Genomic DNA, 57,671 nt, shown 5'->3' with positions numbered 1-57,671 from the left:
ATATACAAGTTATGAAAATGCAAAGGTCGTTATTTTAGGACAAGACCCATATCACGGACCGGATCAAGCGCATGGTTTAAGCTTTTCAGTACAACCTGGTATTAAAACGCCGCCGTCATTGCTAAATATGTATAAAGAACTTCGGGATGAATATGGTTATGAAATCCCGAATAACGGTTATTTAGTAAAGTGGGCAGAGCAAGGAGTTTTATTATTAAATACTGTACTAACAGTTCGACAAGGTGAAGCAAATTCTCATAAAGGGAAAGGATGGGAGCATTTCACAGATCGCGTAATTGAGCTATTAAATGAACGTGAAAAGCCGGTTATTTTCATATTGTGGGGACGCCATGCACAGGCGAAGAAAAAGTTAATTACGAATAAGAAGCACCATATTATCGAATCTGTACATCCAAGTCCACTATCAGCAAGACGTGGTTTCTTTGGTAGTAAACCATATTCTAAAGTAAATACGATTTTAGCTAATATGGGCGAGAGAGAAATTGATTGGGAAATTCCAAATCTATAAATAGAAAAGGTAGTTAACAGTCGTTAACTACCTTTTTGTTATTATTGTTGTTCGTTCTTTAATTTTGCATCTAGTACAAACGTACCGAATGGGATAATTGATGAAACGAATGCTCCAAGTGCCCATAAAATTGATTTACGGTGTACGATTGTTACTTGAATTACCGCAAAGATGAATAGAATAAATAAAACACCATGAGCCATGCCTGTAATTTTAACGGCTGTAGCAAATCCTGCAAAATATTTTAATGGCATTGCTACAAATAATAGTAGTAGGAAAGAAATCCCCTCAACAAGTCCAATTGCTCTTAATCGTCCGATTGGTGTAGATAACATGAAGTAGCCTCCTTTAATGTATGCTTGTATATAGTAAATTTGTATTCTTTTTCAAAATAAAATAGTCTATTTTGTTTCATTATATACAAAAAGAAAGTTTACACTACGAGAATAGTGCAAAGTTCAAAATATAGTCACAAAAGCGTGGTAATTTAAATAAAAACCTATTTGAAGTGTTTGACTTCAAATAGGTTTTGTGAATGAAAATATTAAACAAGTACTTCGTTTTTTAGTACAAATTTCTCTACGACTTTTGCAACGCCATCGTTCATATTTGTATCTGTTACGTAGTTGGCAATTTCCTTAATATCATCTGGTGCATTGCCCATTGCAACGCCAAGACCAGCAAATTCAATCATTGCTTGGTCGTTATAGCTATCGCCCATTGCGATAACTTCTTCACGCTTAATGCCAAGCTTTTGGATCAGTTTGTTTAAGCTCGTTCCTTTTGTAACACCGGCTTCAGTAAATTCTAAGAAGAATGGTTTCGAACGCATCACGCTTAATTGACCTTCTAGTTGTTGTTGTAGTTTTGATTCTACCGTTTGTAAATGTTCTGGATTTTCTACCATTAACACTTTTACAACTGGTTGTTGTACAGATTCTTTCAGGTTATTTACTTCTACGATTGGCATACCCGTAATTTGACCTTCAATTTCTGTATAAGAGTTGTTTTTTTCAGTGATAATATCGTCACCAATGTATGTGTGAATCCATACATTTTCTTCTTTACTAATATCGTAAAGACTGTGAACGATTTCAGGGGATAATGTACTACTGAATAACTCTTCATCTGTTTTACAGTTAATAATTTTTGCACCATTAAATGAAAGAATAAAGCTACCGTACTCCTCTAATTGCAATTCTTTTGCGATTGCACGCATTGCGAATGTTGGACGCCCAGAAGCAAGTACAACTTTTACACCTTGCTCTTGTGCAGTCATTAGAGCCTCTTTCGTACGGGGTGAAATAGTATGGTCGTCACGTAATAAAGTATCATCTAAATCTAAAACAATCATTTTATAAGTCATATTGAAAATTCCTCTCTTTGTTGAAATAGAAATAAAGTTTTATGAAGATATTGGGGAATATATAGTAAGACATCGAACTTCTTTATGTGAAGTTAGGAAAAGTCCTATATTGTTAGTATAAATTACCATGAGCGTGTTGCCCACGATAATTTATACCGCTAACGCCTGATTAGCTTGCACTTTATCATTATCGTAACAACTCTAAAGGTAGAGTGCAATAATGGAAGTTTTCCAATTTACGATGGTTGTTTTTCTGTTGAACGAGAAAATAGTATTTCGAGCAAAATTGCCATTACAGAGCCAAGAACGAGACCGTTACTTAAAAACGATGCTAAAAATGGTGGGAGCGTAGAAAATGCTTCTGCTGGAACAAACATAACCCCGACTCCTGTAAAGATCGAAAGACCCGCCACTTTAAATAATCGTTCTTTATCTTGTACTGTTTCGTATTCGCGAAAGGCAAGACCAATCATGCTTGCAAATACAGGATAAATGGCAGCATATCCGACTGCGACAGGTATCGCCGCAAAGAATGAAGTAATCTTTGGGAATATACTAACGAAAATAATAAAGCTTGAACCTAAAATAAATGGGAGTCGTTTATAAATATTAGTCGTTGCAATAAATCCTGCTGATCCAGAAATCGCGACAGGTCCAATAGCTGAAAAAAGGCCTCCTAGCAATTGATTGATTCCTGTTATAATGCCGGCTTGTTTAAAACGATCTGGTGCTGCATTCTTTTCATACTTAGAGACAATCCTTTGCACAACGCGAATACTTGCTAACATATTTGTTAGAAGTAATAGTGTAACGAAAACGACTGTAATTGCCATGTTCCATTCAATACGAGGCATTCCGAAAACAAATAGAGACGGAAAACGGATTATATCTGTCACAGGCGTTACTGGATTTGATAATCCGAAGCATGCGAATAATATCCAGCCGCAGACGATACTGAAAAGAACGGAATATTGTCCAATAATAGGTAGCTTCATGATGAAAAAGGATAGTAAAATAACAATGAGTGAAAGAATAAATACGTCAGCTTGTACTTCTGTATGTTGTCCGTCAAGGCCGAACATTCCCTTTAAGAAGGACCCGCTAAGTTGCGCGACAAGAAGAAATAAATATGTTCCAATGACTGTCGGTGTAAAATAGCGAACTAGTTTATCGATGATTCCAAAAATGCTAAGAATAATACAAATGATACCACTTAATAGGAAAGCATACTGAAGGACTTTAAGCGTTTCATTGCTGGATCCAAATAATACGACACCTAAACTTGCATAAAGGGAGAAAATCCCCCACCAAAGTCCAGCAGGACCTTCTTGAATAGGAAGTTTATGCCCAAATATAGCTTGCAGTAGGCCAGCAAAGCCAAGAACAAATAATGTTCTTTGTACAAATGCAATAGCTTCAGCGCCATCGAGACCATAACTAGTTGCGACGCTAATTGGTACGATAAGGCTTCCAGCTAAAATAAATAGCGCCCATTGTAAGGCGGAAAGAAATGTTTTCATTATATCAACCTCTTTCATAGATTCCGTATCTAGTATATATGTATTTCATTTCCGCTGGCAAAGATTGTAGATAGAGAAAAGAGTTGAAACACGATATGAATGCACGTAAGCAATTATGGATAGCAGTTATATGTATGACCTTTGTTGTAATTCTAGGAACGGTAGGATTTATGACGATTGAAGAGATTAGTTTGTTTCAAGCATTTTGGATGACGATGATTACTGTATTAACTGTTGGATACGGAGATGCCGTTCCTGTAACACAGGCAGGAAAAGTTTTTGCGCTTCTTATCATACCGGTCGGGGTCGGTATCGTTACGTATGCAATTGGTGTAGTGGCAGCTATGATTATTGAAGGGAATTTATTTCATGCAGTGCGGAGGAAGAAGATGGATAAACAAATAGCGCAGTTACAAAATCATATTATCGTATGTGGTTGTGGTAGAGTAGGGCTTCAAGTTGTACATGAATTGCAAGAAAAGAAAATTCCATTTGTCGTTGTGGATAAAGATGAAAGCATATTAGAGAAGGAAAAACTTTTGTATATACACGGAGATGCAACGGAAGACCAAGTGTTACATCATGCTGGAATTTCAAAGGCAGCTGGTTTAGTTGCCATCGTAGCAAATGATGCTGAAAATGTATTTATTACATTAACGGCTAGAGGATTAAACGATGCAATTAAAATTGTGGCAAGAGCAGAAAAACCAGAAACTGAAGACAAATTAAAGCGGGCTGGGGCGAATAAGGTGATTAATCCATCTAGCATGGCAGGAATTCATATTGCAAAAGGTATTGCGAATCCGCTAACAGTTCATTATATTGATACAGTACTGTATGGCGTGGAGCAGTCATTTGTAATTGAAGAGATTGCAGTAGGAAAGGGCTCTATTTTAGCTAGTAAATCATTACTCGAGAGTGATGTGAGAAATCAATTTGATGTAACAATTTTAGCGATTTTGAGAAATGGGAATGTTATACATAATCCAACGGGGCAGGAAAAACTACAAGAACATGATATGATAATAGTGTTTGGTTCAGTAGAGAAGCTAGGACAATTTGAGAAAGAACTACAAAGTAAGAGGTGACAAGGAATGCAAATATCGAGCGATAAGATTTTAAATAAAATGGCGAATGAAATTGCAAAGGCAAAAAGCAGTGAAGGGCAACAATCAAAAGCGCATTTATTAGTTGTGCGAGCGTTATGTGATTTATTATTAGATGAACAAGCTGAGCCTTCTATGTATAGAGAACCTGAGATTCCATCACAAGTAATTGGATCTCAGCCTATGACGACAGTTCAACCAGTTATGCCGGTTTCTGGAGAACCTGTTTATATAAAAGAAGAAGGCACAAACGGTAATTCTTTATTTGATTTTTAGAAGATAAATCGTTTGGCTTATATGAAAAAATTGCTTATGATAAAGGTAAAAAAAGGGGAATTAAGATGAAAATTTTCTTTTTACTAGGTTGTATTGCGGCAGGGCTATCTGTTGCGCTAGGGGCTTTTGGAGCACACGGTTTAGAAAATAAAGTTTCTGCAAAAATGTTAGAAGTTTGGAAAACAGGCGTTACATATCAAATGTTTCATGCAGGTGGACTATTCGTAGTTGCTTTATTAATGGATAAAATTCAATCATCACTTTTAACTACTGCTGGCTGGCTTATGGTAGCTGGGATTATTATGTTTTCAGGTAGTTTGTATGCATTAAGTACGACAGGTATTAAGTTCTTTGGCCCAATTACACCTCTTGGTGGTGTAGCGTTTATCGTGGCATGGATCTTAGTCGGAACTGCAGTTGTAAAAGGGTTATAAAAAACAAAAGCTGGCATATGCCAGCTTTTTTTTATGGTCTTGGAGCATAAGTTGCTTGTTGACTAGGTAAATACGTAATTTCTTCTGGGAATTCTACATAATCTAAGTAAATCATTAATAGTAAATAGCGTTTCCCAGATTGGGGCTCACTAATTACGATATGGTCACGGCCAGCTGCCTCAATAATACCTGTATAAGATTGTGTACCGAGTGAACTACCACGCTCATAAGTCATTACAACGGTCGCTTGCTTGCCTTTGTTCAAGCGAAGAATATTTTCAATATACGACTGTTCTAATGGTAACATGCCTTGAGAAACGGCATATTGAGCTTGCGCAGCTTGTTGTTGCATCGCTTGCTGTTGTTGCTGTTGTTGTTGGGTCATTTGTTGCGGTTGTACATAAGTTCCAGATGGTTGATAGAAACCTGTTCCGTAATACGGGTTTTGTTGCTGTGCCATCCAAAAATCCCTCCTCATTATCAATCCTTAATATACGCCAGGACAATCCTCGCCAGATGGCTGGAAGAAGCAGTGCTTTTTGAAGCGACCAGAGTTTTGTTGATTATACCAAGTTGGTGGACAAGGGCCTTCCGGTCTAAAAAACCATAAGGAAAAGTTGGCGGGCCAAAAACGTTGTCCTTGAATCGTTCGCCTTGCTAATGCGATATCTTGTTCTCTTGCACGCTGATAAAAATACCCTTTTTGCGTTGCTTCAAAACCGCCAGGATTTTGATAAACCATTTGACGTAAATTACGTATTTTTTTAAAATCTAAACAATTTCCGCGGACACGATTTACTCCTACGTTTCCGACCATTAACATTCCTTGTTGTCCTTCTCCTTCGGCTTCAGCACGCATCAGTCTAGCTAATAACTTTACATCTTCTTCGTTATAAGCAATAACACCCATTATGTGTCACCTCTCTTTTTGGAATACCTTGTGGAAAGAGGTTTATTTCTAGATGAAGTGTGTAACGATTACTAGTTCATACGTATGAGAAAAAGGACTCAGATATGACAACCAAACGAAGTTTTACATGGAGAGAGGAAAATAAAGAAAGCTAGCGTGAGCTAGCTTTCCATCATTAAAATACTTTAGACCATAAGTTTGAGAAGAAATCTCCGATAGAGCGCATTGTTAATACGAACCAATTTGCCTTTTCAACTTCTTCTGTCGTTTTTGCAGTAACTTTCATGTTTTTATTTCCATCTAAAAATCCATATTTATCAGTTGGTTCTAGAACGATGGAACCTACCTTTGCATCCTTTTTAACAGGAGCGACTAAATGTCCATCTTCAGCAAGGGATTTATCTACTTCAGTCCCAATTTTATAAGGATCTTTGCTACCTTTTTTCGCAATTACTGTTATTTCTTTTTCAGGTGCAATAGTTACTTGATCTTCTTTACCTTTTACTACAGAGATTGTGTTGTTTTTATCTACTTTTAATTTTTGTTTTTCAAAGTTATTAAATCCATATTCAATTAATGCACGAGATTCAGTGAAACGCTCGTCCATTGATTTTGTTTTAATAATTACTGAAATAAGGCGTAAGTCACCACGTTTTGCTGTAATGGTGAATCCGTATCCAGCCGTATCAGAACTACCAGTTTTTAAACCATCTGTTCCTTCATAAGAAAAAGCAGCACCTGGTAACATCCAGTTCCAGTTTTCCATACGAATTGGTTTCGGATGATTATCTGGGAAGTTTCTAAATCTTTGTTTTGTATCCTCTAGCATTTCTGGATACTTTGTAATCATTGCTTTTGAAAGCATACCCATATCGCGAGCTGACATGGAATTTTCTCCATTCGGATCCGTTCCCTCAGGGTGTTTTCCCTTTAAGTCAGCGTTATTTAACCCAGTAGCGTTTACAAATTTATATTTCTTTAACCCTAGTTTTTTTGCATGTTCATTTGCAAGATTTAAGAAGTTTTTCTCACTTCCTGCAAGAAGTTCTGCTAAGGCAATACTAGATCCGTTTGCAGAGAAGATAACGATAGAATGATATAACTCTCTTACAGTATATTGACGTCCCTTTTCAAACGGAACGTTAGAGAATTCATTATTACGTGAAACTTCATAAGCGTAATCAGAAATGTTTACCTTTGTATCCCAAGTGATTTTTCCTTCTTTAATTGCTTCTAATACAGCATAAACAACAATTAGTTTTGACATACTAGCGATAGCTAGTAATTCATCTGGATTTTGTTCATGCAGTATTTTTCCTGTATCTGCATCAAATAGAAGTGCAGCAGCTGCCTCAATGTGTATTTTTTCTTCCGCATGGGATGTTGTTACTCCTAAGGAAGAAATTGACAATAAAAGCACTAGTAAAATAGACAAGATTTTCTTCATATAGATTATCACCTTCGCATCGTTATTAGCATGTAGCTCGTACCATTTTAGCATAAATTTGGATATAGAAAGGTTACAATTTTGTAAGGAATTTGAAAGGAATTTGTCGATTTTTGTTCAAATTTGCGGAGAAAAGAAGTTTTTTGAAGAGAAATATAGAGGGTAATAAAAAAAGGAACGAATTTCGTTCCTTTTTCACGATTTGCCCCGTTATTTGCCGGGCAGTAAGATCCCCACCTCAAAATTAAGCGAAAGCAAAGAAGTTAGGTGGGCGATCAACTGCTCGTAAAAGCCCGATTGGTGAGGGATGATAATGAGTGGGGATGAACAAAACCCCCCACTCATTAAAGTTTCACTTTATATGTGTAAAAATTTCTCTACCTTTTCGTCTGGTAAAATGTTTCCAACGAAAAATGTTCCGAATTCACCATAACGAGCACTTACTTCATCGAAGCGCATTTCATATATAAGTTTTTTAAATTGAAGAACATCGTCAGCGAATAATGTTACGCCCCACTCAAAATCGTCGAATCCAACTGATCCTGAAATAACTTGGCGTACTTTACCTGCGTACTGGCGACCGATTTTACTATGACTGTACATCATTTTTTTGCGTTCTTCCATAGGAAGCATGTACCAGTTGTCATCACCTTGGCGACGCTTGTCCATTGGGTAGAAGCAAATGTGATTTGCTTTTGGTAGTTCTGGATATAAGCGAGCTAAGATTTGTGGGTTTTGATATGGATCTTCATCAGCTGGAAGGTAGTTGCTTAGTTCAACAACAGATACGTAAGAGTATGCAGGAACCATATATTCAGCTAATGTTGTTTTATTCAATTCTGTCTCAATTTCATTCAACTCTTCCATTGTTGGACGTAAAATCATAAGCATAATATCAGCTTTTTGGCCAACAACTGTATACATTGCATGACTACCTTTTTTCCCGGTAGCTACTTCATTCCATTTTTCAACGACATTTAAAAATTCAGACACAGCTTGTCCGCGTTCGTCGCTAGATAATGTTTTCCATGCAGCCCAATCAATAGAACGTAAATCATGTAAACAATACCAGCCATCTAACGTTGTTGTTGCTTCACTCATTCTATTCACCTCAGTTAATGATAGTTTTACACGTTAACTATAGCATATATAGTTTTAAAATCATCTATATAAAGCCTTAGCGCATAAAATTGTCACATTTAAATTTACTTGAAAATAGGAGAAGATAAGGCTTAAAGGGGATTTATTTCTAGGCTGAATTTTATGAAAATATAATCATTTTCATTTTATCTATTTTTTGGGAGCTATAAGTTTAAAATATAGAGGAAAAGCAGTATTCTTAAAGATAGAGTTTTTTAACATATATAGGAGGGTTTATTCGTGAGCAACTTATTTACAACAGTAAAAGAAAAAGTTCAAGGAAAAGGCATTTCTATCGTACTTCCTGAAGGAACTGATGAAAGAATTTTAGGCGCTGCAGAGCGTTTAGCAAAAGAAGAGTTAGTACAACCAATTTTAGTTGGTAATAAAGAAGAAATTAGCGCAAAAGCTGCTAGCATGAATTTAACATTAGCAGGCGTTGATATTTATGACCCAGCTACATACGAAGAAATGGATGCAATGGTAGCATCTTTCGTTGAACGCCGTAAAGGTAAAGCAACTGAAGAAGACGCTCGTAAAATCCTTAAAGACGAAAACTACTTCGGTACAATGCTTGTATACATGGGTAAAGCACACGGCTTAGTAAGTGGTGCAGCTCACTCTACAGCTGATACAGTTCGTCCAGCACTTCAAATTATCAAAACAAAACCAGGCGTTACAAAAACTTCTGGCGTATTCATCATGGTACGTGAAGAAGAGAAATATGTATTCGCTGATTGCGCAATTAACATTGCACCAAACAGCCAAGATTTAGCTGAAATTGGTATCGAGAGTGCGAAAACTGCTGAACTATTCGGTATTGATCCACGCGTTGCTATGTTAAGCTTCTCTACAAAAGGTTCTGCGAAATCTCCAGAAACAGAAAAAGTTGTAGAAGCAACTCGCATTGCGAAAGAAATGGCTCCTGAATTAACTTTAGATGGAGAATTCCAATTCGATGCTGCATTCGTACCGTCTGTAGCTGAGAAAAAAGCTCCAGGTTCTACAATTAAAGGTGATGCTAACGTATTCGTATTCCCAAGCTTAGAAGCTGGTAATATTGGCTACAAAATCGCTCAACGTTTAGGTAACTTCGAAGCAGTAGGACCAATCTTACAAGGTTTAAATATGCCTGTAAATGATCTATCTCGCGGATGTAACGAAGAAGAAGTGTACAAGTTAGCTTTAATTACAGCAGCTCAAGCACTTTAATTCTATAATGAATTGAAATAAAGACCGTCGCTATTATAGCGACGGTCTTTATTTTTCTAAGCCAAGTGCTTTATTGTTACGATCAATAATACGTTGTAAATTCGTCTCATATAAAGGTATTTCATCTATTGTTAATTGAGATGGTGTTAACTTTGGAGCGAATTGCTGCAATGTTTTTAAAAGGCGCATCATTAAATCTTGTACTGTAATGGTTTCGCCAAGTAATTCTGAAAGTGAAGCCATCGTACTCGGTACAATTTCAGGATACGTAAAGCGTGTTTCTTCTCCTTGAATGGCTAGGTTGTAGAAATCACGAACGAGTGCGGCACGCTCAGAGCCACTTCCTGTAGCGCAGAGATAAATTTGGACAGCGACACCACCGCGAATACGTCGCTGTGAAATGCCAGCAAATTTTTGATTGCGAATACTTAAGTCATAGCTACCAGGACAGTAAGAACCAACAATTTCTTTTGCCTCGATTGTAACATCGTAATCGTTTAACATTTCCTTAATTAAATGCCACATTGTATCGTATCCAAGATCAATATCGATACCTTTTTCGGTCTCTTGGAATAAAAGTGATACGTTTAAAACACCTTCATCAAGTACGACTGCAAGTCCACCGGAATTACGAACGATAACATTGAAGTTGTTTTCTTGTAAAAAGGAAATACCTTCTTCCAAGTGTGGTAGGCGTGAATCTTGAATGCCAAGAACAATTGTATTGTGATGAACCCAAGAACGCATTGTTGCAGCTGATTGACCATTTCCAATGCTTATGCACAGTGTGTCATCCATTGCGAATGACTGCAATGCATGGAATGTTGGTCCCAAACTAGACTGATCTACAATACGCCACTCTGGCTGAGATAAAATGGAACGGGAATTGCTCATATAACTAACCCCTTATCTTTAAAATGACAATCTCTATTATAGCAAAAAATGTAGAAAGTAGTTTTAGGAAGAAATCTTACTAAATTGTAATATTGTTGTAAGGAAAGTGAATTGGTTAAACGAGCTGCAATAGTTAAACTAAGAGATGCAATTATGCTTTTAGGAGGAATACAAATGAAAAAAGTTAAATTAGGAATCGTAGCAATTATGTCCGCTGCTGTATTTAGCGGTTGTTCTATTATGGATATAATCGCACCACAAGCAACAGGAGTTGTTATGTACGGAGATGAAGCAGGCGTTCAAAAAACAATGGATCAATATAAAGATAAAATTGAATCCCAAAATACATTTGAAGCAAAATTAGGAACTGTTAATGAGAAAAAGGTTTTAATTATGAATAAAACAACAGCTGAAAAGATGGTAAAAGAAAACATGCTGAAAAAAGTAGTGAAAGAAGATGTAGAACCTATTAAAGTATTGCCGTCTGTTTCAGGTGAAGTGGGAATAGTGTTTGCTAAAGATACACAAAATGATGTAGTAATTGATGGAAAGAAAATGAAGTATGAGGGTAATATAGTAATCGGTGATGCTCGTAAATATGCGGATATGTATGCAGTTGTTAGTGATGCCGAATATACAAAGATAAATGAACCGGTAAAAACGATTGGATTAGCAGCTTTTAAAGAGAATCCAAAGGAAAAGATTTTCCCAGATATAAAGAAAGGTTCTAACGTAGAAGAAGTGCATATGGTGGAAGTGAAATAATAAAAAAGGATGCATTGCATGCATCCTTTTTATTCTGCAATCTTTTCTAAATTACCATTTCGATCCATTCGGAAAGATGTTTGTGAGCGTTCCTCATCATCCATTACTGCTAATTTACGAGCACGGTTCATAATATTCATAAGTGTTTCGTAATCCTCTTGTACAGTATGAGATTGTTGTTCTAATTTTTCTAGTTTCTTTTCTAGTTCTTCATTTCGCAAGATTTGCGCTTTAATTTCTTGCTTCAATCTCGTATTCTCGTTTTCAAGAGCTGTTATTTTTATATTTGAAGATCCGACTGTTTGTAAAAAATAAATAACATCTTGCATGGTCATAGAGCTTTTTGCAGCAGGAACAGTAGATTCTTGATATGGAATAACTTCTTTATATTGTACAATTGATTCTTCTTGTACGAATTCTTCGTAATCAGTTATCGAATCTGAAGCTGGTGGTGTATAAAGTAAACGTTTTTTCGCTTGTTCACCGCTTGCAGCGCGCATTTTATCTTTACGATGTTTTTTTGCTAGTTGAAGAGCTTGTTCATAACTATAGCGAACAACAGCATTCCAACGGAAACCACAGGCAGCCGATGTACGATTTAATTGATCACCCACTTCTTCAAATGCATTTAATTGAGTACTTCCTTCTCGAACGTGACGAAGTACAGTTTCAGCAAGTAATAAATCATCCTCATCCGTCCAAGCATCTTGTCTTACTTTCATAGATTCAACTCCCTTTCTTTTTATGAACTTCCTATTTTTATAATGGGCAAAAAAATGAGCTTTTATACAAAGCTTTTAAAAATATGGTAGATTTCGATGAAAGGTATAAATTTTGCCAAGAATGACGTAAGCTTCTGTAGGAGAACATATAAATATGTAGCATTAATATGAAGAAAGAGCTTTATAGGGAAACTTGCAACGAGCTTCAAAGAGCGGTAAAATACCATTTAGTGTTTATTTTTAAATGTACTTGAGAAAAGTTTAAAATAGAGGAAGTGTTATATAATGGGGAACGAATTTCGTGTGTGTGATGATTGTCAGGCAACGAACGTTAAAACGTTGATTCCAAAGTTAAAAAAAGTAGATTCATGTGCAACGATTGAAGTTGCGTGTCAGTCTTACTGTGGCCCTGGCCGTAAAAAATCATTCGCATTTGTAAATAATCGTCCAGTCGCGGCTCCAACAGAAGATGAATTAATTATAAAAATTGAAGCAAAGTTAAATAAGTAAGAAAAAGAAGAGTGAATAGATTACTCTTCTTTTTTATGCCCATAAGAGGAATGAGTTATTCTACGAAAATACAATTGAGTAGATTAACATTCAATGAAGGAGGGGCATCATCTGTTCATTCAAATTTCAATTTATATAAATTTGTATTTCAAAATAATGGTTGACAGTCTTTTGAAGCGATAGGTAGAATAGAAAGTGTCTGATTCTGATAATCATTATCAGGAAAAGATCAATTAACCTAATTTTTTTATTACTATTTGAGAATAAATTTCATTTTATTAAATATATGTTGTTGGTTAGGATGGTTGAGGTATGGAAGCGAGCGCAAGGAGTATAGAACATCAAGATGTGAATGTTAAAGAGATTAAGAGCAGACCGCTCGTTGCTTCTATTATTTTAGTAGCAGGTACAGTTTTGTTAGCTTTAAGCATGGCAGTTTCTATTTCGTTTGGTGCTGCAGATATTAGTTTAAAGACTGTATGGCAAGCTGTGTTTCAGTTTGACGGTTCTATTACGCATCATAACGTAATTCAAGAACTTCGCATGCCTAGAGCAATAGGGGGCGTAGTTGCAGGTGCCTTTTTAGCGGTATCAGGGGCAATTATGCAAGGTATGACGCGAAATCCACTTGCTTCACCATCGTTAATGGGAATTACAGATGGAGCTGTATTTGGAATTGCAATTATGTATGCATTCTTCCCTAATTCACCTTATTTAATGTTCGTTATCGCATCTTTTATTGGAGCTGCGTTTGGAGCGAGCATTGTATATGGAATTGGGTCTTCTTCACCAGGTGGATTAACACCTGTGAAGTTAGCTTTAGCCGGTGCAGCAATTAGTGCTTTATTAGGGGCCATTTCATCTGGAATTGCACTATATTTCAACCTTGCCCAAGAGGTGAGTATGTGGAATGCAGGCGGAGTTGCGGGAGTGAAATGGGAAAGTATTAATATGTTAGTACCAATTGGCCTTGTTTGTCTCTTTATTGCAATTATGATGTCGAGGTATATTACAATTTTAAGCTTCGGTGAAGAAATTGCAATTGGACTTGGTCAAAATACGACATTAATTAAATTTATCGGAACAGTACTTGTTCTTGTGTTAACAGGTTCTGCAGTTTCTATGGCAGGATCGGTTGGATTTGTTGGTCTTGTAATCCCACATATGACTCGTTTCCTTGTAGGCTCAGACTATAGATGGGTTATTCCATGTTCTGCGGTCTTAGGTGGGCTGTTAATTGAAAGTGCAGATATGTTATCTCGCGTTATTAATCCGCCGTTTGAAACGCCAATTGGAGCAATTACAGCGCTAATTGGGGTTCCATTCTTCCTCTACTTAGCACGTAACGAAGGGAGAGGGAAAATGTGAGGACAAGTGTCTTAACAAAAAAGAACGTTTCTGTTTTAACAATCTTATTAGGATTAATCGTTACTGTATTTTTAGTAAGTTTAAATACAGGGACATTTAAAATACCGCCAATGGACGTATTAAAGTCATTGGTTGGACTTGGGGCTGAAGATCAGTCTGTTATTTTATTTGAATTCCGTATGCCGCGTATGGTTATTGCTATATTAGTCGGATCCGCTTTAGCGATGTCAGGTGCGATTTTGCAAGGGTTATCACGAAATCCACTTGCTGATCCAGGTATTATCGGTATTAACGCTGGAGCGGGATTAACAGTTGTTATATTCGTCTACTTTTTCTTCGGGAAAGTTGGGACTGGTACATTTTTATCTGTATTTATCCTTCCATTCTTCGCGTTGGTTGGTGCGATATTAGCAGCAATTATTATTTATTTACTAGCGTGGAAAGACGGCGTTTCATCAACGAGATTAATACTAGTTGGTATCGCTGTTGCAGCTGGGTTTGGTGCTGTTAGTTTAATTTTTTCTATGAAGATGACATCTAACGATTTCCGCTTTGCTACGATTTGGTTAGCAGGAAGTCTATGGGGCACAGATTGGAAGTTCGTGCTAAGTGTACTTCCATGGATGGTTATTTTCTTGCCACTTGCTATTAGTAAGGCGCACATATTAAATGTAATGAACCTAGGCGACTCTACAGCTGTTGGTCTTGGTTTAAATGTAGAAAAGGAAAGACGTAAATTATTATTTATTGCAGTTTGCTTAGCTGGTGCATCTGTCGCTGTTGCCGGAGGAATTGGTTTTATCGGTTTAATGGCTCCGCATTTAGCGAGGCGCCTTGTTGGTGGTAAACATCAAATTATGCTGCCTACTGCTGCACTAATAGGGACGTTTTTACTCTTATTCGCAGACGTAATTTCAAGAAGCGTGTTAACAACTTCAGAAATACCGGTCGGTCTTGTTATTTCTGTAATTGGTGCACCATATTTCATATACTTACTTATGAGGACAAAATAAAGGGAGGCTTTTTGTATGGTAACTTTAGCAGTTGATGCGGTATCTGTTGGCTATAATGAAGGGTTAATTATTGATGGATTAACAGTTGAAATTCCGGAAGGGAAAATTACAACAATTATTGGACCAAATGGTTGTGGGAAGTCCACATTATTAAAAACGGCTTCTCGTATTTTGAAGGCGAAAAAAGGTACTGTTTATCTTGACGGAAAAGCAATCGAGAAACAACCAACGAAAGAAATCGCAAAGAAAATGGCGATTTTACCACAGACTGCAGAAGTGCCAACTGGCCTTACTGTGTTTGAACTTGTTTCATATGGACGTTTTCCTCATCAAAAAGGATTTGGAACGTTGAAAGAAGAGGATTATCGTTACATTCATTGGGCACTTGAAGTGACGGGAATGACAGAATTCGCAAATCGTTCAGCAGAGGCGTTATCAGGCGGGCAACGTCAACGTGTATGGATTGCGATGGCCCTTGCACAAGGAACAGAATTACTCGTATTAGATGAACCGACAACGTACTTAGATATGGCCCATCAATTAGAAATATTAAATTTATTGAAAAAGTTAAATGAAGAAGAAGGTAGAACGATTGTTATGGTTATCCATGACTTAAACCATGCTTCTCGTTTCTCAGATCATATGATTGCATTAAAAGCAGGTAAGTTAATGAAACAAGGAACGCCAGATGAAGTGATGACAAGTGAAACGCTTCGCAGTGTATTTGAGATTGAAGCTCAAATCGTTCCATGTCCAGTAAACTGTAAACCGATTTGTTTAACATACGATTTAATGATGATTAATAATCAATTACGTAAAAAAGCATAAGTAGAACCCCCTCTTTAGGAGGGGGACTTCTAATGGACGTTGAGCTTCTTATATACGAATGGGAGGTTGAACGCCCGTTAGAATGGGTTATTAGCAACAATTAATAAATATATATTGATTGATTGTTATCCTCGTTTCTTAGAGTTCATTGTAACTTATAAGATAAATACAGCTAGAAGGAGTGGGAACATGAAGAATTTTAAAATGGCACTATTAGCAATGGTACTAGTCGTTACTTCTGTACTATTTGCAGCTTGTTCTAACAAAGAAGAAGAGAAGAAAGCAGATGCGAAGGATGCGAAGACTGAAGAGCGCACTGTACAACACGCAAAAGGGGAAATTAAAATCCCTGCAAATCCAAAGAAAATTGCTGACCTTAGTGGTTCAACAGAAGAATTATTAATTTTTGGTATGAAACCAATTATTACTGCTAATACATCTCAAGAAAAAATTGATACACATATTGAAAAGAAATTAAAAGACGTAAAACCAGTTGGTTCTGCTTGGGGCGATAAAATTAACATCGAAGCAGTAGCTGCTGCAAAACCAGACTTAATTCTTGTAAACAATCGTCAAGAAAAGATTTATGATCAATTATCTAAAATTGCACCAACAGTTATGTTAAAAACTCCATTAGATCAATGGCGTCCAAAATTCGAAGAAGTAGGTCAAATCTTCGGTAAAGAGAAAGAAACAAAAGAATGGTTCAAACAGTATGATGAAAAAGCAAGCAAATTACATGATAAAATCGTTGCGAAAACTGGCGATGCTAAATTTATGAAAATGGCTGCATATCCAAATGCTTTCCGCGTATACGGTGACTACGGTTACGGTAGCGTAATCTTTAACGATTTAAAATTACCAGCAGTTAAAGGTACACCAACGGATAAACCACTAGTACAAGTACAAAAAGAAGCTTTAATCGATTACAACCCAGATTACTTATTCGTATTTACAACTGGTGACGGTTCTCAGCGTCTAAAAGAATTCCAAGAAGAATCAATTTGGAAAAATATGAACGCTGTTAAAAACAACCACGTATTTACAATTAAAAACGAAGACGTAAACAAAGGTTACTTCCCTCTAGGTAAAGAAATGATCTTAGATGAAGTTGCTGAATTCGTTTTAGGGAAATAATGTATAAACAGAAATCACTTTTACTTCGGTAAAAGTGATTTTTTCTTTATATAAGGGCAATTAATATAGTCTTTCATTTCTTTCTGTTTCCTATTTCGTTTATAATATATAGTAAGAATGCAGTAAAGAAAGGGGGATGTCGGAAGGTGGTATATTTAAACGACAAACTCAGCGAAACAAAAGTGTTTAAAGACCCGGTACATAAATATGTGCACGTACGCGATCGTGTTATTTGGGATTTAATCGGAACGAAAGAATTTCAACGCTTGCGCCGTATTAAGCAGCTTGGAACGACATTTTTTACATTTCACGGTGCAGAGCATAGTCGCTTTACTCATTCGTTAGGTGTATATGAAATTATTCGTCGTATGATTGATGATGTGTTTGATGGCAGACCGAACTGGAATGCTGAAGATAGATTGTTATGTTTATGTGCGTCATTACTTCATGATGTCGGTCACGGCCCATTTTCTCACTCGTTTGAAAAAGTATTTTCATTAGATCATGAGAAATTTACGCAAAAGATTATCGTTGGAGATACGGAAATTAATCGCATATTAAGTCGTGTGGATAAAGACTTTCCGCAAAAGGTAGCCGATGTAATCGCGAAAACATCTACTAATAAATTAGCGATTAGCATGATTTCCAGTCAAATTGATGCAGATCGTATGGACTATTTATTAAGAGATGCGTATTTCACTGGCGTAAAGTATGGAAACTTTGATATGGAACGTATACTACGTGTCATGCGTCCATATGGAAATCAAGTAGTCATTAAAAATAGTGGTATGCATGCTGTTGAGCATTATATTATGAGTCGTTATCAAATGTATTGGCAAGTATATTTCCATCCGGTAACGCGCAGTGCCGAAGTTATTTTAACGAAGATTTTACACCGTGCAAAATCATTGCATGAGAAGTATTATACATTTAAAAATCATCCGGTTCATTTCTATTCTTTATTTGAAGAAGAAGTAACAGTAGAGGATTATTTAAAGTTAGACGAGAACGTTATGTATTATTACTTCCAAGTATGGCAAGACGAAGAAGATCCAATTTTAAGTGATTTATGCCGTCGTTTTATGAATCGAAACCTATTTAAATATGTAGAGTTTACAGATAAGCACGGTTTAGATAATTGGATGGAATTAAGTAGCTTATTTAAAAAGATTGGACTTGATCCAGAATACTATTTAGTAGTTGATTCAACATCAGACTTGCCGTACGACTTTTACCGTGCTGGTGAAGAAGAAGAGCGTCTGCCAATCTTACTCCTTATGCCAAATGGAGAGCTTAGAGAGCTTTCGCGTGAATCGGATATTGTTGAGGCAATTACTGGTAAGAAGAGAAGGGATCAAAAACTATTCTATCCGCATGATTTAATCTATGAAGATGGAAGAAAAGGAAAATATAAAGAGAGAATCATCGAGTTACTAGAAGGAAAAAAATAAGAAGCAGCTAAGAGCTGCTTCTTATGAAAGAACTTGAAATTATTTGTCGCTTAAGCGTTTTCCGCCAACTGCATAATGGTTTTTAGACATTTCTTCGATGAAAACAACGATGTTTTCTTCAGGAGCACCAGTTGTTTCGCTTACTGCTGCTGTTACTTTCTCAGCAAGAGCTTTCTTTTGTTCCTCTGTGCGTCCTTCTAGCATTTTCACTGTTACGTATGGCATATATAATCGCTCCTTTTATGTAAGTTACACTCTTATTATAGCGGATTATGGGGAAGAACAATCGAAAAAACAAATATTTTCTTTTTTGACAGATTGAAGAGGAGATGAATCATGGATCAGTTATTTAGATACCCATTGCAACAAATTCCGTTGGTAGCAATGGCCATTATTATTGCGTTATCAGTGCATGAATTTGCGCATGCATATGTTGCATATAAATTTGGAGACGATACAGCAAAGAAGCAAGGCCGTTTAACATTATCACCGATGGCGCACTTAGACCCTATTGGGATGATCGCTGTATTAATTCTTGGTTTTGGTTGGGCAAGACCTGTTCCTGTTAACCCATATAACTTTAAAAGGCCGCGTCTTGCAGGTATATTAGTTTCAATTGCAGGCCCAATTAGTAACTTAATTTTAAGTGCAATTGGTTTAATTATTTGGTATAGCCTATTAACATTTGGTGTATTAGACTCAATTCCATTTGCAGTAGCAGATACATTGGCTCAATTCTTCCGGATTTTTATTATGCTTAATATCGTATTACTTGTATTTAACTTATTGCCAATTCCGCCACTTGATGGGTATCGAGTTGTGGAAGATCTAGCACCAACAAATATTCGTGCGAAAATGACACAGTATGAAAAGTATGGAGCAATAGCGTTATTAATTCTTGTTATTACACCGCTTAGCAATTATACAATTCAACCTATTTTTAATGTTGTCATTCCATATGTATTTGTATTTTTAGACAGTATCATTGCGCCTATTTTTGGCCTTTTATAATCATTAAGTGAGGAGGAATTTTCATATGACAGAGAAAAAGAAAAAAATCGGTTTTAATATCGTGAAAAATGATTCAACAGATGGACATGGTGGTTTTGGTGTTGGAGCATTAAGTCTAGAAAACATTTCACCTGTATTTGTCGATGTACTAGAGAAAACAGCATTTGTCGATATCGGTGCAATGCATGCACGTAGTACAGTCGAAAAAGGTATTAAGTTTTTAACAAATAAAGATGAAGTTCCAAACGGAAAACCATTTTGGCTTGTGTGGGTAACGATTGAAAGAACGGCGACAGGTGCTTATTATGCAGGTGTAACAGCTTGTGAAATGACAGTTGACCGTGAAATTCGCCGCGGATATAAATCACTTCCAGAGCACGTAAACAAAATGGATAAATCAATGAAGCGTTACATTATGGTTGACCATATGGATGAAGTATCTAAAAAAGTACTTGGTACGTTCTTGAAAGAACATAATGAAGCGATTTGGAACGAATCTAGTGAAGAATTGCGCCGTGCATTATTAAGTGAATAAAAAATAGCTGACGGATGCCCGTCAGCTATTTTTTTTACCAAGGAAGATATTTTTTCCACCAACTTGTTTTTTTCTTTTCTTCAGTTGTCTTTTCAAATTCTTCTTTATCATCAACATGATCCATACAATATTCAGTCGGTTCTGTACCTTTTGCGAAATACATTTTCACTGAAATTGGACAATTTTTTGTAGCGATTTTTCCGTTTTCAGGGTTAATATCGACTGCAACGACGTCACTTGGTTGTTTAAACTCTTTTTTAGGCTGTCCATCTAATCCTTTTTCCATCGTATCGGTCCATATTCTTTTTGCATATCCTTGTTCTGCTACGTTTGAAATCGATTTAGGTTGATCGTATCCAACCCATACACCCGTTACGATTTGCGGGGTAAATCCAATCATCCAACTATCTGTTTCAGTAGAACCGGATTTTCCGGCATATGTTCTTGATAGTTTAGATAACATCGATTGACCAGTTACAGCAGCATAGCTGCTCAGTTTTTTATTAAACATGCCCGTCATCATTTCTTCCATCACAAACGCTTTGCTTTTATCGAGAACTTGTTTACTCTCCAGATGAGCATCGTATAACATGTTTCCTTCCTGGTCCATAATGCGGCGAATAAACATCGGTTTTACTTCTTTTCCACCGTTTGCGAACATGCTATAAGCATTCGCCATTTCAATTGGTTTTACAGGAGATGTGCCAAGAGCAAGAGATGGAACATCTTTTAATGCGCTCGTAATTCCGAATTGTTTCGCTGTTTTTGTAAGGATATCTTCACCTAAAAACAAATTCGTTTTCACAGCATATATGTTATCAGAAACTGCGAGAGCTTGTGCCATCGTTACGAAATCATCTGCATAATAATCTTTATAGTTTTTTGGTTTATACTTTGAAACACCGTCGCCTAAAGTAAATACCGTATATTCGCTTTTTAAGCGCGTAGCAGGGGTGAATCCTCGTTCTAGTGCCGCATAGTATAGAAATGGCTTAAATGTAGAACCAGGCTGACGAACGGCTTGTGTAGCCCTGTTAAATTGACTCTTATTATAATCGGTTCCTCCCACAAGGGCAGCCACTTCACCTGTTTTTGGATTCATAGAGACGAGTGCGGTTTGTATGTTTGTTGTGTCAGGTATGTGATCTTTTACAGCTTGCTCTGCAACAGATTGTAATTTAGGGTCTAGTGTTGTATAAATACGCAGGCCACCCTTTTGTAAGGCTTGTTCATCTAATCCGATATCACGAAGAAGAGAAGCTTGTACAGCATCTTGAAAATAAGGTGCAATCTCTGCCACTTTTTTTGTATCTAATGAGGCAAAAGTTAGTGGCTCTTTTTTTGCTGATATTGCTTGTTGCTTCGTAATATAACCTTGTTCTACCATTTCGTCTAATATGAGAGATTGTCGTCCTTTCGCACGATCTTCTTTTAAAAAGGGAGAGTAGACACTAGGTCCTTTCGGAATGCCTGCGAGCATACTAGCTTCCGCTAATGTTAATTCTTTTGCTGTTTTATCGAAATATAGACGGGACGCAGCTTCGATACCATAAGCACCATGTCCGTAATAAATTGTATTTAAATATCCTTCTAAAATATGATTTTTATTATAGTTCACTTCAAGGCGGATTGTGTACATCGCTTCTAATAGTTTACGTTTCCACGTTTTATCATGATCTAAGTATAGGTTACGAGCATACTGTTGTGTAATCGTACTAGCACCTTGGACTTTTGCCATCGCTTTTAAATCGGCAACAATAGCACCAGCAATACGTTTCATATCAAAGCCATGATGTTTGTAGAATCGTTGATCTTCTATAGATAGTGTCGCCTCTTTTACATAAGGAGAGATTTCATTGAGAGATACATTGTAACGTTTTTGCATTTCATTATTTTGTCCGATAACAGTGTCATCATTAGCGTAAAAGACACTCGTTTGCGGGACAGCAACAGGAGGAGGTCCCATAATTTTTGCAACTATAATAATAACAAAAAAGGAAAAAACGAAAAAAAGAACAGAAGAAAACATTACGGTGAAGAAAAGACGTTTATATTTTTTAAGTTTCGGATTCATAGTTTGATCCATCTTTTTCAGCCCCTCAATACTAATACAAACATTATTGTATTAGTATTGAGGGTTTTCGGTTATTTTAAACAATGAAATTTCGAAAACAAAAAGCTCCTTCAATTAAGAAAGGAGCTCAAAGGCACGTGCTGGCCAATCGGTAATAATAACATCTACGCCATAGTCAATCATAATTTGTAAATCTTTGTATTCGTTAATTGTATAAGGGCGGAAAGCGTACCCTTGATTTTGTGCAAATTGGACAAATTCTTTTGTTAATAATTGAAAGTTTGGGTGTAAACCAGTTGCGTTTCTATTTTTTGCTTCAGCAATCGGATCAGCAAGTGGTGTGTCATATAAAATTGCTCTTGGGATTTCAGGAGCTATTTCTGCTAATAATGAAATAGAGTCGTGGTTAAATGATGAGAATACAATTTGATTAGATAGATGATATTCACGAACGAGAGCGATAGCTTTTTCTTCAATAGTTGGATAGTGAATGACATCTGTTTTTAACTCAATGTTGAGCTGTAACTTTGTTGTAGATAGCCAAATGAATACTTCGCGTAACGTTGGGATTTTTGCTTCATGGAAAGAAGGGTCTTTATGGCTGCCAGCATCTAAAGCTTGTAATTCCGCTACCGTTTTTTCAGAAACAAGACCGATACCATTTGTTGTGCGATCTACTGTTTCATCGTGAATCACGACAAGTTCACCATCTTTTGATAGGTGGACATCAAGCTCGATGCCATGGGCTCCAATGCGTTCGGCTTCTTGGAAAGCAATCATCGTATTTTCAGGATGTGTTCCTTTTACCCCGCGGTGGGCGAAAATAAGTGGTTTATTCATAGGGAAATCTCCTTATCGTTTCTTTTCTTTCATTATGAAACTGCTTTTGGAAAAATACAATTGAATGGGAAAAACATTTACAAAAGTCTAACAGTTGCACAAAAGTTAACGTTAACGTAAAATGTAATAATTGAGTGAAGGGAGGAATAAACATGTATAAAATTGATGAAGTCACAAAGCAAGTTGGTTTAACAAAACGTACACTTCGTTATTATGAGGAAATTGGTTTAATTCATCCCCCTGAACGTAGTGAGGGGAACATTCGCCTGTATACAGACGAGGATATCGCCAGAATTAAAAGAATTGTGGAAGCGAAAGAAGTGTTAGGAATTACGCTTCAAGAAATGCAACATTTCTTATCGTTAAAAGAACGAATGGAGCAAAGAAGAAATAGTGAGAACCCTCGTGACCGCGAAGTGATTCAAGAAATTAAAGAGATGCTTGAAAAACAAGTGCAAACGCTAGACGAGAAAATGGAGCAAATGCAGCGCGTAAAGGCGGAACTCGAGGATAGTTTACATCGCGCAGCGACATTTTTAGAGAATACAAAAGGAGAGTAATCAAAATGGAGAGCAAACAAAAACTAGGGAGATTGATTACAGTGGTGGCTACCTTTCTTGCCTTTTCGGGTATAGGGGTAGTCGATCCAATCTTGCCAAGCATCGCTGAGCAAATTGGTGCATCGCATTGGCAAGTAGAGATGTTATTTACAGCATATATTTTAACGATGGCAATTATGATGTTACCAGCTGGAATATTCGCATCGAGATTTGGTGATAAACGAATGATGACGATCGGTCTTGCGATCGTGACTGTATTTGCGTTTATATGCGGTATATCGCAAACGATTGCTCAATTATCTCTTTTCCGCGCTGGATGGGGATTAGGAAATGCGATGTTCTTTGCAACGGCGATGACATTATTGATTGCATTAAGTAAAGAAGTTCATGAAGCGGTAGGGTTATATGAAGCAGCTATCGGTTTAGGGATGGCAGGCGGACCGTTATTAGGCGGTATATTAGGTGGACATTCTTGGCGTTACCCATTTTTTGCGACGAGTATTTTAATTTTCTTAGCATTTATTTTAGTTTTCTTTTTTGTAAAAGAACCGGAGCGAAAAGTGAAGCGTAAAGCGGCAGGCGTAGGAGAATTACTTAACCTAGTGAAATATAAACCGTTTATGCAAGGTGCGATTTCAGGAATGTTATACTACTACGGATTTTTCGTTGTATTGGCATATTCACCACTTATTATGCATTTATCTGCTATTCAATTAGGGTTTGTATTTTGCGGATGGGGATTAGCGTTAGCTTACGGTTCAGCAATTTTAGCTCATAAGCTGGAAGGTAAATATGAGCCGAAAGCATTGTTGAAAGGCAGTTTACTCGTATTTGCGCTTTTCTTAATCGCGCTATTCTTCGTGAAAGTTATGTGGTTACAAATTGTATTAATTGTTCTATCAGGATTAGCATCTGGATTAAATAATGCATTATTTACAAGTTATGTAATGGATATTTCACCTTATGAAAGATCTGTTACATCAGGTGTTTATAACTTCATTCGTTGGTTGGGTGGCGCAATTGCTCCAATCTTATCAGGAATCATCGGCCACACTGTTTCACCACAAAGTCCGTTTTTAGTCGGTGGAATTGTTGTGTTAGTCGGTTGTGTAATGATTTTAATTCCGGTTCGAAAACCGGTAGAAGTAGAGAGAAAAGCCCTTTCTTAAGAAAGGGTTTTCTTTCCTATTACAGGGCAATCCCTTTTCGTATATATGTTAGAACCCTCTGACTAAAATATATTTTCGGTATTTTTGTACTTTTAACTATACTTTTTGGATGTTTTGTTTTATTTTTGTTAGGGGACATTAATGATGTCCCTATTATAAATTTGCATTGAAAGGCGTGATTGTACGATGGAACTATGGTTCACTGAAAAACAAACAAAACATTTTGGGATTACGGCGCGTATTAACCGCACATTACATACGGAGCAAACAGAATTCCAAAAACTTGATATGGTTGAAACGGAAGAGTTCGGAAACATGCTTATTTTAGATGGCATGGTTATGACAACAGAAAAAGATGAGTTCGTTTATCATGAAATGGTAGCGCACGTACCTTTATTTACACATCCAAACCCTGAAAACGTATTAGTTGTAGGTGGTGGCGATGGTGGTGTTATTCGTGAAGTGTTAAAACACCCAAGCGTAAAGAAAGCAACTCTTGTTGAAATCGATGGAAAAGTAATTGAGTACTCTAAACAATACTTACCATCAATTGCAGGTGCATTAGATAATGAGCGTGTAGAAGTAAAAGTAGGAGACGGTTTCCTACACATCGCAGAAAGCGAAAATGAATATGACGTAATTATGGTAGATTCTACTGAGCCAGTAGGACCAGCAGTAAACCTATTTACAAAAGGCTTCTACGCTGGAATTTCAAAAGCGTTAAAAGAAGATGGTATTTTCGTTGCACAAACGGACAACCCTTGGTTCACACCAGAACTAATTACAACTGTGTTTAAAGACGTAAAAGAAATCTTCCCAATTACTCGTTTATACACAGCGAACATTCCAACTTACCCAAGTGGACTTTGGACATTCACAATCGGATCTAAACAACATGATCCACTAGAAGTAAGTGAAGAGCGTTTCCACGAAATCGAAACGAAATACTACACAAAAGAATTACACAATGCAGCATTCGCATTACCGAAATTTGTTGGCGATTTAATTAAGTAAGAAATCGAGTTTGAACAAATAAAGTGTAGGTAGCTCATTTAAGGTGTTTGTCCAGAAGACTTGAACATGCTAGCTACTTACACTCCTGTAAAGAAAATCGTCTTCTTATTGTTAAAAAAGAAGACACCGGTAAATCGAGAAAGAGGAGCAGCTCGCTCCAAATTTGAGAAATAATGAAAGGTTGGGATACCTTAAGTTCCACATAAGGAGGAAAAGAGTATGCGTTTTGATGAAGCTTATTCAGGTAAAGTATTTATTAAAAGTCATCCAAGTTTTGAAGAGTCAGAGGCAGTTATTTACGGGATGCCAATGGATTGGACAGTAAGCTACCGTCCAGGTTCTCGTTTTGGCCCTGCACGTATTCGTGAAGTATCAATTGGTCTTGAAGAATATAGCCCATATTTAGATCGTGAACTAGAAGAGGTAAAATATTTTGATGCGGGTGATATTCCATTACCATTTGGAAATCCACAGCGTAGCATAGACATGATTGAAGAGTATGTATCAAAACTTTTAGATGCCGATAAGTTTCCACTAGGTCTCGGCGGTGAGCACTTAGTGTCTTGGCCAATTTTTAAGGCAATGGCAAAAAAATATCCGGATTTAGCAATCATCCATATGGATGCTCATACTGATTTACGTGAATCGTATGAAGGGGAGCCTTTATCGCACTCTACACCTATTCGTAAAGTGTGCGATTTAATTGGTCCGGAAAACGTATATTCTTTCGGTATTCGTTCTGGAATGAAGGAAGAATTCGAATGGGCAAAAGAAGTAGGTATGAACTTATATAAATTTGACGTATTAGAACCGTTAAAAGAAGTATTACCGAAACTTGCAGGACGCCCAGTTTATGTCACAATCGACATTGACGTATTAGACCCAGCTCACGCTCCAGGAACAGGAACGTTAGAAGCTGGAGGTATCACATCTAAAGAATTATTAGATTCCATCGTGGCAATTGCAAATTCAAATATAAATGTAGTTGGAGCAGACTTAGTAGAAGTAGCTCCTGTCTACGACCATAGTGATCAAACACCAGTCGCAGCAAGCAAATTCGTGCGGGAAATGCTGCTCGGTTGGGTGAAGTAAAAGTGAAGCCGACTGTTTAGATCCGGTGAATAAGGTTCTTAGACGCAAGGGTCTAGGAGGCGTAACTGGATAAAAAAAGAGCTATTCTCATCGTTTGAGAATAGCTCTTTTTCTTATGCAACCTTCTCTTCCGAAGTAATGCCGCGAATTTCATCAGCAGAACGAATTGGATATTTGCGGAATACGATTGATCCGATGTATCCAACAATAGTGGTAACGATTCCACATAATACAGCAGCAATTGTTACTTTTACAACGTCATTAAATCCGAATAAGACAAGAAGTCCTGGGATTGGTGATGCTGTTCCTGGCGCATTATTAACGAGCTGGAACAGAGATGTAATAATACCAGCAAGCGCACCGCCAACGAAGTTTGTCGCATAAATTGGAATTGGATTTGCTGAAACAACATCGGCTTGTGTTAAAGGCTCGATTGCTACAGCAATTGTATCTTTCTTTGAACAAATCTTTAGTCGTTTAAAGAAAATAAAGTTCATTGGGGCTGAGGCTGCTACGGCAAGACTACCAATTGCCATTGGTAAACCTGTTAATCCAAGCATTGCAGTTAGTGCCATAGAACTTAATGGAGAGGTAGAAATAACTGTTATTAATCCACCAAGCATAATACCCATAATGATAGGACTTTCTGTAGTTGCAACTGAAATCATAGAACCGATTTTACCGAGTGTTGCGTTCACGAGCGGATCCATAAGCATGGCCATGCCGCGCGAGATTGGTGCAGCAATAAATAAAATTGCTAAGAATTCTACACCAGCCGGTAATTTCTTTTCGAGAAATTTCACGACGAAAGCGCAAATGTATCCAGCGAAAAATCCTGGTAAAATACCGAATCCACTAGTAGCGATACCGATTAAAACAGCATATACGGGTGAAACACCGATTGCTAATGCGACTAAAATTGCCGCTGCGACACCGCTCATACTACCAGAAGCTTCTCCTACTGATTGTAAAAAGTCATTATGAAACATTTCTCCACCGATATAACGGTGAAATGCTTCAATAAGAAAACTTGCGATTGCTGCATTAGCTAAAGCACCCATTGCTTTCATGCCGTAAGGAGCACGGTAACTAAAAAGTGTAAATAGACAAAGTACAACAAGTAATAGTGCTAAACCTTGCAAGATAGCCATTTGAAAACTGTCTCCTTTGATTTTTGTAATAAAAATTCGTATCATTCAATAATAATATAAAAGTTTGGTAAACGGAAAATTTTTTTGATGGGAATTTGCTATAAAGGGAAAAACTCTTACAATAATGTAAGGAAAGTGTAAGGCGTTTCGATAGAGTATAGTATGTTGTTTTTCGTATAATACATGTATAGACATAAGGTTAGTGAGAAAGAAGTGCAAACAGGAGGCGCATTTATGAAATTGGTAATTAAAGTTTTAGCTGTGTTCGCCATTATTTTAGGGGGAACAGCATATTATTTAAACACAAAAACAGAAGGTGTACATGCTTTTGTAGACAACTTCTTTTCAAATAAAGAAATACAAGATTATTATGCGGTTATAGATAAAGGTGAGAAAAAAGCCGGTGAATACTTGTATACATTTAAAGGGTATACAGAAGACGGAAAGTTACAAGTTGTGAAAAGAATGATGAACCGTGAATTGCATACGGGGGAATTTATAAAAATTTATGCAAAAGGTACGCAAGGAAAAGGATGGGCTGAAATCTCAAAAGAATCAATTCCGCAAAAAGCATTGGAGAAAATAGAAAAACCATAAAAGGAGCGACTCATTCGCTCCTTTTATGGTGCGTTAAAATGGTGATCGATGTCTTTTCTTTGTTAGAAATGATTTTTGCACGTCCACCAATTGGGAAAGTGAAAATCGGGGTTGTATGCCCGAAACTTGCGTTTGCAATGATAGGGGTATGTGCAAGTTCAGGTTTTGAAGCGATCATTTCTTGAATGTCTTCTATCGTACATTGTGCACCTTTTTGCATCTTTCCTATGACGATGCCTTTTATATGTTCAAAGTTAGGTTGCTGCATAAGAGAATGTAAATAACGATCAAAAGTGTTAAGGGTAGCTTTTCCAGTTAAACTATCCTCCTCAAGAAATAATATTTTATCCTGTAAGTTTGGCATATATGGTGTACCTTGTAGTAAATTCAATGTGCTCATATTACCACCGATAATCTCTCCAGTTGCTTCGCCTTCATGAATCGAAACATAACCTTCATTTTTAATAAATTCTCGATTTTCTTGATCGATGTACCAAGAATCATCGCTCCATGTTTCAGATGGCAGGACTTCAATAGGTTCATTAGAAGTTAAGCATTTTAAAAAATAATCAGTCGTATATTCGAGACCTTTCTCCATTCCAAATGAAGAGAAATGGGGGCCTGAATATGTAACAAGTCCTGTTTTTGTGTAAATTGCATTATTTAAAGCGGTAATATCAGAATAGCCACAGAAAAACTTCGGGTTTTCTCGAATTAAGTCATAATCGAGATGTTTCAATAAACCATTAGAGTTATATCCGCCAAGTGTCGTCAAAACGGCTTTTACATTAGGGTCTCTAAATGCATCATGAAGATCTTGAACACGTGAAGAAATAGAAGAGGAAGCAAATCGATCGATCTCATCAGCATATGTTGAGAATGTAACTTGAAAGCCCATGTCGGTTAATCTTTTTATTGCAAGCTCTTGGTTCGTATTTGAGACAATACTTAAACTACAAGAGGGTGAAATAACTCTAATTTCATCACCTTTTTTCAATTTTGTCGGTAGCACATAACTCACCTCTTTAAATGAAAGAATATTTAGATTTAAAAAACATTTTATCATATGAAATAAAGTGGAAGTGAATTATTTTTTGAAATAGAGTTTTCCTGATTTTTCAGCAGACAGACAGAGGTTTTTTTTGATATGATAGGAAAAGTGATTTATTATAAGTAGTATTTAATATCTATAACATTTGAAAGGTGTGCAAGACGTGGAGAAACAACTTGCAGGCTTGCCGGTACACGTTCATTTCGTAACAGAAATCCGTGAAGGGGCGAGGAAGGAAACCGTTGCTTTTGAAGCAAATGGTCAATACTATGTAAAAGGTCAAGGTACATATGTAACATTCCAAGAGCCGAACGAACAGGGCGAAGTGAAAACAATTATTAAAATTCAAGGTGAACAAGTTCTCATTATGCGTTCAGGTGCTGTTTCAATGCGTCAAACGCATGTGAAAGGTGAATGGACAACTGGTACGTATACGAGTGAACTTGGTACGTTTGCATTGCAAACGAAAACTGATAACGTTCTTTTTAAATGGTCGGATGAAAAGAAAAAAGGACAACTCTTCTTAACGTACGCATTGCTTCTAAGTGAACAAGAAGCTGGCAGATATACAATTACACTTAATTTGAAGGAGGCAAAATAATGAATTCTTTAGAACAAGTAAAAGGATTAATTAAAGAAGAAATTCAAGCTGCTGTATTAAAGGCAGAATTAGCGACAGAAGAACAGATTCCAAACGTTGTATTAGAATCTCCAAAAGATAAAACAAATGGTGACTTCTCTACAAATATGGCAATGCAACTTGCACGTGTTGCGAAAAAAGCACCTCGTATGATTGCAGAAGAATTAGTTGCAAACTTCGATAAAGCAAAAGCTTCTATTGAAAAAATTGAAATCGCAGGACCTGGTTTCATTAACTTCTACATGGATAATAGCTATTTAACAGACTTAATCCCAACAATCGTTAACGCTGGCGAAGCTTACGGTGAAACGAATACTGGTAAAGGTGAAAAAGTACAAATTGAGTTCGTATCTGCGAATCCAACAGGTGACCTTCACTTAGGACATGCACGTGGTGCGGCAGTAGGTGACACTTTATGTAACGTATTAGCAAAAGCAGGATACGATGTATCTCGTGAATACTACATTAATGACGCTGGTAACCAAATTCATAACTTAGCTCTTTCTGTTGAAGCTCGTTACATGCAAGCTTTAGGCCTAGAGAAAGAAATGCCAGAAGACGGATACCATGGTGCGGACATCATTGGAATCGGTAAGCGTTTAGCTGAAGAGTTTGGCGATCGTTATGCAAAAGCTGATGCTGAAGAAAGCTATGAGTTCTATCGTTCATACGGTTTAAAATATGAGTTAGCAAAACTTCAAAAAGACTTAGAAAGCTTCCGTGTTAAATTCGATGTATGGTTCTCAGAAACATCATTATATAAAAACGGAAAAATCGATGCTGCACTTGCAGTATTAAAAGAGCGTGACGAGATCTTTGAAGAAGGCGGTGCAACTTGGTTCCGTTCTATGACTTACGGTGACGACAAAAACCGTGTATTAATTAAAAACGACGGTTCTTACACATACTTAACGCCAGATATCGCTTACCACCGTGATAAATTAGAGCGTGGTTTCGATAAGTTAATCAACATTTGGGGTGCTGATCACCACGGTTACATTCCTCGTATGAAAGCTGCTATTCAAGCACTTGGTTACGATAAAGAAACACTTGAAGTAGAAATCATCCAAATGGTACAACTGTACCAAAATGGTGAAAAAATGAAGATGAGTAAGCGTACAGGTAAAGCAGTTACACTTCGTGAGCTTATGGAAGAAGTAGGCGTGGACGCAATGCGTTACTTCTTCGCAATGCGTAGCGGTGATTCTCATTTAGACTTTGATATGGACTTAGCCGTATCAAAATCTAATGAAAATCCAGTATACTATGCACAGTATGCTCATGCTCGCGTATGCAGTATCCTTCGTCAAGGTGAAGAGTTAGGATTAGCTGCAGGCGGAGACGTGAATTACAAGCTTGTTACTTCGGAGAAAGAAGTAGAGTTACTGAAAAAACTTGGTGAATTCCCAGCTGTAGTTGCGGATGCAGCACAAAAACGTCTGCCACACCGCATTACAAGCTATGCATTTGAATTAGCAGCAGCATTACACAGCTTCTACAATGCAGAAAAAGTATTAAACCAAGATAACTTAGAATTAAGTAAAGCTCGCTATGAGTTAATGAAAGCAGTACGCACTACACTTCAAAATGCATTAGCAATCGTAGGAGTATCTGCACCAGAAAAAATGTAATAAAGAAAAGCGGAAGCGACTCGTTCAGAATAGGAGGGGGATGGAGCTCCTGACAGAGAGGCGTACTTTACCTCGGAGGAAGGCGCGAAGCCACCGAGTATTCTAGCCGATTTTTCGTTTTCAGTAAAAGGCAATCACACGATGTTGTGATTGCCTTTTTGTATGGAGATAATAAAAAAATAAAATTTTATCAAACAAAGGGAGAAATTGCGTCGTCTTATATAAATGACAGGAGGTTTAAGATGGAAGAAAAGGTAGAAGAATTAATTGATATATATAAGCAGCAAATATATTCCTTATGCTATAAATTAGCGAAAACGAAAGAAGATGCAGAAGATATTTTTCAAGAGACTTGGATAAAAGTTTTTTCCTCTAGGCACCAACTTTCTTGTGTGGAAAATTATAAAAAATGGATTACTACAATTTGTGTTCGTACATTTTATGACTTTTATCGTAAGAAGAAAAGGTGGAAAGATCGCGTATTGGATTTATTTCATAAAGAGGATGGGAGAGAAATAGATTTCGCAGATGAAGTGAATATATCAGAAGAATTTATTCAAAAAGTGGAAGTGGAAATGATACGGGAAGTTATACAGCTATTGAATGAAAAATATAAAACCGTGCTCGTACTCTACTATTATGAACAATACTCTTATAAAGAAATGAGCGAAATATTAAATATACCGATTGGTACGGTGAAATACCGCCTTAATTATGCGAAGAAGCAAATGCGGGAACATTTGGAGGGGTTCGTTTATGACAGAAGATAAGTTTGATCAGAAGATAAGGAGCAGCTTAGCTGAAGACACGATTCCAAGCGAAGAGCTGATAAATAATACGAAACAGAGCGTACGAAATGCTCGAAAATTAGAGAAGAGATGGGTTATTTGTATTCATGTTATTTGGATTATTTTATTAACAGTTGTTATGGAGCAGTTTGTCACTCATTTGAATCATAAAGTCCCTATGTTGATAGCAAGTGTGATTATGATGCATCTATACGTTCCTATATATGTTGTCATACAGTCATTTTTAAAGAAGGAGTATAAATTACATGATAGAGTTCGCTAATCCATTTGTAGTATTTGAGATAGCTGGGATTACAATGCTTTTGACTTTTATAGCACTTTTAGTATGTGTAGCATCATGGGTGTATACAGATGCGAAAACGCGTGGAATAAGTAAGTGGTGGAGTGTTATAGCGATTGTATTGCCATTTTTTATTGGAGTTTTGTTATATATGATAAGAAGAAGTACCAAGAAAATAGAAGGACAACATACGATGAAGGCTATGAAAAAACAAAAGATAACATTAGTTGTCATATTTGCAAGTGCGATGTTTGTATTACTGAGCGGCTTTGCTTTCGTTCAAACGTTAGATGATATGTGGAGAGCTGGTGATATATATTTAGAAAATGAGAAGAAAGGGGAGACCAGTTACGAGGCAAAATTTTCATCATGGGATATCGCTGGGAAAGATATTGAACTTGAGTATGCAAAAGATACAGAAGTAACATTTTCTTATGAGACAGATGCAAAACGTGGGAGTTTATGTTTTAGCTTGTATGAAAGGCAAGGAGAAGGTATAAGAGAATTAAAAGAGATCTGTGAATCGAAAAAAGGTACTTTCAAAGCTACATTAAAAGCAAATGAAAAGTATGTATTTAATATAAGTGGTTTAATGGTGAAAGATGGTTTTGTAAAAGTGAATTGGGAAATAAAATAAAGGGCCTTGAGAAAGGCCCTTTATTTTATCCCGCTTTAATGGGCAGTAAGACCCCCACCTCAAAATTCAGCGAAAGCAAAGAATTTAGGTGGGGGATCAACTGCCCATAAAAGTCCGATTGGTTCAACTAATAATCAGTGGTGGATGAAGAAAACCCCCACTGATTAAAGTTTCACTTTATTGGATTGTATACGTAACGGAAAAGCTAACAGGACTATAGTAAACGAAAGGTGCATGAAATTGAACATACATATTTCCATCTGTTTTTGCAGTGAAAATTCGGCCGTAACCATCAGAATAGCGTCCAATAAGGTTATGATTTGAGTCATAAACACTGTAACTAGGAGTTTTACTGTTAGGTTGAATTGTTAGTTCCTGTCCTTTTTGAAGGAAAATAGGTTCTTGTTCAGAACTACTTCCAGTTTGCAAAGAATAAAATTTTGTAAAGCTTTGTTCTTGAGTGGCAGCAGCGACTTTTGTTTCAGGAATAAAAGCGGTAGCGCCAGTAATTCCTGCTAAAGTTAAAGCACTGGCTAAAATCATTTTTTTCATAGTAGAAAAGGCCTCCTTATTAGTTGTAATCATTTTTGTTACACTTAATATTGTATAGGATAATGAGCAGGAGGAAATATGCTTTTATGCATATATATATTTTCTCAATAAAAGACCACTGATAAAAATCAGTGGTCTTTTAAATGATTAAGCAGCTTTCTGTTCAGTTTGAGCAACAGATTTTTGAAGTGTATTATAAACTCCTGTCCCGATAACTTCTAATGCCATTTTCATACGTTCAGGCGAAATGTTTTCTAACACATTATCTTGAGGCGTATGGTATACCTTCTCAATATGATAGATTAATGGATTCCAACTATCGACACCCATCCAAATAAATAGGGCGGCAGGAATACCAACTTCAGCAAATGGTACGTGATCACTAGAGCCGAATTTACCTTGTAGTATGAGGTCATTATTTAATTGTTTACCTGCTTGTAAGGCTGCGTCTGTTACAAGGTTTGGAGAACCGTTAGGGGTCATAGCATATAAATTCTTTGCTTTATCGTAATTTGTTGCAACCATGTCTGCGTTAAAGACACCTAAAATTCGATCGCGTTCTTTTTGGGATAGACTATTAACGTAATAATCGGAGCCAAGTAAGCCAGTCTCTTCAGAACCGAAAGCAATAAAACGAATTTCTTTATCAGTTTCTACATTTTGAAAAGCACGAGCCAGTTCTAATACTAACCCTGTACCAGAAGCATTATCGTTTGCTCCAGGTGCTCCAACGACACTATCATAGTGCGAACTTACAACGACAGCTTTTTCATTACCTGTGCTGTTTTTTGGTTTCTTTTTAGCGATGACATTAAGTGATGTTAAGCTAGATTCATGTCTCGCTTTTAGAGAAAGAAGAGTGGTCCCTTTTTTAGTGATTTCCTCTTTAAATGCATTTCCTTGCGCATAAGCAAGACCAAAGACAGGGATAGACTGCTTTTTCGTTAGGCGGGGATTGAAGGTTTGTCCATAATTTCCACGTCCGCCAATTAAACTGTATAAAAGGACACCTTTTGATCCTTTGCTAACAGCATTTTCAACTTGTTTATTATAGTCTGCGACTGTTATTCCTCTTTCAAACAGAACAATTTTTCCGTTTACTTCATTTGGGATATCCTCTAATTTTGTTCCACCTTGAACAAAGATAAGAGGAGCTGTAACAGCTTCTGTAGAAATTAGTGCGTTAGGGGCAGCGCCGACTTGCCAATTACGTTTTGTGGATAATGGTGATTCAATAAATCCAACGTATTGATCCGGCACTTGAAATGGTTGATATTCTACTTCATAGCCCATTGATTTAAGCTGCATACCAACGTAGCGAGAAGCCCATTCTTCTGATTTCGTCCCACCAGGGCGAGGACCAATTGTTTCGGATAAGAAACGGATGTGTTCGATGGCGCGGCTTGCATCAACTTGTTTTGTGATAGGTGAAGTCTGTGTGATTTCTGACGTGGAATCAGCTTTGGCTTGTCCAATTGGAGCTAAGCTAACAGCGAGTGATACAGCAAGCAAAGAGCTTACTATTTTTTGTTTCAAAGATTTTTTCATTTTTTCCTCTCCTATTCTTCTATTCTCTCTGACTGACAAAAGAAGACGGATAATGACTTTATTTTATCTTTATCTTTTTTATTTTTCAATATTCTGACATTGATAAATAAAAAACTCTATATGCATATTTGCATATTTTTGACGGAGATATGTATGCTATCATTTTAAATGAAGGTTCGCTTTCTGATTGGAAAGCTCCTACATTGCATGAATCTAGTGTACCCAAACTTTAGATTATGTAGAGAAAAGAATCCTATAGGGTTTCTTTTCTCATGTTTGAATCATGTGATGATAAATATGTTTCCGCATTTCATACTTATTATCAGTGATATATGTAAGGCATCCATATGAAAATACGAGGCTGTTCAAAGGTTTTCCGTACTTTTGGGCAGCCTCACCCCGTTAAAAGGACGATACTCTATGTATCGTCCTTTTTTGCATAAAAAAACACCTAATCAAATGTTCATTTGATTAGGTGTGAAAAACTATTAATAATATTTTTTTTGTTTTGTAGCTAAAATACTTAACAAACCAGCTAGTAGAAGTAAGATGCCTACTGTTTGAGTAGGATCATTTTTGTGACCTGTATTTGGAAGTTCTTTACCCTTATTTCGGTCATCTTGCTGTTTGTTTATTTGTGTTTCAGGGTTTTCTTTTTCTAGTTCTTCAGAAGTTCCTTTACCATGTGTGTCAGGATTTCCTTTTTCTAGTTCTTCGGAAGTTTCTTTACCATGTGTGTCAGGATTTCCTTTTTCTAGTTCTTCAGAAGTTTCTTTACCTGTTTCCTCTTCTTTATTAGGAGGAGTAATCGGTTTATCATCTCCACCTGATGAAGAATCGATTTTTTTATTTGAAACTGTAATTTGTAGTGGTGTAGCTTGAGCTTTTTCAATTGTAAAGTTTATTGGTGATGCATTTAATTGATAGCCTGTAGGAGCCTTTGTTTCCACTAATTGATAATTACCAGGTTTCAAATCATTTACGATTAATTTACCATGCCCGTCTGTTTGTAGACCTTCTCGTACTACTTTTCCGTCGTGATCTAAAATATTGAAAATGGCACCTTCAAGTGTTCCATGGTGATCAATATCAATTTTAGTTAACTCCATTGAACCTGTTGTTAAACTATTTAAAGCTGTAACAGAAGTAACTTGAGATTGTCCTTTCGTAATTGTGAAAGGAATTGGCTTAGCACTTAAATCGTATCCAGTAGGGGCTTTCGTTTCAATAAACTGATAGTCCCCAGGACGTAAATCAGAAACAGAAATTTTTCCATCTTTATCAGTAGTTAAATTAGAACGAACGTCGTGCCCGTTCATATCGACGATTTTAAATACTGCATCTTTAAGGACAGAACCGTCAACGTCATCCACTTTAGAAAGTTCAACCGCGCCTTTCGTTAAGCTATTCGTAGCAGTAACGGAAGCGATTTTTTCTTGTCCTTTTTTAACTGTGAACTTAATAGGTGTTTCGTTTAAGTCATAGTGATTAGGAGCCTTTGTTTCGATAAACTCATAGTCTCCTGGTGGTAATTCATCCACAACTAAACGGCCGTTTTTATCAGTAGTTAAATCAGTACGGACGTCGTGTCCATCCTTATTAACAATTTTAAATACTGCACCTTCAAGTGTTGTATTTTCTTCAATATCGTCAACTTTAATTAACTCCACACTACCTTTCGTTAAGCTGTTAGTAGCTGTAACGAAGACATGTTTTGTTTGACTTCTTTCAATTGTGAACTTAATTGGATCTTCATTTAATTCATAATGTTTCGGAGCTTTCGTTTCAATAAATTGATAGTCTCCAGGTTGTAAGTCTTTAGCGATGATTTTTCCGTCTTTATTGGTAACTAAATTCGTACGAATGTCGTTACCGTTCATATCAGTAATTTTAAATACCGCACCTTCCAGCGTTTCTTTCGCATCTAAAGAGTCAACTTTCGTTAATTCCACGCCACCCTTAGTTAAGCCATTTTTAGCAGTAACAGAAATATGAGTTGGCTGGCTTTTCTCGATAGTGAAAGGAATCGGCTTTTTATTTAAATCATAATCTTTTGGAGCTTTCGTTTCAACGAATTGATAATCTCCTGGACGTAAATTAAAAGCAGAAACTGTCCCGTCTTTATCAGTAGTTAAATCCGTGCGAACAACTTTACCTTTCGCATCAATGATGTTAAATACCGCATCAGAAAGTTTTGTGTCTGGATTTATATCATCAACTTTAATTAACTCTACCGCACCTTCAATTAAGCTGTTAGTGGCAGTGACTTGTAGCTTCTCTGCTTGGCTTTTCTTAATTGTAAATTTAAGCGGTGTACTGTCTAATTTATAATGTTCAGGAGCTTTCGTTTCAATAAACTGATAGTCCCCTGGACGTAAATCAGGAACAGAGATTTTTCCATGTACATCTGTTGTAAGCTCAGTGCGAATGTCATTACCATTCATATCAGTAATTTTAAATATCGCATCTTTAAGAGCGGTACCATCAACATCATCCACTTTAGAAAGCTCCACAGTGCCTTTCGTTAAGCTATTTGTAGCTGTAACAGAGATAGGCTCAGCTTGGCTCTTTGTGATTGTGAATGGAATTGGCTCTTTGTTTAAATCGTAGTGTTTCGGAGCCGTTGTCTCGATGAATTGATAATCACCCGGACGTAAGTCAGAAACGCTAATTTTACCTCTTGAATTTGTAGTAAGCTTCTCGCGAATTACAGTACCCTTCATATCAACAATGTTAAATACTGCGCCTTCAAGAGTAGTACCATCGACGTCGTCCACTTTAGTAAGGTCCACGCCGCCTTTTGTTAAACTATTTTTCATAGTAATAGTAGCAATATCTTTCTGGCTTTTTTCAACTGTAACTACAATTGGCTTTTTGTCTAAATCATAATGTTTAGGAGCCGTTGTTTCGACAAATTGATACGTACCAGGACGTAAGTTTTCAACAATGATTTTTCCTTCACTGTTCGTTTTTAAATCCGTTTTAAGTACTTTCCCGTTTTGATCTAGTAAATTAAACACAGCATCGGCAAGTTTTGTTTGATCGTTTAAATCATCAACTTTAATTAATTCGATACTACCTTGTTTTAAACTATTTTTAGCAGTTAAAGAAATAGTTTTTTTCTGTCCTTTTTCAATAGTGAAATTGATTGGTGTTTCATCTAAAACGTAATGCTTAGGAGCTTTCGTTTCGATGAATTGGTAATCACCAGGACGTAGGTCGTTAATTTCGATCTTCCCTTTACCATTTGTAACAAGGCCTTTATGAATTACAGTACCCTTCATATCAACAATGTTAAATACTGCGCCTTCAAGTTTGGTGTCATCGATGTCATCTACTTTAGAAAGTTCCACTGCACCTTTTGTTAGAGCGTTTTTAGCCGTAACGTGAAGAGTTTCAGTTTGGCTTTTCTTAATTGTAAATTCAATCGGTGTTTTATCTAAATCGTAATGTTCAGGAGCAATTGTTTCAACGAATTGATACGTACCAGGACGTAGATTTTCAACAACAATTTTACCTTCATCATTTGTTTTTAAGCCTTCTTCAACTAGCTCTCCGTCTGCATCTAATAAATTAAATACGGCGTTAGCAAGTTTTGTATTTATATCAATATCGTCAATCTTTGTTAGTTCAACGCTACCTTTTTTCAAAGCATTTTTACCTGTAACATTGATCTCTTTCGTTTGACTTCTTTCAATTGTAAATGGAATTTGTGTTTCTTCTAATACATAGTGCTCAGGAGCTTTTGTTTCAATGAACTGATAGTCTCCAGGGCGTAAATCAGAAACAGAAATTTTTCCATTTTTATCTGTAACAAGATTCGTATGAACTTCCTTACCGTCCATATCAACAATCTTAAAGATTGCACCTTCGAGCATCGTACGATCGATGGCATCGATTTTTGTTAATGTTACTGCACCTTTCTTTAAACTGTTAGTAGCAGTAACAGTAATATTCTCTTTTTGACTTTTTTCGATAGTGAACGGAATAGGCTCTTTGCTTAAGGTATAGTCTTTTGGAGCTTTTACTTCAACAAATTGATAGTCTCCAGGACGTAAATCAGAAGCAGTAATTTTACCGTTTTTATCAGTCGTTAAACCTTTGCGAATTACCTTTTTAGTATCATGAGCGTCAACGATTATAAATTCTGCACCTTCAAGAGTAGTGCCATCAACATCATCAACTTTTGTTAAAGTGACGCCACCTGTAAGTAAACTGTTTTTTACAGTAACAGGGATAGGAAGATCTTCCTTACTACCTTTTTTAATTGTGAACTTAATAGGTGTTTGATCTAATTTATAATGTTCAGGAGCTTTCACTTCAATAAATTGATAATCACCTGGTGCTAAATCAGGGATGACTAATACTCCGTGTGCATCTGTTGTTAAATCTTTCATAATTTCTTTGCCAGTTGCGTCTTGTAATGTGAATACAGCGCCAGCAAGAGCTTTTGCGCTCTCCATGTCATCTTCTTTAATTAATTTGACCTTTCCTTTCGTCAAACTATTTTTGAAAGTAATAGGGATGAGTTTTTGTTGACTCTTTTCAATCGTAAATTCGATTGGCTCTTCATTTACATCGTAATAAGTAGGAGCCTTCGTCTCGATTAGCTTATAATTACCCGGACGTAAGTCTTGTACTACTAATTTACCGTCTTTATCAGTAGTAAGTTCCGTACGAACATCCTCACCTTTGTCATTAACAATTTTAAATACTGCACCTTCAAGGGTTTCCTTAGCATTTACAGAATCAACTTTTGTTAATTCAATACCGCCTTTTATTAAGCTATTAGTAGCTGTAACGTTAATAGCAGTCGATTGGCTCTCCTTAATTGTAAATTCAATCGGTGTTTTATTTAAGGTATAATGCTCAGGAGCTTTCATTTCGATAAATTTATAGTTACCTGGACGTAAACCAGTAGCAATAATTTTACCTTCCTGATTCGTAACTAATTCTGTACGGACATCTTCATTTTTGTTATTAACAATTTTGAATACGGCACCTATAAGTGCAGTGCCATCAGTATCATCGAGTTTTGTTAGTTCAACATCGCCTGGTAATAGACCATTTTCAGCTGTAATAACAATCGGTGTTTTTTGACCTTTCTCAATTGTAAATTCAATTGGTGTTGATCGCAGTTCATAATGTTCAGGAGCTTTCGTTTCAATAAATTTGTATTTGCCTGGACGTAAGTCAGAAGCTTTAACAGTTCCGTTTGTATCGGTAGTTAATTCTGTACGAACGTCTTCGTTCTTATCATTCACGATTTTGAACATAGCTCCAGCAAGAAGAGTCTTTTTATCAAATTCGTCGACTTTTAATAGCTCAACAGCACCTGTTGTTAAACTGTTTTTTGCAGTAATTGAGATAATGCTTGTTTGACTTTTCTCAATTGTAAACGGAATTGGTTCTTTATTTAAGTCATAGTATTTAGGTGGTGTTGTTTCAATAAATTGATAATCACCAGGATCTAAATCTTTAACGGTCAAAGTTCCATCTTTTTCTGTTTTTAAGTTTGTACGGACATCTTCATTTTTGTCGTTAACAATTTTGAATACCGCACCTTCAAGGGAAGTGCCATCAATATCATCCACTTTTGTTAACGTAACGCCACCTTTAATTAAAGCGTTTTTTGCTGTAATAGAAGCGGCTGTAGTTTGGCTTTTTTCTATTTCAAATAGAATAGGCGTTTTGTCTAATTCATAATGCTCAGGAGCTTTTGTTTCGACAAACTGGTATTTACCCGGACGTAAATCTTTTGCTTCTATTTGTCCATGTTCATTTGTTGTTAATTTCTCATATCCAGGAATATTTTTTCCGTTGCGATCCTGAACAGTAAACTCTGCCCCTGCTAAAGTTTTATTATAATTATCCACTTTTGTTAAAAGAGCAGATCCTTTAGTTAAAATATTTGTCGCAGTTCGGTTTACTACTGTTGTTTGATCTTCAGAGATAGTAAACGGAATAAGTTTACTATCTAATTGATAATGCTCAGGAGCCTTCGTTTCTTGTAAGTAGTAAGTTCCTGGTTTTAGTTTATCTATAATAATTTGTCCGTTATTATTTGTTGTTAATTCTTCATGTTCTGGAATTACTTTTTTGTCTTTATCTAGTAGTGTGAAAACGGCGCCTTGTAGTGTTGCGTTTTTGTTCAGGTCATCAGATTTTGTTAAAACTACTTTCCCGACAAACTTCTTATTTGCAAGTTTATATGTTGTAGTCTCTTGTGTACCAAGTTCAACAATTTTCCCTTGTTTTAAATCCCAGCTAATTACATAGCCTTCAGGAGCCTTTGTTTCTTTTAATAAATATTTATCGCGTTTTAAATTATTAAATTTAGCGATACCGTCTTTGTCTGTTGTAATTTTACGGATAACAGTTTTACCTGTACGATCGTATAAAGTAAATTCTGTCCCAGCTAATAGTACGTTCTTATTGTCGTTATCTACCTTTATAATTTCAAGGTTTCCACGACCTTTGGTAGCAGATCCTCCGCCTGAACCAGAAGACATTCTCACTTCAATCGTTTCAGTAGTTTCTGTGTTTTTAACTGTCAACTTATTGCCTGTGATTTTCGCTTTATTACTTACTTTCTCTTTATCGTCTGCATTAATAAGTGAGCGATATTCTAAAATATAAGCTCGATCAATTTTTTTCAAGAAGGCAATTTCGAAATGTTGCTTTCCAGTATTATTGTCTGTTGTTATTTTGAGTTTATAGTCTGTTCCTTCTTTTAATTCGTTTACTGTATCTTTTGTTAAATTTCCATATGGATCAACAGTTGTAGGATATAAGTGGAATGAATCTTCTACAATTACCTGATTTTCGGTTGGGTCATCTGTTACAACCGCATCTGCAATGGTTGATTGGCTTTCGTTAATTGCGATACTCCAATTAATATAGTTGTCGTCTTGCACAGCTTTTTTAGTAACGAAGCTGCCACCTTTATTTACTTGAGTGTCACCTGTAAGGGTGTTAACAATTTTAGAGCCATCTTTTAAATCTGCCTCGTTTTTGTAGGTGCCTTGGATAAGTTCACCATCAAGGCTTGTTTTAAAGATAATATAGTAAGGTGAATTAATTGATTGTTTGAAATGAACCTTTAGGGTGTTTTTATTTTTCTCTGTAGGTTCTTCAAGTTCATATTTCTCAGTTGGTACAGCATTACCAGGTTGTGCATTATCAGGATTTCCATTTAAAATCATATCGCGCACTTCAATGGATCCAGGAACTAACTTTTGTTTATCTTGTATTACGTCTATAACATAAGGATCTTTAATCTCAACATTATTATAGTTAAAGCCTATTATCCAAGTAATTTCCTTCGTTTGGGCGTTATAAGAACCGTATTTATAACCATTTGCCTTTGTGAAAGTATCAGGATCGAAATTAGCTTCAACTTTATTTGATTGTGGCTTAGAATCCGTATCTATCCAAGATAGGTTACCTGTATTTTTAAATGAAGTTTTACCACTTTCTAGCTTTGTATAATCAAAGTCTGTCGTATATTTTACGACTAGTGTCTTTGTCATATTAGACTGATATGTACCTATAAGAGTAATTTTGAAGCCTTTATCTGTTGCATCTAAAACATAGTCAGTCCCAGCTTGAAGGGTATAATTTCCGTCTTTAATTTCTAGTTTTTTATCTTTTAATTGTAATCCACCATGATCAAAGGTGTCCGTAATGATCGCGTTGTTTAATGGATAGTTGTTATTATTTACTATAATTGTCCAAGTTGTTGTTTTGTCTTTATAATTTGTTTCAGCTTTATTATTAGATTTAATAATATTTTGCTGCTTGAAGCTAGCTTCATTTTCTTTACTTGAATCATTATCAGCTGTAACTTTATTTTTTACTTTTCCATCTTCTATAACTTTATTAGTTGGCTTGGTTTTATAGGTAATCACATAAGCACTATTAATATCATCATTAAACTGTAAATCGAATCCATTCTTCTTGTTACTTACAGTGTAATTATTAACAGCGTCTCCTGTTACAAGCGTTCCCTTTTCATTATATGAAGCGTTTTTCACAACAATAGAATTTGCATCTAGTTCGTGTGTATCGTCAAAAATATCTTTTAAAATCGCATCTGCTTTTTTGATTTCTCTTTGATCACCATTGTAAGTAATTGTCCACTCAATTGTTTGCGTTTTTGGATCATATTTACTTGTTTTATTTAAGTGTGTACCACGAGAAACCGTTACAGTAGAGCTTGCGTTTTGTTGCTTTTGATTATCACTCGTTATCGTAACGTTATTTCGGAAACTTTTAATATTTTCATCAGTAATTTTTGTGGCATATTCGATTTGATATGCTCTATTGATAGAATCTTTAAAAGCAATCTCCAATTTGGATCCATCTGATGAAATAATATTGTAATCTGTTGGCTCAGCTTCTGTACCACGCGTTACATTCCCATTAACATCAACTTCTAAATAATAAACTTTAATAGAATCTTTATTTAAGCTTGTACCTTGTGGGATGTTATCTTTAAAAACAGCATTTTTAAGGGTGTCTTTCGTTTTGTTCATCTCTACTTTCCAATTAATTTCATTTGTATTAATTGGTCTATCAGGTAACCCTTTTTTATTCGTAGCTGTTTGTACATTAGGCTTAAAGTCAACTGTAATAGAAACATCCTTATCTTTAATTGGGAAAGGAATTTCTTGTGTTGTTGTACCTTTAATTTCAGCTTTATTAAATTCTGTCTTTAATTGTAGGTTACCAGCAACATCTGGATGCTCTTCAACATAATCGTTGAATGTCATCGTGACTTTTCCGTCTTTTGTAACAGTAAAATTACCAATTTGATTGTTTTCACTATCATATAAAGGACTGTTAATTGTATTGTAAATCTTAAAATGTTTAGGAAGATCAAAGATATAGTAATCTCCGCTTTTCACATTCATTGATTTTAAAAGCTCCCATGTAAATTCAATATTGGCAGGGGAATCTGTACTTGGACGGTTATCCTCTGTAAATGGTTTTCCGTCTTTATCCGTCAACTTTACACCGGTTAAAATGTTTGTTGTTATTTGCTTTGGACCTGAATTTGTATTTTCAGCAGGGTCGCTTGCTAGCTTTCGTTCTGGATTGTCAGTAGCAATTTTAGCTGCTGGGTTTTGTTCTGGATTATCAGTAACAGGTTTAGTTGCTGTGCTTTGTTCCGGATTATCAGTAACAGGTTTAGTTGCTGTGTTTTGTTCCGGATTGTCAGTAACAGGTTTAGTTGCTGTGTTTTGTTCCGGATTATCAGTAACAGGCTTAGTTGCTGGATCTTGCTCCGGATTGTCAGTAACAGGTTTAGCTACTGGATCTTGCGTTTGTTTATTAGTATCCTGTTTGGTGCCATCTTCTTTAGAGTCTTCTACCTGAACAGGAACTGATATAGGCTGAACCATTGTTCCTAAAGGAAAAGCGATTTGAACTGATTTTTCTCCAGTTTTTAAAGTTGAGTTAAACACGGTATCAACTTTAATTTTTCCTTTAGCGTCTTTCAAATTTTCTACTTGATCATTAAATATTAATTTTAATTTATTATCTTTAGCTGTTATAAAATATTGACCAATATTTTTTTGATCTGTTACTAAATCCCCTTGCAAATCTTTAGATACTTTTAATGCAAGTGGTATTTGAACTACTGCTGTATCATTTGCATGTGCAACTTGTTGATCCTTTATTGACCAAGCGTATTCTAATTGAATGGTTGATCCTATCTTTATTAAGTTGGTAGGATTTTTTGCTTCGTCAATAATATGATTCGTTGCATCTTTCATTTCAACAGTGTCAAATAAGGAATCTCCTGTTAAGGTTTCCGCTTTTACTTGATTGTATGGAAAACTAGCAAGTTGCGAAAATAGTACGAATACAATTAAACATACATTGAAAAGTTTTTTCATTTTTCCTCCTCTGAACATTCATTTGTCCATTGGGGACTTATTCCACATGAACAAATGGAATATTAAAAGTATTTGTTATAAGCTATTTGTTTTTGCTATCCCTCCGTTTCTATACGCGTTCTCAGACAAACTGGATTATGTTCAAAGTAATATTATTTAACGTAAAACAAAATGTATATTTACACAGTTATTTGGAAATATACACAATTCGACAAAAAATGTCGAAAAAAATACTGATATAAAGAATGATATCAGACCTTTATATGTGAGATAGTTTTCATGTATATCTAGTAAAAAAGAATGGTTATAAAGGTAAGTTTTACGATACATACTAACCAAGGTAGTGTATCCCCTTGTGAAGGCTTATTTTTGCCTTAAAGTTATGTGGAAATAAAAATCTAGATAGGGTTGTTTTTGGTCAGAATGAAGACAATATGTACTTTGAAAATAGTCATCTATTTTGTCTAAAGAGAGTTGTACGATTAGTGGACCGAAGTTGAAAGACGATAGTTTCTTACATTGTTAGAGGAATATAAGAATTACAGAATATTCGACTAATCCGTTACTACGGTCATTTTTGATACTGTTTAAACAATAAAAAAGAAGGTGTTTTCCTCCTTAGCTACAATATCTTTTTAGTAAAGATAAGCTGAAGTAACCTTCGCTAAAGATTATATACTTAAATGTTAAAGAGTTCAACAGCAGTTTAACAAATATTTTCCAAAAATTAAAAATGACCGTTTTAGTAGAAAAATTCTAAAAAACGGTCATTTTTAATTTTATATTTCTGTTAAGATTATCGGCTCGCCGCGCGTTACGACAACTGTATGTTCACATTGTGCAACAAGGCTTTTATCAGGTGTAACGAATGTCCAACCATCATCGCCACGTTCGATAATGTGATCAGCTTTCATAGAAATGAATGGTTCTACAGCGATAACAAGACCGTCTTTTAGAAGCGCATTATCCATTGGGTCAAAGTAGCTTAAAATGTGGTTTGGTGCTTCGTGTAAGCTAAGACCAATACCGTGACCAGTTAAGTTTTGAATCACATTATATCCATTTTTATGTGCAAAGTTTGAAACAGCACGACCAATTTGGTTTTGTTTGGAACCAGCTTTCACCTTTTTCATTGCTGCCCAAAATGCATCAACCGCTGCTTGGCAAAGCTTTTCTTTTGCTTCATCTTCTCCAAGTACAAATGAAATACCTGTATCTGCATAATAGCCATCAAGTGCAGCAGATACGTCGACATTTACTAAATCGCCTTCTTTTAATACGCGATCTCCTGGAATACCGTGAGCAACTTCTTCGTTTACACTAATACAAGTTACACCTGGGAAATCATATTCTTTTTCAGGTGCAGAAATAGCACCATGCTCATCTAATACTTTTTTACCGATCAAATCAAGCTCTTTCGTTGTCATACCTGGCTTCGCTTCTTTTTTCATTTCTTCACGTGCAAGTGCAACGATGCGGCCGATTTTTCGTAAGCCTTCTAAATCTTGTTCATTACGAATAATCATGAAAACCACTGTCCTTCCTCGAATATATATCTTACCCGATTGTATCATGTTTATTTTCGTCCTGCTACTCGCTTGCGGTATGTAGGTTGATTCCTCTCATAAGGAATACATGACAATTGTCATATCGATGTCATGACGCATCATACTGTTTCCTAAGTTTTCCAACACATACAATGTAAATATAAGAAACAGCGGGGGTGGAGAGATGGAAAAGATTATAGAAGTAAATGGTGTTTCTAAAACATTTAAATATAAAAAGGCAGTAAATAACGTCTCATTTTATGTGAATAAAGGAGAAATTGTAGCACTACTTGGACCGAATGGTGCAGGGAAAACGACGACGATGTCGATGATGCTTGGATTAAAGGATCCGACGGAAGGAACTGTTTCTATATTTGGAAAGAGTCCCAAGCATAGAGATGTTCGTAATAGCCTCGGTGCGATGCTACAAGAAGTAAGTGTGATTGATAGTATTACAGTAGAAGAGGCAATTGAGTTATTCCGTAGTTATTATACGAATCCGGTAGCGAAAGAAACGTTGCTACAGTTATCAAATTTAAAATCGGAGCGAAAGCAAAGATGTGAGAAATTATCAGGTGGGCAAAAAAGAAGGTTAAACTTTGCACTTGCACTTGCAGGAAATCCTGATTTGTTATTTTTAGATGAGCCGACAGTTGGAATGGATATTACGTCTCGAAGAACGTTTTGGGAAACAATTCGAAAGTTAGCAAGTGAAGGAAAAACAATTATCTTAACAACGCACTATTTAGAAGAAGCGGATGCATTGGCGAATCGCATTTTATTATTTGCGAATGGAAAGATTATCGCAGATGGTACACCAGATGAGATGAAGGCGACGATTTCGCGAAAAACAATCAAGTTTTATTCCAAGGAAAGTATTCCTGCAAAATTACTAAAAGAATTACCAAACGTAACAGAAGTACAGTCAAACGCAGGGCACTTCACTTTAACAACTGAAGATACAGATGCAACTTTAAAAGCGATTTATCAAAAGAACTTACCTGTAACAGATGTTTCAGTTGAACGTGGAAGTCTTGATGAAGCATTTGAACAGTTTGTCGCAAATCAGGAGGAGGGAATCGCATGAGAGCTTTATGGATGCAATGCAAAATAGAAATTTTACGTACGTTTCGTAATAAATTGTTTATCTTTTTCTCATTACTAATGCCAGTTATGTTTTACTACATTTTCACAAATGTTATCCAAGTGCCACAAAACGGAGATGCTTGGAAAGCGCATTATTTAATCTCAATGGCGACATTTAGTATTGTAGGGACGGCACTTTTTAGTTTCGGTGTAAGGATTTCTCAGGAAAAGGGGCAAGGGTGGACACATTTGTTAAAAATTACACCACTTCCAGAGGGGGCATATATAACAGCCAAAATCATCGCTCAAACTGTAGTGAATGCTTTTTCAATCTTAGTTATCTTTATCGCAGGAATATTAATTAATCATGTCGAGTTAACAGTAGGACAATGGGTTGGCGCTGGATTATGGTTGTTGTTAGGTGTAACACCATTTTTAGCGTTAGGAACAGTAATAGGTTCTATTAAAAAGGCAGATGCAGCAGCGGGTTTAGCGAATATTTTAAATATGAGTCTAGCTGTGATTGGCGGGCTATGGATGCCAATTGAAGTATTCCCAAAAATATTAAGAACGATTGGTGAATGGACACCAACATATCACTTCGGGAGCGGTGCATGGGATATTGTAGCTGGGAAATCAGTTGGTTGGGAAAATATCGCGGTATTAGGAGGTTATTTCCTTATATTTGTTGTAGTATCAATATATATAAGAAAAAGACAGGAAGCGGTATAAATGATAGAGAAGAAGAGGATTGAGATTTTTCCGAAACATATGGGTTTCTTCCCGTATATGTGGCTTGTGTATCTAGCATTCCCAATTTATGCACTTGTACAAGAGGAAGGTTCGAGGTTAATGTTTGGGGCTGGTATGCTAATACTGTTTATACTAGCATATCGGCAGTTGTATTTTGTTACAAAAATGTTTGCAATGTGGGCTTGTATGCAAATGATTATTGCTTTAGTATTTAGTTTTTTCTATAGCCCGTATCTTATTTTTTTATGCTTCTTTACATCAAACGCCATAGCGTTCGCACCGACGAAAAAAATATTTCGTATATTATTGGGCCTATTAGTTGTAACGCTTATAACATTTGTATATGGTGCGGGTTTTTCATTTACAAGCTTTATAAATACTGTCCCGATGCTTATTTTGATGCTTGTTGCGCCTTTTGGTATGCGTAATTTTAATCAAAAAAAGATATTAAGAAATCAATTAAACGAAGCAAACGAGCAAATTAAAGACTTAGTAAAACGTGAAGAACGGCAGCGGATTGCAAGAGATCTTCATGATACGTTAGGGCATACGTTATCACTCATTACTTTAAAAAGTCAGCTCGTGGAAAAGTTAATTGTAAAAAATCCGGAGCGTGCAAGTGTGGAAGCAAAGGAAATTACACAAACATCTCGTACCGCTTTAAAGCAGTTAAGGGAATTAATTTCTGATATGCGTATGATTACAGTGGAAGAAGAGCTTGAGCAAATAAAAGCGATCTTACAAGCTGCTACTATTGAATTAGCAATAAAACAAGAAACGAATGCAAGTTCGTTATCACCCATTGAACAAAATATTTTAGGAATGTGTTTACGTGAGGCTGTGACAAATGTTGTAAAGCATAGTCAGGCGACGCGTTGTACAGTTTCTGTACTAGAATCACAAGGTGAATTAATTTTGACAGTAGAAGATAATGGAATTGGTTTAGCGGATCAAAACCATGATGGAAATGGCATTCGTGGTATGAAAGAGCGCATCGCTCTTATTGATGGGTTTGTTGAACTGGGCACAATCAATCCAGGGACACTATTAATAGTAAAAGTACCAGTTGTCATTAGAACAGGAAAAGATGAGGTGAGGGCATGATTCGAATTATTATTGCAGAAGATCAGCGGATGCTTCGTGGTGCATTAGGGGCCCTACTTGATCTAGAAGATGATATTGAAGTAATTGGACAAGCTGCCAATGGGGAAGAAGCGTTAAAACTAATTGAATCGCTACAACCTGATGTAAGCATTATGGATATTGAAATGCCAATTCAAACCGGATTAGATGTTGCGGAAACGTTACAGAAAGAAAAATCAGCATGCAAAGTAATGATTTTAACAACATTTGCACGCCCTGGATATTTTGAACGAGCAATGAAAGCTGGCGTGCACGGATATTTATTAAAAGATAGCCCAAGTGAAGATTTAGCTGCATCGATTCGTAATGTAATGAAAGGAAAGCGAGAGATCTCTCAAGATTTAATGTTCGGCTTATGGCAGGAGCAAAATCCGTTATCAGATCGTGAAAAAGAAGTATTGCTACTTGCGAAAGAAGGAAAGACGGCAAATGAAATTGCGAAGGCACTTTATCTTTCGCCTGGTACAGTACGTAATTATATTTCTGAAGTATTAACGAAGCTAGATGCGAAAAATAGAATTGAGGCAATTACAATTGCGGAAGAAAAGGGATGGATATGAAAAGAAGTTTACCTATGAGTGGTAAACTTCTTTTTTCTTATAAACAACGGTTTCGTTAGAGAATTCTGTCTCAGTCGCATCGCTCGGAATTTAAAGTATATCGCGTAATTTAGATTTTACTTCATTTTTCGACAAAAAATTTGTTATAGTAAGATTAGGTTGTTGGTCTAAACTTTGGACAACTTTACCACTAACAGTTGTAATTACTCCATTTTTATCTACTTTTACAATAAGATCTTGGCCATATACTTTATAATTTTTGTAAGTTTGTGCAAGGCGAACTTCGGTTTGATTTTCTTTTGTTTTTTTATTTGTAGGTTGAAAATCAATATTTTTTTCAGTTGTAACTTGCTCTTGTTGAGCTTTAGCCCCGTTTACCTCACCTTTTAAATATTTTTAGCAATATTCTCTTTCGAATCACTTTGAGGTTCTGTTAATTTTCCAATTGTTAAACCAGGCTGAGCAATTTCAACTTTTACTTCATTTCTGTCTAATTCTTGGGTGTGAATAGCTTCTGCAGATAAAGGATAAAGAAGACCGAATGTAAAGAAAAGCACGGGCAAGTTTTCTATAATTTATCTATAAAACTTTTAATCTATTATTGTATGTGAGATGAATTTTATGAAAAATTTGCCGAATTTTATATATATTATGCATTATTTCATATCAAAAATTGTCGAATTCACATTATTGTAGTGGTATGACAACTCAAAAAATTAGATTGTTATAATGGGATGGTGAGTAAGTATGCACGCAGAAAAACTAGGAAGTGAAATTAAAAAAATTAGGGTAATGAGGGGATTAACACAAAAACAGTTATCCGAGAACATATGTCATCAATCGGAAGTGAGCCGAATTGAATCGGGCGCAGTATACCCAAGTATGGATATATTGCAAGGTATTGCAGCAAAGTTACAAGTTCCCATTATTCATTTTTATGAGGTACTCATTTATTCTGATATTGAGAGGAATAAGCAGTTAAAAGATCGAATTATTATGCTTTGTAAGCAAAAGAAATATAAAGAAATTTATAATAAAGTATGGAATGAGTTGAAAAAGGAAGAATATCATCCCGAGCTTCAGCAATTTCTTCAATGGCAATATTATGTCGCTGCCTACATATTGAAAAAAATCGATTACGAATATTGTATTTTAGAATTAAAGAAATTGCTTAATCAACAATTGGCAGGGATAGATGTATATCAGAACCTTTATATTGAAAACGCAATTGCAAATATTTACGCTGAAAATGGCTATTTTAAGAAGAGTATTGAGTTATTTGAAAATATATTAAAACAATTAGAGGCATTACATGATAATAAAGAGTTTGATGTGAAGGTGAGACATAATCATGCAAAAGCATTATACTTAGACAATCAATACGAAGAAGCGCTTTGTCACGCAAATAAAGCCATTGAACTATCGTGCCAAATTAATAGTATGACATTGATTGGACAGTTATACTATCGAAAAGGTGAATGCCTAGAAAAGCTAGAGTGTGATAGAGCAGAAATTGAAGATGCTTACGAAAAAGCGTGCTTCTTTTTCGATATATTAGGAAACCATGCGTTAAAAGAATCAATTATAAAAAAAATGAAGAAATAAAAAATCCAAAAAATAAATATGCATAATTGCATAAAATGTGGATAAATTTTCATGATATATTTAAAGAAAAAATGTGGGTGATGGAATATGAAGAAACTACTTATTGGTAGTCTATTAACGTTAGCGATGGCATGGGGTATTTCATTAGGAGATACAGTTTTAGAGAAAAATCAAGTAATTTCTCATAATGATCAAGAGATACAATTAGCTTCAGATGTACCTTTTGAGTACTAAAAAACAACCGTCTTACTTAGACGGTTGTTTTTTTGTGGAGTAACATCCAAACGTCTTTACTAGAAACAGGCTTGCTAATAAGGAATCCTTGAATGTGGTCACAGTTTTGTTCATATAAAAACTTCCATTGTTCTTCCGTCTCTACACCTTCTGCAATAACTTCTAAATTTAGTTCTTTAGATAGTGTAATGATGGAGGAGATAATCGCTTCCTCTAAAGGACTATTTGTAATTCCACAAATAAACTCTCGAGCAATTTTTAATGTGTTGATTGGATATTTTGTTAAATAAGCTAAAGAACTATAACCAGTTCCAAAGTCATCGATTGAAATTTGAATACCGAGATTTTGAAGCTGTTCTAGTTTGGAAATGACAGACTGATTTTGATTAATTGCGATACTTTCTGTGATTTCGATATCTAGTGCTTCTGATTTTAGTTCGGTTTCTTCTAACACTTTTGAAATAGTAGGGATTAAATCTGCATGGTTAAATTGAACAACAGATAAATTCACACCAACTTTTAAGTGAGAAAACCCTTGATTATGCCATCTTTTTGCCTCTAAGCAAGCGGTACGTAAAATCCAATTTCCAAGTTCAATAATAAATCCGGTTTCCTCCGCTAGAGGAATGAATTGGGCAGGAGACACGATACCGAGTTTTGGGTGCTTCCAACGAATTAATGCTTCAAAACCGATAATTTGTTTTGTTTTTGTGCTTACTTGTGGCTGATATTCTAGGAAAAATTCATTTTGTTGTAATGCTTTTGTAAGTTCACCTTCTAAGAATTGGATTTCATTTTGGGCGATACTTATTTCTTTTGAGAAGAAAACAAATCTGTTTTTTCCATTTGCTTTCGCGCGATACATAGCCATATCAGCATTTTTCATTAATTCAGTAACATCGGTCCCGTAATCAGGATACATGGCAATTCCGATACTCGGTGTAATAGACAGTTCTTCGTCTTTAATGAAGAATGGTTTGTTTAAAACGGTTAAAATTTGTTCAGCTATAAAAGCCGCACTTTTTTCTGAGTACATATCTGGTAATAGAATTGTAAACTCATCTCCACCTTGGCGAGCAACGATATCTTTTGAACGCAAGCAACCACGTAATCTTTTTGCTACTTCAATTAATAATAGATCTCCGACATCGTGACCAAGTCTATCGTTAATTTTTTTGAATCGATCTAAATCAAGGAACATAACGGCAACATCATTCACGCTAGTTTGAGCTGTATTTAAAATGTTTTTTAAATCTTTTTCAAACTTTCGGCGATTTGGTAATCCAGTCAGTGCATCATGAAAGGCTAAATGTTCTACTTGTTTTTGTTTTTCATATAAAGTTGTAATATCACGTGCTATGCCGAACATCCCAACAACTTCTTTGTTTATGAAAGTAGGGATGAGTGTAACGTGAAGGTAATAGTAATAGCCTTCTTTTTCTTTTGTGCGAACTTCTAAAGTTTGTGGTCTACCTTCTTTTGTTATTTGTAAAGCTTTCTTTAGTAGATCATGGTCTTTTGAGTCAATAAAGTGTAGAAGAGAATAGCTTTCTACTTCACAATAGTAGGCAGTAAATAAGCTTTCACAAGCTGTATTAGATTGTTGGAAAATACCATCCATATTTAAAGAGAAAACGGCATCAGGATGATCTTCGAATAACGATTTATAGCGTTGTTCACTCTTTGATAACGCAGATGCACCCTCTTCTACTTTGCCTTCTAGTTGTGTAGTCAACTGTTCGTATGTATCGATTAGTGCTTGATTATCTTTCCACATGTAAAGTTGTCGTAGGAATAATAAGGTGAGTGATAATACTAGACCGATTAGCATGAACTTATCATCCCAAGGTTGAATAAGAATAAAGGAAAAAGTAATGATTATACTGAAATAGGGTAATATAAAGCGCACATAATCAAATCGATAATACTTTGTTTTCGTTTCATGCTGCATTGGTTTGTCCAAAATGTATAGTATGGAAGATAAACCAATTAATAAAATTGAAGCAGTATGTACTAAATAAGAGACTTCAGAAGAAGTTTTCATCCCCATGTTTAGTTGGAACAGATGTATATACCCGTACACAAGTATGATAGTAAAACCGATAATTAATGAAATTCTGCTAGCAGAATATTGTTCTCGTCTATATAGGCTAATAACGGCGTAAATTACTAATGCTTGTGCAATAAAGTATCCAATTAAAACCCAGTGATCTGTTGTTAACATACGAAAGCTTGAGAGGTCCAAAATAAAAGTTAAGGTAAAATAAATATTCATAATAACAATAAAGATGCTATCGAATGAAAATTGAGCAAGGCCTCTAATAGAATAATGTTTTATGAATTTGATAGCAAACCCAGAAAAGAGCAAAATATATTGTATGATGAAAAAGGGCAATGCCTTATATGAGAATATGACTTGATCATATATAGAAAGTGAATGAAGGAATAAAGTTATTTCCATAGTTAGTCCGCATATGCAAGTGCAGAGTAATAAAACCCAAAATAATTTATCACTACGCTTCATTTTCTTAATAGCTTTATATAAGCAATAGCAAGAAAAGAGTGCAGCAAAACAAAATAAGAAGAGAATTCCAATTTCTTTTATATTCAAGTCCTTAGGGATAAGAAATATCCAAAGGGAAAATATAATTATATACATCGTGACAAAGTGTACATATTTTTTTGATTAATCATATTATGGCTCCGTTTCAATAAAGTTGAATCGCAGGTGGAAAATGCTAATTCCAATCATAGCATATACAATAGGTTGTTTTTTACTATAAAAATTACTTTTTTTGAAAAAAATAGCTCAACATTACAATTTACCATTGTAATGTTGAGCCATTTATTCTTTTTATCCCTCTTATAGAGGATAATTCATGTATGAATTGCAGCATTGCTAAATCTTTTTGTTTACTTTCAATCATAATATCGAAATTATGGTTGATTTTTTTTGCAATGTGTAAGAAAGGCTTAATAAACTCTAAATCAATATATTCAGAGTGAGCCCTAAATTCTTTTTTTGATTTAGGGGAGGAAATGTGAACTTTAGGAGGGACATTTGTATGTGACCAAGTTTCAAAAATTGCAGGGAGTAATACTTCTAGCGGTTCTTCGCAAAGGTTTGCCATGTGATGATGATAATCAAATACGAATGGAATCTTTTCTTTTTGGCAAATCGATAAAGTTTCAGCAGTTGTATATGTTTTATCATCATTTTCAAGCGTCATTTGCTCTTTTATATGTGCAGGAAGTTTTTTTATGTTTTCATGGAAACGTCCAACCGCTTGTTCTTTATTTCCATAGGCACCACCTACATGGATGTTAATATAAGAAGAATCTGCAATTCCTATTGCATCTAATACTTTATAATGATAGGCCATATCTGTAATAGCGTTAGTTGTAATATGTGGCTTGTCGCTTGTAAATAGCGTAAATTGATTTGGATGAAAGCTTACTCGTAAATTGTGTTCTTTAATTAATGCCCCGATTTTACGCCAAAGCGGTGTAAATGCCCCGATATAATCAAACTCGACTTCGGGATGTGTTGCAAGTGGGACGATGGAAGAGGATAAACGATATAACGGAATTTCATGCGCTATATTGTAATGAAGAATACGTATTGTATGCTCAAGGTTTTGCCTCGTAACATCGTACAATTTATCTTCTCGTTCTTGTTTACTGAGCTTTTGAAAGCTTGTAAATGTCATCGTTTTGGCAGGAGAGCAGTCCCAGAGTGCCATTGCATGTGAAACATATCCGAATCGCATAATCATATGTGATACACCTCTTTTTACTCATTATCTTTCCTATAAGAAGAAAGAAAGTATCGTTCCTAGCCATTCTTTCCCTCTATCAATAAGAGAAAGGGGGCTAACATCTTTAAAGGAAAGTAAGGACGCGTTTTCTAAATCTTTATGGAATCTGTTTTTTACTGTTTGTATAAAATGTTTATCATATAAAAGGCAGTTGATTTCATGATTAATATATAAACTTCTCATATCAAAGTTTGCAGTTCCGATATCACAAATATAATCGTCCGCTATAATAACTTTAGCGTGAAAAAACCCTCGTTGAAATGCGTAAATATTACATCCGGCTTGTATTAACTTTCGGCAATATGGAAATTTTGCTTCTCGAACAAGGGAGTGATCAGCTTTTTCTGGAACGAGAATCGTTATTTGAACCCCACGTTTTCGTGCTTTTAATAATGCGTGCATAATTTTTTTCCCAGGAATGAAATATGGTGTACCGATAAAGAGTTCTTGTTTCGCGCTTTCGATTAAATATAAAAAAGTATGTTGCAAATAGGCACCATCAGTAGGGATAAATTGATGTAGAATGGTTCCTGGTTGTTGCTTAGGAAAATAAAGAGATGAATCTAATAAATTTTGATCCGTATCGTCGAGCCAATCATGTAAAAATTGCTTTTGTAAATCCTGTATTCCTTCCCCAGTAAGACGCAAATGATAGTCGCGCCATAATCCTAATTTTTGATTATGTCCTAAATATTCTTCTCCAATATTAAATCCACCAATATAACCAATTTCCCCATCAATAACTGTAATTTTCCTATGGTTTCTTTGATTTGCAGAAAAGAACGGAAAAGGAAATTTCACTTTATGACAAAATGAAAAAGAGACACCGTGTTTTTGTAGGGAACGAATTGCCTCGTTTGATAAATAATGGCTTCCCAATCGATCGAGTAAAAGTCTTACTTCAATTCCTTCCTGTGCCTTATCGATAAGTAACTTTAAAAATTCACGACTGATTTTATCGTTTTTTACAATGAAGAACAAAACGTGTACATGGTGCCTTGCTTGTTGTATATCAGTAAATAAAGCATCATATAAATCTTGCCCGTATGTATAAAGGTGAAAATTACTTTGACGTAAAGGGAAAGTACGAGAGCGCACACGCTTTAAGTGAAGAATCCTCCCATATAAAAGGTCAATTGTGATCCAAAGAGTAACGCATATTAACAAGAGAGATAAGAAGAACATAAGTGGATTCCCTCCT

The 57,671-nt window shown here is 35.9% G+C and carries 51 protein-coding genes and 2 pseudogenes (1 of these 53 running past the window's edge); 30 read left to right on the top strand and 23 right to left on the bottom strand.

What is annotated here, in order from left to right:
- Window positions 1-529: the 3' portion of a uracil-DNA glycosylase gene (locus DN393_RS20065; RefSeq protein ID WP_064476060.1), read on the top strand. It extends 149 nt beyond the left edge of the window; 529 of the gene's 678 nt are visible here — the last part of the coding sequence; the start codon falls outside the window, past its left edge; it ends in the stop codon at window positions 527-529.
- Window positions 530-570: 41 nt separating this feature from the next.
- On the opposite strand, the gene DN393_RS20060 is transcribed toward DN393_RS20065, so the two are convergent.
- The 3 genes from DN393_RS20060 to DN393_RS20050 all read right to left on the bottom strand — a co-directional run bounded on the left by DN393_RS20060 (window position 571) and on the right by DN393_RS20050 (window position 3,415).
- A complete protein-coding gene (locus DN393_RS20060; RefSeq protein WP_048542756.1) occupies window positions 571-864 on the bottom strand; it encodes a DUF3817 domain-containing protein in 294 nt (97 codons plus the stop codon).
- Window positions 865-1,073: 209 nt separating this feature from the next.
- Entirely contained in the window at window positions 1,074-1,895 is an 822-nt protein-coding gene (locus DN393_RS20055; protein ID WP_064476061.1) for a Cof-type HAD-IIB family hydrolase, read from the bottom strand.
- A 236-nt stretch (window positions 1,896-2,131) separates the two neighbouring features.
- Window positions 2,132-3,415: a purine/pyrimidine permease gene (locus DN393_RS20050; protein WP_064476062.1), complete on the bottom strand. Its 1,284-nt coding sequence runs from the start codon at window positions 3,413-3,415 to the stop codon at window positions 2,132-2,134.
- Between the two features lie 95 nt (window positions 3,416-3,510).
- Here DN393_RS20050 and DN393_RS20045 point away from each other — a divergent pair, with 95 nt between their 5' ends.
- The 3 genes from DN393_RS20045 (at window position 3,511) to DN393_RS20035 (ending at window position 5,231) form a co-directional block, all read left to right on the top strand.
- Window positions 3,511-4,503 (top strand): potassium channel family protein, encoded by a 993-nt coding sequence (locus DN393_RS20045; protein WP_064476063.1) that lies wholly within the window; start codon window positions 3,511-3,513, stop codon window positions 4,501-4,503.
- 6 nt (window positions 4,504-4,509) lie between these two features.
- Window positions 4,510-4,797 carry a YwdI family protein gene (locus tag DN393_RS20040; protein ID WP_064476064.1) on the top strand — a complete coding sequence of 96 codons (288 nt, stop codon included), beginning with the start codon at window positions 4,510-4,512 and terminating at the stop codon, window positions 4,795-4,797.
- 65 nt (window positions 4,798-4,862) lie between these two features.
- Complete coding sequence (locus tag DN393_RS20035; protein ID WP_000688322.1) at window positions 4,863-5,231, top strand: DUF423 domain-containing protein; 369 nt, start codon at window positions 4,863-4,865, stop codon at window positions 5,229-5,231.
- 31 nt (window positions 5,232-5,262) lie between these two features.
- Here DN393_RS20035 and gerQ read toward each other — a convergent pair whose 3' ends face one another.
- The 4 genes from gerQ to hemQ form a co-directional block, all read right to left on the bottom strand.
- The gene (gene gerQ, locus DN393_RS20030) at window positions 5,263-5,691 is read right to left on the bottom strand and encodes a spore coat protein GerQ (protein ID WP_064476065.1); all 429 of its coding nucleotides are present in this window, start codon (window positions 5,689-5,691) and stop codon (window positions 5,263-5,265) included.
- Between the two features lie 27 nt (window positions 5,692-5,718).
- Window positions 5,719-6,141 (bottom strand): cell wall hydrolase CwlJ, encoded by a 423-nt coding sequence (cwlJ, locus tag DN393_RS20025; RefSeq protein ID WP_000538163.1) that lies wholly within the window; start codon window positions 6,139-6,141, stop codon window positions 5,719-5,721.
- A 175-nt stretch (window positions 6,142-6,316) separates the two neighbouring features.
- Window positions 6,317-7,588: a serine hydrolase gene (locus tag DN393_RS20020; RefSeq protein WP_088047718.1), complete on the bottom strand. Its 1,272-nt coding sequence runs from the start codon at window positions 7,586-7,588 to the stop codon at window positions 6,317-6,319.
- Window positions 7,589-7,945: 357 nt separating this feature from the next.
- A complete protein-coding gene (hemQ, locus tag DN393_RS20015; protein ID WP_088047719.1) occupies window positions 7,946-8,689 on the bottom strand; it encodes a hydrogen peroxide-dependent heme synthase in 744 nt (247 codons plus the stop codon).
- 279 nt (window positions 8,690-8,968) lie between these two features.
- On the opposite strand from hemQ, the gene pta reads away from it, so the two are divergent.
- Window positions 8,969-9,940: a phosphate acetyltransferase gene (pta, locus tag DN393_RS20010; RefSeq protein WP_000067226.1), complete on the top strand. Its 972-nt coding sequence runs from the start codon at window positions 8,969-8,971 to the stop codon at window positions 9,938-9,940.
- 48 nt (window positions 9,941-9,988) lie between these two features.
- Here pta and lipL read toward each other — a convergent pair whose 3' ends face one another.
- Window positions 9,989-10,834, bottom strand: a complete 846-nt coding sequence (gene lipL, locus DN393_RS20005; protein ID WP_088047720.1) for an octanoyl-[GcvH]:protein N-octanoyltransferase — start codon at window positions 10,832-10,834, stop codon at window positions 9,989-9,991.
- A gap of 174 nt (window positions 10,835-11,008) precedes the next feature.
- Here lipL and DN393_RS20000 point away from each other — a divergent pair, with 174 nt between their 5' ends.
- Window positions 11,009-11,599: a lipoprotein BA_5634 family protein gene (locus DN393_RS20000; protein WP_088047721.1), complete on the top strand. Its 591-nt coding sequence runs from the start codon at window positions 11,009-11,011 to the stop codon at window positions 11,597-11,599.
- 29 nt (window positions 11,600-11,628) lie between these two features.
- Here DN393_RS20000 and DN393_RS19995 read toward each other — a convergent pair whose 3' ends face one another.
- Complete coding sequence (locus DN393_RS19995; RefSeq protein WP_088047722.1) at window positions 11,629-12,321, bottom strand: RsfA family transcriptional regulator; 693 nt, start codon at window positions 12,319-12,321, stop codon at window positions 11,629-11,631.
- A gap of 285 nt (window positions 12,322-12,606) precedes the next feature.
- Here DN393_RS19995 and DN393_RS19990 point away from each other — a divergent pair, with 285 nt between their 5' ends.
- The 6 genes from DN393_RS19990 to DN393_RS19965 all read left to right on the top strand — a co-directional run bounded on the left by DN393_RS19990 (window position 12,607) and on the right by DN393_RS19965 (window position 18,628).
- On the top strand, window positions 12,607-12,831 hold the full coding sequence (locus DN393_RS19990; RefSeq protein ID WP_002089811.1) for a YuzB family protein: 225 nt from the start codon (window positions 12,607-12,609) through the stop codon (window positions 12,829-12,831).
- Between the two features lie 312 nt (window positions 12,832-13,143).
- A complete protein-coding gene (locus DN393_RS19985; RefSeq protein WP_088047723.1) occupies window positions 13,144-14,199 on the top strand; it encodes a FecCD family ABC transporter permease in 1,056 nt (351 codons plus the stop codon).
- Window positions 14,196-15,212, top strand: coding sequence for a FecCD family ABC transporter permease (locus tag DN393_RS19980; RefSeq protein ID WP_088047724.1), 1,017 nt, complete (start codon window positions 14,196-14,198; stop codon window positions 15,210-15,212). Before DN393_RS19985 ends, DN393_RS19980 begins: the two co-directional genes overlap by 4 nt.
- A gap of 15 nt (window positions 15,213-15,227) precedes the next feature.
- A complete protein-coding gene (locus tag DN393_RS19975) occupies window positions 15,228-16,040 on the top strand; it encodes an ABC transporter ATP-binding protein (protein WP_088047725.1) in 813 nt (270 codons plus the stop codon).
- 189 nt (window positions 16,041-16,229) lie between these two features.
- Entirely contained in the window at window positions 16,230-17,177 is a 948-nt protein-coding gene (locus DN393_RS19970; RefSeq protein WP_000787720.1) for an ABC transporter substrate-binding protein, read from the top strand.
- Window positions 17,178-17,323: 146 nt separating this feature from the next.
- Window positions 17,324-18,628 (top strand): HD domain-containing protein, encoded by a 1,305-nt coding sequence (locus DN393_RS19965; protein ID WP_000262747.1) that lies wholly within the window; start codon window positions 17,324-17,326, stop codon window positions 18,626-18,628.
- Window positions 18,629-18,667: 39 nt separating this feature from the next.
- Here DN393_RS19965 and DN393_RS19960 read toward each other — a convergent pair whose 3' ends face one another.
- Window positions 18,668-18,853 carry a 2-hydroxymuconate tautomerase gene (locus tag DN393_RS19960; RefSeq protein WP_001147171.1) on the bottom strand — a complete coding sequence of 62 codons (186 nt, stop codon included), beginning with the start codon at window positions 18,851-18,853 and terminating at the stop codon, window positions 18,668-18,670.
- Between the two features lie 111 nt (window positions 18,854-18,964).
- On the opposite strand from DN393_RS19960, the gene DN393_RS19955 reads away from it, so the two are divergent.
- Window positions 18,965-19,639 carry a site-2 protease family protein gene (locus DN393_RS19955; protein WP_000372469.1) on the top strand — a complete coding sequence of 225 codons (675 nt, stop codon included), beginning with the start codon at window positions 18,965-18,967 and terminating at the stop codon, window positions 19,637-19,639.
- A gap of 25 nt (window positions 19,640-19,664) precedes the next feature.
- Window positions 19,665-20,174, top strand: a complete 510-nt coding sequence (locus DN393_RS19950; RefSeq protein ID WP_064476072.1) for a YwhD family protein — start codon at window positions 19,665-19,667, stop codon at window positions 20,172-20,174.
- 34 nt (window positions 20,175-20,208) lie between these two features.
- Here the strand turns inward: DN393_RS19950 and DN393_RS19945 are convergent, their stop codons facing one another.
- Together DN393_RS19945 and DN393_RS19940 are read right to left on the bottom strand one after the other, a co-directional pair.
- On the bottom strand, window positions 20,209-22,260 hold the full coding sequence (locus DN393_RS19945; protein ID WP_088047726.1) for a transglycosylase domain-containing protein: 2,052 nt from the start codon (window positions 22,258-22,260) through the stop codon (window positions 20,209-20,211).
- A 102-nt stretch (window positions 22,261-22,362) separates the two neighbouring features.
- Window positions 22,363-23,088 (bottom strand): glycerophosphodiester phosphodiesterase, encoded by a 726-nt coding sequence (locus DN393_RS19940; protein ID WP_088047727.1) that lies wholly within the window; start codon window positions 23,086-23,088, stop codon window positions 22,363-22,365.
- Between the two features lie 152 nt (window positions 23,089-23,240).
- Here DN393_RS19940 and DN393_RS19935 point away from each other — a divergent pair, with 152 nt between their 5' ends.
- The 4 genes from DN393_RS19935 (at window position 23,241) to speB (ending at window position 26,923) form a co-directional block, all read left to right on the top strand.
- Window positions 23,241-23,648, top strand: a complete 408-nt coding sequence (locus DN393_RS19935) for a MerR family transcriptional regulator (protein WP_061680054.1) — start codon at window positions 23,241-23,243, stop codon at window positions 23,646-23,648.
- A 5-nt stretch (window positions 23,649-23,653) separates the two neighbouring features.
- A complete protein-coding gene (locus DN393_RS19930) occupies window positions 23,654-24,817 on the top strand; it encodes an MFS transporter (protein WP_149173791.1) in 1,164 nt (387 codons plus the stop codon).
- A 186-nt stretch (window positions 24,818-25,003) separates the two neighbouring features.
- Window positions 25,004-25,831 carry a polyamine aminopropyltransferase gene (speE, locus tag DN393_RS19925; protein ID WP_064476076.1) on the top strand — a complete coding sequence of 276 codons (828 nt, stop codon included), beginning with the start codon at window positions 25,004-25,006 and terminating at the stop codon, window positions 25,829-25,831.
- A 219-nt stretch (window positions 25,832-26,050) separates the two neighbouring features.
- Entirely contained in the window at window positions 26,051-26,923 is an 873-nt protein-coding gene (speB, locus tag DN393_RS19920; protein ID WP_001209823.1) for an agmatinase, read from the top strand.
- 113 nt (window positions 26,924-27,036) lie between these two features.
- Here speB and DN393_RS19915 read toward each other — a convergent pair whose 3' ends face one another.
- Window positions 27,037-28,074, bottom strand: coding sequence for a PTS sugar transporter subunit IIC (locus tag DN393_RS19915; RefSeq protein ID WP_064476077.1), 1,038 nt, complete (start codon window positions 28,072-28,074; stop codon window positions 27,037-27,039).
- Window positions 28,075-28,308: 234 nt separating this feature from the next.
- On the opposite strand from DN393_RS19915, the gene DN393_RS19910 reads away from it, so the two are divergent.
- On the top strand, window positions 28,309-28,671 hold the full coding sequence (locus DN393_RS19910) for a YxeA family protein (protein ID WP_064476078.1): 363 nt from the start codon (window positions 28,309-28,311) through the stop codon (window positions 28,669-28,671).
- Between the two features lie 10 nt (window positions 28,672-28,681).
- Here the strand turns inward: DN393_RS19910 and DN393_RS19905 are convergent, their stop codons facing one another.
- Window positions 28,682-29,683, bottom strand: a complete 1,002-nt coding sequence (locus tag DN393_RS19905; protein ID WP_064476079.1) for a S66 family peptidase — start codon at window positions 29,681-29,683, stop codon at window positions 28,682-28,684.
- Between the two features lie 202 nt (window positions 29,684-29,885).
- Between DN393_RS19905 and DN393_RS19900 the strand changes: the two genes are divergently transcribed.
- From DN393_RS19900 to DN393_RS19880, 5 genes are all read left to right on the top strand, one after another.
- The gene (locus DN393_RS19900; RefSeq protein ID WP_000414871.1) at window positions 29,886-30,323 is read left to right on the top strand and encodes a YwiB family protein; all 438 of its coding nucleotides are present in this window, start codon (window positions 29,886-29,888) and stop codon (window positions 30,321-30,323) included.
- Complete coding sequence (gene argS / locus DN393_RS19895) at window positions 30,323-31,993, top strand: arginine--tRNA ligase (RefSeq protein ID WP_001086442.1); 1,671 nt, start codon at window positions 30,323-30,325, stop codon at window positions 31,991-31,993. Before DN393_RS19900 ends, argS begins: the two co-directional genes overlap by 1 nt.
- Window positions 31,994-32,235: 242 nt before the next feature.
- A complete protein-coding gene (locus DN393_RS19890) occupies window positions 32,236-32,763 on the top strand; it encodes an RNA polymerase sigma factor (protein WP_064476081.1) in 528 nt (175 codons plus the stop codon).
- Complete coding sequence (locus DN393_RS19885) at window positions 32,750-33,064, top strand: hypothetical protein (protein WP_064476082.1); 315 nt, start codon at window positions 32,750-32,752, stop codon at window positions 33,062-33,064. The genes DN393_RS19890 and DN393_RS19885 overlap by 14 nt, the downstream gene beginning before the upstream one ends.
- Window positions 33,048-33,719: an ABA4-like family protein gene (locus tag DN393_RS19880; protein ID WP_064476083.1), complete on the top strand. Its 672-nt coding sequence runs from the start codon at window positions 33,048-33,050 to the stop codon at window positions 33,717-33,719. Before DN393_RS19885 ends, DN393_RS19880 begins: the two co-directional genes overlap by 17 nt.
- Before the next feature lie 177 nt (window positions 33,720-33,896).
- Here the strand turns inward: DN393_RS19880 and DN393_RS19875 are convergent, their stop codons facing one another.
- From DN393_RS19875 to map, 4 genes are all read right to left on the bottom strand, one after another.
- Complete coding sequence (locus DN393_RS19875) at window positions 33,897-34,271, bottom strand: hypothetical protein (protein WP_000738235.1); 375 nt, start codon at window positions 34,269-34,271, stop codon at window positions 33,897-33,899.
- A gap of 147 nt (window positions 34,272-34,418) precedes the next feature.
- The gene (locus tag DN393_RS19870; RefSeq protein WP_149173790.1) at window positions 34,419-35,819 is read right to left on the bottom strand and encodes a M28 family metallopeptidase; all 1,401 of its coding nucleotides are present in this window, start codon (window positions 35,817-35,819) and stop codon (window positions 34,419-34,421) included.
- Window positions 35,820-36,307: 488 nt separating this feature from the next.
- Window positions 36,308-45,724, bottom strand: coding sequence for a SpaA isopeptide-forming pilin-related protein (locus tag DN393_RS19865; protein WP_149173789.1), 9,417 nt, complete (start codon window positions 45,722-45,724; stop codon window positions 36,308-36,310).
- A 779-nt stretch (window positions 45,725-46,503) separates the two neighbouring features.
- Window positions 46,504-47,298 (bottom strand): type I methionyl aminopeptidase, encoded by a 795-nt coding sequence (gene map / locus DN393_RS19860; protein WP_002096176.1) that lies wholly within the window; start codon window positions 47,296-47,298, stop codon window positions 46,504-46,506.
- A gap of 157 nt (window positions 47,299-47,455) precedes the next feature.
- On the opposite strand from map, the gene DN393_RS19855 reads away from it, so the two are divergent.
- From DN393_RS19855 to DN393_RS19840, 4 genes are read left to right on the top strand one after another with little or no spacing between them, the layout of a single operon-like run.
- The gene (locus DN393_RS19855; protein WP_098101714.1) at window positions 47,456-48,358 is read left to right on the top strand and encodes an ABC transporter ATP-binding protein; all 903 of its coding nucleotides are present in this window, start codon (window positions 47,456-47,458) and stop codon (window positions 48,356-48,358) included.
- Window positions 48,355-49,089, top strand: a complete 735-nt coding sequence (locus DN393_RS19850; RefSeq protein WP_064476087.1) for an ABC transporter permease — start codon at window positions 48,355-48,357, stop codon at window positions 49,087-49,089. The genes DN393_RS19855 and DN393_RS19850 overlap by 4 nt, the downstream gene beginning before the upstream one ends.
- Window positions 49,090-50,214: a sensor histidine kinase gene (locus DN393_RS19845; RefSeq protein WP_064476088.1), complete on the top strand. Its 1,125-nt coding sequence runs from the start codon at window positions 49,090-49,092 to the stop codon at window positions 50,212-50,214.
- Entirely contained in the window at window positions 50,211-50,813 is a 603-nt protein-coding gene (locus tag DN393_RS19840) for a response regulator transcription factor (protein ID WP_098101712.1), read from the top strand. The genes DN393_RS19845 and DN393_RS19840 overlap by 4 nt, the downstream gene beginning before the upstream one ends.
- Window positions 50,814-50,825: 12 nt before the next feature.
- Here DN393_RS19840 and DN393_RS32445 read toward each other — a convergent pair.
- A pseudogene (locus tag DN393_RS32445) lies at window positions 50,826-51,143 on the bottom strand (bacillolysin).
- A gap of 56 nt (window positions 51,144-51,199) precedes the next feature.
- Window positions 51,200-51,370, bottom strand: coding sequence for a hypothetical protein (locus tag DN393_RS32440; protein ID WP_306461235.1), 171 nt, complete (start codon window positions 51,368-51,370; stop codon window positions 51,200-51,202).
- 190 nt (window positions 51,371-51,560) lie between these two features.
- On the opposite strand from DN393_RS32440, the gene plcR reads away from it, so the two are divergent.
- Together plcR and papR are read left to right on the top strand one after the other, a co-directional pair.
- Window positions 51,561-52,418, top strand: a complete 858-nt coding sequence (gene plcR, locus DN393_RS19825) for a transcriptional regulator PlcR (protein ID WP_098101711.1) — start codon at window positions 51,561-51,563, stop codon at window positions 52,416-52,418.
- Between the two features lie 87 nt (window positions 52,419-52,505).
- Window positions 52,506-52,652, top strand: coding sequence for a quorum-sensing peptide PapR (papR, locus tag DN393_RS19820; RefSeq protein ID WP_071724825.1), 147 nt, complete (start codon window positions 52,506-52,508; stop codon window positions 52,650-52,652).
- A 16-nt stretch (window positions 52,653-52,668) separates the two neighbouring features.
- Here papR and DN393_RS19815 read toward each other — a convergent pair.
- From DN393_RS19815 to cls, 3 genes and pseudogenes are all read right to left on the bottom strand, one after another.
- Window positions 52,669-55,335, bottom strand: a pseudogene (locus DN393_RS19815) (DUF4084 domain-containing protein); the annotation flags it as partial.
- A gap of 139 nt (window positions 55,336-55,474) precedes the next feature.
- A complete protein-coding gene (gene uvsE / locus DN393_RS19810) occupies window positions 55,475-56,428 on the bottom strand; it encodes a UV DNA damage repair endonuclease UvsE (protein ID WP_098101709.1) in 954 nt (317 codons plus the stop codon).
- A 33-nt stretch (window positions 56,429-56,461) separates the two neighbouring features.
- Window positions 56,462-57,655, bottom strand: a complete 1,194-nt coding sequence (gene cls / locus DN393_RS19805) for a cardiolipin synthase (protein ID WP_149173787.1) — start codon at window positions 57,653-57,655, stop codon at window positions 56,462-56,464.
- Window positions 57,656-57,671 lie beyond the last annotated feature (16 nt).

Origin of the sequence: Bacillus sp. BPN334 (assembly GCF_008368885.1) — a bacterium.
In the GTDB taxonomy this organism is placed as follows: domain Bacteria; phylum Bacillota; class Bacilli; order Bacillales; family Bacillaceae_G; genus Bacillus_A; species Bacillus_A wiedmannii.
The sequence above is the reverse complement of the archived record's forward strand: the minus strand, read 5'-3'. Positions and strand labels throughout refer to the sequence as shown.

Bases quoted from the DNA above. Each gene is read 5' to 3' on its own strand.
- DN393_RS19840 (WP_098101712.1), top strand. From the start codon at position 50,211: ATGATTCGAATTATTATTGCAGAAGATCAGCGGATGCTTCGTGGTGCA.
- speB (WP_001209823.1), top strand. From the start codon at position 26,051: ATGCGTTTTGATGAAGCTTATTCAGGTAAAGTATTTATTAAAAGTCAT.
- DN393_RS19975 (WP_088047725.1), top strand. From the start codon at position 15,228: ATGGTAACTTTAGCAGTTGATGCGGTATCTGTTGGCTATAATGAAGGG.
- DN393_RS20035 (WP_000688322.1), top strand. From the start codon at position 4,863: ATGAAAATTTTCTTTTTACTAGGTTGTATTGCGGCAGGGCTATCTGTT.
- DN393_RS19885 (WP_064476082.1), top strand. From the start codon at position 32,750: ATGACAGAAGATAAGTTTGATCAGAAGATAAGGAGCAGCTTAGCTGAA.
- DN393_RS19880 (WP_064476083.1), top strand. From the start codon at position 33,048: ATGATAGAGTTCGCTAATCCATTTGTAGTATTTGAGATAGCTGGGATT.
- cls (WP_149173787.1), bottom strand. From the start codon at position 57,655: ATGTTCTTCTTATCTCTCTTGTTAATATGCGTTACTCTTTGGATCACA.
- DN393_RS20060 (WP_048542756.1), bottom strand. From the start codon at position 864: ATGTTATCTACACCAATCGGACGATTAAGAGCAATTGGACTTGTTGAG.
- uvsE (WP_098101709.1), bottom strand. From the start codon at position 56,428: ATGATTATGCGATTCGGATATGTTTCACATGCAATGGCACTCTGGGAC.
- hemQ (WP_088047719.1), bottom strand. From the start codon at position 8,689: ATGAGTGAAGCAACAACAACGTTAGATGGCTGGTATTGTTTACATGAT.
- DN393_RS19995 (WP_088047722.1), bottom strand. From the start codon at position 12,321: ATGAAAGTAAGACAAGATGCTTGGACGGATGAGGATGATTTATTACTT.
- DN393_RS19910 (WP_064476078.1), top strand. From the start codon at position 28,309: ATGAAATTGGTAATTAAAGTTTTAGCTGTGTTCGCCATTATTTTAGGG.
- DN393_RS19875 (WP_000738235.1), bottom strand. From the start codon at position 34,271: ATGAAAAAAATGATTTTAGCCAGTGCTTTAACTTTAGCAGGAATTACT.
- cwlJ (WP_000538163.1), bottom strand. From the start codon at position 6,141: ATGGGTGTTATTGCTTATAACGAAGAAGATGTAAAGTTATTAGCTAGA.
- DN393_RS20045 (WP_064476063.1), top strand. From the start codon at position 3,511: ATGAATGCACGTAAGCAATTATGGATAGCAGTTATATGTATGACCTTT.
- plcR (WP_098101711.1), top strand. From the start codon at position 51,561: ATGCACGCAGAAAAACTAGGAAGTGAAATTAAAAAAATTAGGGTAATG.
- DN393_RS19990 (WP_002089811.1), top strand. From the start codon at position 12,607: ATGGGGAACGAATTTCGTGTGTGTGATGATTGTCAGGCAACGAACGTT.
- map (WP_002096176.1), bottom strand. From the start codon at position 47,298: ATGATACAATCGGGTAAGATATATATTCGAGGAAGGACAGTGGTTTTC.
- DN393_RS19855 (WP_098101714.1), top strand. From the start codon at position 47,456: ATGGAAAAGATTATAGAAGTAAATGGTGTTTCTAAAACATTTAAATAT.
- DN393_RS19945 (WP_088047726.1), bottom strand. From the start codon at position 22,260: ATGGATCAAACTATGAATCCGAAACTTAAAAAATATAAACGTCTTTTC.
- DN393_RS20000 (WP_088047721.1), top strand. From the start codon at position 11,009: ATGAAAAAAGTTAAATTAGGAATCGTAGCAATTATGTCCGCTGCTGTA.
- DN393_RS19890 (WP_064476081.1), top strand. From the start codon at position 32,236: ATGGAAGAAAAGGTAGAAGAATTAATTGATATATATAAGCAGCAAATA.
- DN393_RS20040 (WP_064476064.1), top strand. From the start codon at position 4,510: ATGCAAATATCGAGCGATAAGATTTTAAATAAAATGGCGAATGAAATT.
- lipL (WP_088047720.1), bottom strand. From the start codon at position 10,834: ATGAGCAATTCCCGTTCCATTTTATCTCAGCCAGAGTGGCGTATTGTA.
- DN393_RS19865 (WP_149173789.1), bottom strand. From the start codon at position 45,724: ATGAAAAAACTTTTCAATGTATGTTTAATTGTATTCGTACTATTTTCG.
- DN393_RS20020 (WP_088047718.1), bottom strand. From the start codon at position 7,588: ATGAAGAAAATCTTGTCTATTTTACTAGTGCTTTTATTGTCAATTTCT.
- papR (WP_071724825.1), top strand. From the start codon at position 52,506: ATGAAGAAACTACTTATTGGTAGTCTATTAACGTTAGCGATGGCATGG.
- DN393_RS19960 (WP_001147171.1), bottom strand. From the start codon at position 18,853: ATGCCATACGTAACAGTGAAAATGCTAGAAGGACGCACAGAGGAACAA.
- argS (WP_001086442.1), top strand. From the start codon at position 30,323: ATGAATTCTTTAGAACAAGTAAAAGGATTAATTAAAGAAGAAATTCAA.
- DN393_RS19845 (WP_064476088.1), top strand. From the start codon at position 49,090: ATGATAGAGAAGAAGAGGATTGAGATTTTTCCGAAACATATGGGTTTC.
- DN393_RS19870 (WP_149173790.1), bottom strand. From the start codon at position 35,819: ATGAAAAAATCTTTGAAACAAAAAATAGTAAGCTCTTTGCTTGCTGTA.
- DN393_RS19985 (WP_088047723.1), top strand. From the start codon at position 13,144: ATGGAAGCGAGCGCAAGGAGTATAGAACATCAAGATGTGAATGTTAAA.
- DN393_RS19850 (WP_064476087.1), top strand. From the start codon at position 48,355: ATGAGAGCTTTATGGATGCAATGCAAAATAGAAATTTTACGTACGTTT.
- DN393_RS20050 (WP_064476062.1), bottom strand. From the start codon at position 3,415: ATGAAAACATTTCTTTCCGCCTTACAATGGGCGCTATTTATTTTAGCT.
- DN393_RS19940 (WP_088047727.1), bottom strand. From the start codon at position 23,088: ATGAATAAACCACTTATTTTCGCCCACCGCGGGGTAAAAGGAACACAT.
- DN393_RS19915 (WP_064476077.1), bottom strand. From the start codon at position 28,074: ATGGCTATCTTGCAAGGTTTAGCACTATTACTTGTTGTACTTTGTCTA.
- DN393_RS19950 (WP_064476072.1), top strand. From the start codon at position 19,665: ATGACAGAGAAAAAGAAAAAAATCGGTTTTAATATCGTGAAAAATGAT.
- DN393_RS19970 (WP_000787720.1), top strand. From the start codon at position 16,230: ATGAAGAATTTTAAAATGGCACTATTAGCAATGGTACTAGTCGTTACT.
- speE (WP_064476076.1), top strand. From the start codon at position 25,004: ATGGAACTATGGTTCACTGAAAAACAAACAAAACATTTTGGGATTACG.
- gerQ (WP_064476065.1), bottom strand. From the start codon at position 5,691: ATGGCACAGCAACAAAACCCGTATTACGGAACAGGTTTCTATCAACCA.
- DN393_RS19955 (WP_000372469.1), top strand. From the start codon at position 18,965: ATGGATCAGTTATTTAGATACCCATTGCAACAAATTCCGTTGGTAGCA.
- DN393_RS20055 (WP_064476061.1), bottom strand. From the start codon at position 1,895: ATGACTTATAAAATGATTGTTTTAGATTTAGATGATACTTTATTACGT.
- DN393_RS19930 (WP_149173791.1), top strand. From the start codon at position 23,654: ATGGAGAGCAAACAAAAACTAGGGAGATTGATTACAGTGGTGGCTACC.
- DN393_RS19935 (WP_061680054.1), top strand. From the start codon at position 23,241: ATGTATAAAATTGATGAAGTCACAAAGCAAGTTGGTTTAACAAAACGT.